The following is a 48,402-nucleotide window of genomic DNA, read 5'->3' as shown; positions in this document are numbered from 1 at the left end:
ATTTACTTCGGATGCTAACTGATTTAGCACCTTGCAATGTTTGTCTTTTATGCGTAATTTGAGTGTCTTCATCCAATTATTTTAACAGTATTTTTCTTAATAGTGACTATAGTACAAGTATTTAAAACGACATTTCGTGTCGTTCATATGGTTTACTCCAGTCGCTTATATCCTCGTGCTGAACCACGAGGTTTTTCGCTCCAGTGGATAAACTTCTTTCACAAATCCGATTAAAACCATACTTCAATCCCCCATCATCCTCTTACGGAAGATATTCCTCATCCCTGAGCCATATATGGCGCAAGAGAAGGGATTTTCGATACTAATTTAATTTTGACCTATACGGATAAACTGAAAAGACAGACACAACGTCAGCTTTTTAAAAACTCACAACTTACCCAAATGCGCCAAACAACGATGAATCGCACCACAACCCGGCTGAAAGTGCTGCACACCTTTGGCTTCTTCCATACGGCACACCTCACTCACCAAACGATCTGCCACACCTCGACCACGGTTTGCAGGATGCACCACAATATATTCAAGCGTACGATGATCATCTTGCCCTGTGCACCAAATCGCACCAATCACTTTAGTATTAAATTCTGCCGTGTAAAGTAGGGTATACTGAGCCAAGTTCTGCTCAAGTTGGCTTACCGCATCTTGCCCATCGCCAAATTCAGGGCTGGTATCATACAGTCGCTCAAGCTGGCTGCGCACTTCGGTATTTTCCAGTGAAGTATAGGGATGTACGGTAATAGGCATTGATTAACCCTCCTGAGCAATCTAATATGCTGAGACTTCGTCACAGCGAAAACATTTTACATCAATCATTTTTGACGTTTTTTGAGGAACGTGTCTATGACCCAACGTATCAGTGAAGTGGTGAGAAATACCAACGAAACTAAAATTCGAGTTCGTGTGAATCTGGACGGTACGGGTCAAGGCACACTCAACACTGGAGTTCCATTTTTAGACCATATGATTGATCAAATCAAGCGACACGGTTTGTTTGATATTGATATTCATTGTGATGGCGACTTGGAAATTGATGATCACCACACTGTAGAAGACTGTGGTATCACGCTTGGACAAGCTTTTGCTCAAGCTTTGGGCGATAAAAAAGGTTTACGACGCTACGGTCACTTTTACGCACCACTTGATGAATCTTTAAGCCGTGTGATTGTCGATTTATCGGGTCGTCCGGGTTTATTTATGGATATTCCATTTACCCGCGCACGTATTGGTACTTTTGATGTGGATTTATTCTCAGAATTCTTCCAAGGCTTTGTCAACCATGCATTAATGACACTGCACATCGACAACCTCAAAGGTAAAAACAGCCACCACCAAATTGAAAGCGTATTTAAAGCATTTGCACGTGCTTTACGCATGGCATGTGAAGTCGATCCGCGTGCTGAAAATACAGTGGCATCAACCAAAGGAACACTCTAATGACACGAATTGCCCTTCTTGACTATGGCATGGGAAATTTACACTCTGCAGCGAAAGCTTTAGAGCATGTGGGTGCAACGGTAGATGTGACCAATGACCCAAAACTGATTGCACAAGCCGATAAAATTGTGTTTCCAGGTGTGGGTGCTATGCGTGATTGTATGCAAGGCATGCATGAAGCTGGCATTGATGACGTGGTGCGCAACGCGGTCTTTAATAAACCTGTACTTGCAATTTGTGTAGGCATGCAGGCGCTGATGCAACATTCCGAAGAAAATGGCGGAGCAGATGCACTGGGCATTTTTGCAGGTACAGTCAAACGCTTTCCTGAAGTAGCAGGTTTAAAAGTGCCACACATGGGTTGGAATCAGGTACATCAACGTGACCCGAGCCACCCTATGTGGAACAACATTGAACAAGATGCGCGTTTTTACTTCGTGCATAGTTTTTATGTTGAACCGCAAGATGAAAAAATCGTGGCCGCGACCTGTGATTATGGTTTAACTTTCTGTACAGCCCTGCATCAAGACAACTTGTTTGCAACGCAGTTCCACCCAGAAAAAAGTCACACTGTTGGTTTGCAGTTACTAAAAAACTTTGTGGAATGGAATATCTAATATTCAGGATGCTTCAATCAATAAAGCCGAGTTAATCTCGGCTTTATTTTTGCGTGAATGTTTTTCACTTTTATTGCACATTGATTTGTGTTTAAAATTAAAGCGTTTTTTATACCTTTTATTCAAAATAAACTGAGGGTCTGTCGATAATTGGTCTATGTTTGCGATGTGAGAGAGATATCTCACAAGATTTTTGAGCAAATATACGGTATGCGACAGAAAATTCAAAAAATCTAGGAATTACAACAATGAGTCAATATGTAGAAGATTCTGCACTCAGTGCAGCGGGGCGTTTTGGTCGATTATCATTTTTAGCGTGGAACTGTTTGCTCAGCTTGGGGCTTGCAGTACTGATTGCAATTATTGCCGTTGTTGCACCCAATTTATTGCTAGAGCTCGGCTCTGGCTCTATGGGCATCGGCATGATCTTGCTCGTGAGCATTTATATCGTGGCATTCTATTTTAGCTTTATTTTCACCATCCGCCGCTTGCATGACCGCAATCATACTGGCTGGTTGTCTTTGCTGATTTTGGTGCCTTTGGTGAATATTATTTTGGGTTTATATTTGGTATTTGCACCTGGCGATGATCGTCAAAATAGCTATGGTGCGGTACGTGAAACTGCAGGTTGGGAAAAAGTACTGGCTTGGATTTTTATTGTGCTGATGATTTTGGCGATTATTGGCAGCTTCTTGTCAGGTATATTCAGCAACGTCTAAGCAAAAATATTCCACTTGGTTGATATTTCGAAATAGCCCATCTATTGGGCTATTTTTTCAGGATATTCGCTGCAATCTTTGTCCTGCACAGCATTTTCAATCTTTTAAACTTTGCCAAATTCCGCAAAACGCTTTAGGCTAAAACCGCTTCTTTACCGCTTTGAATGTTATGGATCTCACTCGTCTGCGTACCCTGCCTAGCCCTGATGAAATTCGGCAATTGCCACTGTTTGAAAATATTGCGCGTCAAAATATTGTACTGATTCAAAATCTAGAGCAATGTCTAGCAATTGAAGCTGAACTGAAAACCGCAGCTGTCTTGGGTTTCGATTCTGAATCTAAACCCACGTTTAATGTAGGCGAAGTTTCTACAGGCCCGCATTTAATTCAGCTCGCAACCTTAGAAAAAGCCTATCTATTTCAGCTCAATGATGACATTTGGCAATTTTTGCAGCCAGTTTTTGCCAATCGCGATCAAATTAAAGTAGGTTTTGGGCTGAAAAATGATGCCCATTTATTTCGTAAAAAAGGTATACAACTGAATAGCGTGATTGAACTATCCAAATGTTTTGGCAGTTTTGGTTTTAAAAGTCCGCTTGGGCTTAAAAATGCCATGGCATTATTATTTCACGTTCATTTCCCTAAAAGCCGAAGTATCAGCACCTCAAACTGGGCACGTCAATCACTTAGTGAAGCGCAAATTGCCTATGCCGCAGCCGATGCCTACGCACCTGTGTTGATATTTGAAGAATTGGGGCGTTTGGGTCTATTGCCCGAGCATATCCCAAACAGTTCACTCAAATTGCGGATTCGTCCCTCTAAAACAAAACCTACAACAGATGCTTAGATATTTAACAATACTTTGTTAAGATGCACGGATTGAATTCAATAAGTTTTTGGCAAGGAGCGAAAGCATGCTGATCATCCCTGCAATTGACCTGAAAGATGGCAAATGTGTTCGTTTAAAACAAGGTCGTATGGAAGATGATACTGTATTTTCTGACGATCCAGTGGCGACAGCACAACATTGGGTAAATGAAGGCGCACGTCGCTTGCATTTAGTCGATTTAAACGGCGCTTTCGCAGGTACGCCAATTCATAAACCTGTGGTTGAAGCGATTGCAAAATCACAACCCGATCTCCCAATTCAAATTGGTGGCGGTATTCGTTCACTCGAAACCATTGAACACTATTTAGATGCAGGCGTATCGTTCGTGATTATTGGCACCAAAGCCGTTCAAGATCCTGCTTTTGTAGAAGAAGCCTGCAAGAAATTCGCAGGACACATCATTGTCGGCATTGACGCCATGAATGGCATGGTGGCAACCGATGGTTGGGCCAACGTCACAGACGTGAAGGCAACAGATTTAGCCAAGCGTTTTGCCGATGCAGGTGTATCTAGCATTGTTTATACCGATATTGCCCGTGATGGCATGATGCAAGGTGTGAACGTAGAACAAACCGTAAACTTGGCGCAATATTCAGGCTTACCTGTGATTGCTTCTGGCGGTGTGACCAATTTAGATGACGTACGCAACCTAAAAGGTCAGCCTGGCATTTTAGGTGCGATTACAGGTCGTGCAATTTACGAAGGCACGTTAAGCCTGCGTGAGGCACAGTTGCTTTTAGATGAGCAATCTTTGTAATTCTGCCGCGTATTTTTAAAGAGGTCTGCGGACCTCTTTTTTATTTTGATTTTATTTTACTCATTTTGAGTTTTCTTCATCTCCCACTGGTTCTATGTCTCAGCTTTCACCAATGCTTCGCAGCAAAGCCCCGCAACTGGCGCTCATTTTGATTACCTTAATTTGGGGTGCAACCTTCATTACCGTGCAATACGGTTTGAACTTCAGCAGTCCAGTACTGTTTGTAGGCTTACGTTTTGCCGCAGCCACGTTGGCCGTGGGGCTGATTTCATGGCGAAGCTTACGTGGTTTTAGCATCGATGAACTCTATGCAGGCTTTGCCATAGGCGCAGTCATTGCGCTAGGTTATGTCACTCAAACCATTGGCTTACAAAGTATCAGCAGTAGCGAATCGGCCTTTTTAACGGCGCTGTATGTCCCGCTTGTACCGCTATTGCTGTGGTTATGCTTTGATCAACGTCCGCATGTCATGACTTGGTTGGGTGCTATTTTGGCATTTGTAGGCTTGGTCTTTTTAACAGGCAATGGCTTAGGCGCAATTCAGTTAAGTTTTGGACAAGCCATTACTTTAATCGGTTCAATTGCGATTGCCTTTGAAATTATTTTAATTAGCTATTTTGCCAATCGGGTCAATTTAAAGCGCGTTACCCTCATCCAACTGGGTTGTGCATCGTTATTGTGTTTTGCGATTGCACCATGGGTTGGAGAAACTCAATTGCCCGAATTTCAGTGGTCACTCCTTGCTGTTTTGCTCGGCTTAGGCATTGCCAGTGCCGTGATTCAATTGGTGATGAACTGGGCGCAACGACAAGTAGACCCTGCGCAAGCTGCTATTATTTATGCAGGTGAGCCTGTTTGGGCCGCATTGATTGGACGTTTGGCAGGCGAGCGCTTGGCAGTTCTGGCGTTGTTCGGTGGACTACTGGTGGTTTTAGGCGTGCTGGTCAGCGAATGGCGACCAAAATTTTTAAAACGAAACACATCATCCCAAAAAGTTGAATGAACAGCATCTAGGCAAGATCGCTCAAAACATCTTAAAAAGACGAACGAACGTGAATTTAATGATACATCGGTAAATTATCATTCACGCGAATTAAACCGCGTATAGCACGGTAAACAATCCATAACCACGAAATAGCAACCACTGCGATACAGAAAAGTGTCGCAGCCAAAGTCATACTGGCAAAGCTTTGCGCATCTGGACTAAAGAACACCAAAAAGAACGGCACAAAGGCCACAATATTCCAAAACAGATACCACCAGAAGCTGCGAATTTGCCAAGTAAAATGACTGGCAAAAATTGAACCTTGTACATCACTACGTTTTAAATAGTTGATGATTAAGGCAATCACGGCCAATATCCCCGCAGAAAAAATCGCCACGATATACAGCACATATAAAATCATGGTCAATGAACGATGTGGGTCTTGATCTACTGAATATGAATGCTCTGCGTCTGACATAATGCACCTGACAAGCCTGTTACTGGAACAATATTCCCAATTAGATGTTAAGCTGATTCAACGGAGAAATCATCCATAAAATCAGAAAGATATTTAAGCCTATCGTACAAAAATAAATCTTACCAAAGGGTTGTTTTTGTGTTTTATGGCGTAATTTTTGTTGTGCTAACCATGCTGCAGGCCAACCCCCTAAAAAAGCCACAATATGCAAGTTATTTTCAGGAATACGACGTCCACCCTGCTGTGCAGCTTCTTTATCTTGTGCATACAGCCAATAACTCAGCGCATTCATCAAACTGATGAATAATAACAACATGCCGCTGAGCAATCCCAACAGCGTCAGCAAAGCCAAAGCAACAATATAAGCCACACATAATATTTGCATCGGCTGCATTTTTTGCGTGATGTTGGATGTTTTCGCACTCACAGCAGATGCCTTTGCTGCTTTGGTCTGCGAAGCTTTTAAATACACCGCTTGCTGTGCTCGGTAACGTCCGCGCTCATCCACAGTTACGGTATATTCCAAGGCACAGCCCACAATTGGACGTGGCCCTTGTCGGGCGAAGTCCTTAATGTGTAAAAACACGCGATCTTTTTGGTGGTCATTCGGCTGAATAAACCCATAACCCTGCTCATCAAACCATTCGACTAAACGCCCTTGATCACGCATGTTCTATATCCCTCAAGCTGTCACAAACTTTAAGCGTTCAATCAGCATATTCCGCATTTCATCTGGATTTTTCTGCAAAATATCTGCGCCTGTCCGCCCTTCTGCCGCATTTTTAGCAGCCACCTGCAAACGCATTAACCAAAAACGTCCTGCCGCCATTGCCAAATACAGTTCCAAACAGGCTTTTTCGTCTTGGGTTAAAGGACGCACCGTTTCGTAGGCATTTAAAAATGCAATCGCCTTGCTTTCATTTAAGCTCAGCTCAGGAAAATCGGTACAAAAATCATTCAGCGTAATCGCAATATCAAACAGCAATTCATCTTGATTTAATTCATAAAAATCTAAAATGCCTTGCAACTGATCATCTGCAAACAAGGTATTGTCACGGAATAAATCCGAGTGAATAAAACCTTTAGGACGCTGCGGATAGACTGCGGTTAAGGCTTCATACAAGCCCAAAAGTTTGGACAGTAAGGCTTGATCGGCCACATGCATTCTTGGTTTTAATTGGCGTGCGACCCCTGCCCAATAAGCATGATCACGTACATGATCGCGCTGCAAAGGAAAATTTTGTAAGGCCACATGCATTTTGGCTTGTGCAATCGCAATCGCTTCCACTTGCGCCACTGTTGCCAGTGTCGGATGCTGCCCAATTAAACGCGGTGCAATTTGTGCAGGTTTTTCTTTTAATTGGTGAATGGCTTGTCCCGAATAGGATAAAGGCACTGCCACAGGCAAACCCGCTTGCCCCAAATGCTGCAATACAGGAATTAATTCACCTGCCGCTTGCTGATCTAATTCTTCAAAAATGGTCAGCACGTACTCGTTTTGATTGTCGCAGCGCAAAAAATAATTGGTATTTTGAATCCCCCCTTGAATGGGAATCAGCTCGACCACCTCCAATCCATAAGGCGCTGCAAAGACCTGAACTTCCTTTAAAGTCAAAGGAGTATAAACCGACATAGAAAACCTGCGAAAAACCTGAGCTAAGTTTGATAGAATACCCGCTCCATCTGCCAAGGTGTAGCGCTTGTGTGGGTGAGTTTCATAATCGGCTGTAATAATTGGAAAAATTTATGCTAGCGAAACGTATTATTCCTTGCCTAGACGTAGATAATGGTCGCGTGGTTAAGGGCGTGCAATTCCTTGATATTCGTGATGCGGGCGACCCTGTCGAAGTGGCGCGTCGTTATAATGAACAAGGTGCCGATGAAATCACCTTTTTAGACATTACCGCTACCCATCATGGTCGTGATACGACTTATCGTACCGTAGAACGTATGGCAGAAACCGTGTTCGTGCCCCTCACCGTTGGTGGTGGCGTGCGCAAGGTTGAAGACATTCGCCTATTATTGAACGCAGGTGCAGATAAAGTCAGCATTAACTCTGCAGCCGTCTTTAATCCTGAATTTGTGCAAGAAGCCTCACAGCGTTTTGGCGCGCAATGTATTGTAGTTGCCATTGATGCGAAAAAAACGGGTGATAACAAATGGGAAATTTTCACCCACGGTGGTCGTAAACCCACTGGTATTGACGCAATTGAATGGGCTGTGAAAATGGCGGACTACGGCGCAGGTGAGTTGTTGGTCACCTCAATGGATGCCGATGGCACCAAAGCAGGCTATGACTTGGCGCTCATGCGTGCCATCAATGACCGTGTAATGGTACCTACCATTGCTTCTGGCGGTGTAGGTAATTTACAACACTTGGCCGATGGGATTCTAAAAGGCGGTGCCGATGCGGTACTGGCAGCCTCAATTTTCCACTTTGGTCAGCATACCATTCCTGAAGCCAAACAATATTTGGCAGCACAAGGCATTGAAATGCGTTTGTAAAATCATAGTGCAAACGAACTGTGAAAAGTGCAATCTGAAGATTGCACTTTTTTTAGCTTAAAATTGAAGTAAAGGTAAAATTTAGGCAGAAAAAAAGGAGTCCGAAGACTCCTATCAACTCAAAAAACCACAGCGCTGAGGTTCTTTTATCTTTTTAAATAGACTTATAAAAAAATAATCAATAAAATCAATTTATCATCACACAATATTCAACCGAAACATCCGTGGATATTTCACTGCACACAATATACGCAGAGCTTTAGCTGAAATATTGACCAAAAACACCAAAAACATTGACCATTTGCGACAAGACTTGCCCAAGCTGTCAGTACAAACCTTCATTTGCTGCAATACAGTTAAGATAACTGCTCTGCCACAGCTAATTTTTTCTCGACCCATTTGGCAGGAAAATATGCAGCAGACAGATGGTTTAAACCCTGTGCAATCACCCGAGGTAAGGCAATGCCTAACGGATTTTGCTCCTGTAAGGCAGGTGCTGAAATGACTCGCGTTCCTAAAATATAATCAAACCACGGTTTGGTCACGCACCAGTTCGCATCCTGATTGCTGTTCATGTGATGGTCATAATGCCACGGAATTTTCTTAACTGCCCACTCTGGCTCTAAATGCGCACGACGGTGAATATAATAATAATTCGCAGCACTATATAGCGCAGCCAAACTCATACCCTTAGAAATTGGATAGAACACGCCACTGGCCACCGTTGCCACCACAGCCAAAGACACAATTTCATTTTTGGTACGCCAGTTGCGAATCCCTTCGACATAGCCATGATCGTGAAAACTGGTTTTACGCACTTCACGATGATGTTCCCAATGTGATTTCATACTTTCAGGCACAGGACTATAACGGCGCTGCCCTGCTCGATGCGTTCCGTGCAAAATATATTTATGTGCCACCCATTCAAAACCATTGGCAACCACCAAACCTGCTAGAAATCCTTTCCACATCGCTATTTCTCCTTAAACACAGGACATCTTGACTCTGATGTTCACTATAGGCATGTGAGATTGACTAGATCTTGACCAAAAAAATCAATATCATTGACAAATGACGACAAAAATAAACCGATAACACATGCAACAATTCAAAGAATATACGGGCTCGGTCTATGGTGGCTTAGGGCATTTATTGATGTGCTATTACCAAGCAAAAAAGCTGCCCATTCCAGAAAAATTACATCAGATTCAAAATCTGGAACGTTTTGATTATGCCCTCTGGCGTGACTTGCTCAGCACTTTGGAGCAACAATTACCACAACCTGCTTTGGGTTTGGAAATTGCCAAATACGTGCAGCCCAAACATTTAGGCATCATTGCATATTTAGCCTTGTCCTGTGATCATCTGGGCGAAGCATTACAGCGTTACCACGATTTTCATCGCTTGATTTACGATGGTGGCCCATTGCAGGTCGAAGCACAAAATGATTACTTATCCATTCGTTGGTCAGAATTATCCGTGCACATGACCACACAATTAACCGATGAAATTGCCATTGCCTTGATGATGGAATTTTTGAAGCACTTTATGCAGTTTGAGGATATTTGCCTGCACGAAGTACATTTTCATCATCCTGCACCCAAAAATATTGCACTGTATGAGCAGTATTTTCATTGTAAAGTGCGCTTTTCTCAGCCAATTACCCAAGTGTTGTTGCCTGTTTCCGAACTGGCAAAACCTTTTCATCAGGGCGATCAAACCTTACAGCATTTATTGTTGCAACAGGCGCAAGCCTTACTGGAAAAGCTACCGAATAGCACCCAAACCGATCAGCGTTTACAGCAAGCCATTTTGACGGGGCTGCAAAAAAATATGTATCAAATTGAACATATTGCTCAGCAATTACATATTTCTGTACGTCAGTTGCAACGTCATTTGCAACAGCAAGGTACGACCTACCAAAAACGCATGCAGGAAGTACGCTGTTTATTGGCAGAACAATATTTACAAGACCCACATTTAAGTCTGCAAGAAATTGCGCTATTGCTGGGTTATTCAGAACAAAGTGCCTTTCAGCGTGCGTTTAAACAATGGACGCAGCACACACCACAACAATGGCGGATGCAACGTGCTTCATGATTGCTTCTTTTTACTTTAATTTATGTTAAATTCATCACAATATCGATCTAAAATGCGATAAATTTAATTGAAGTTTGATCAATTAACTCAAAAAATAAGCACTGGAGAATCAAATTGAATAAGTATTTCGCAGAACTGGCTGGCACATTCTAGCTGGTATTTGGTGGTTGTGGTGGTGCGGTATTGGCTGCAGCTTTTCCTGAATTGGGCATTGGTTTTGTGGGGGTATCCCTCGCGTTCGGTCTGACCGTATTAACCGCGGCCTATGCACTTGGGCACATTTCAGGTGGTCAATTTAACCCTGCAGTCAGTATTGGTTTGTGGGCAGGTGGACGTTTCGAAGCCAAAGAACTCGCACCGTATATTATTTCACAAATTATTGGTGCGACTCTGGCCGCACTGGTGTTGTATCTGATTGTACAGGGTCAGACAGGTTTTGCAGGCACAGGCGGTTTCGCGACCAACGGTTATGGTGATTTATCTCCAGGAAAATATGCCCTCAGTTCAGTATTATTGATTGAAGTGGTACTCACTGCTGGCTTTTTGATGGTGATTATGGGTGCAACCGCCAAACGTGCACCTGCAGGTTTTGCTCCAATTGCAATTGGTTTGGCACTGACCTTAATCCATCTGATCAGTATTCCTGTAACCAATACTTCCGTGAACCCTGCACGTAGTACAGGTGTGGCGTTCTTTGCTGAAACTGCAGCACTCAGCCAGCTTTGGGCTTTCTGGGTTGCACCGATTGTAGGTGCGGTGATTGGTGCGGTGCTGTATCGCGCTATGGCAAAAGCTGAAGACTGATCTTCAAAACTTTAAATCCACAGCTTTTCAAGATGTCTGGGATTTATCTAAAAACACACAAAACAACAAAGCCCGTTCAAGCGTTTGAGCGGGCTTTTTAATGGCTTAGATGAGCAGATTAAAGTAGATTTAATATCTTGAGATGGCATCCATTATAAAAATGGATTTTCAATTTCACCCGCTTCGGGACGATCTAACTTTTCAGGCAGATTCGGAGTCTGCTCCAAAGTTGCAACAACTTCATTCAAAAAAGCCTGTAGTGCTTTGGCTGCCTGTAAACCCGCCTGATCTTTGCTGATTTGCAAATTGCCATACACATTGATGCAATCTAAATCATTTTCTAAGGTTAAGTCATGAATCGCATGTGATTCAGTCCCATTTTGAAACGGTTTAAACATTGAATTCACCTTAGCATGAAGGATGCAATATCCATCATCTTAACCCAGTTTAAGATTTCAACAACTGTAAAATATATTGCAATAAAGCTTCAATCAATTGCTTCACAATTGCATCTTGGGTATCTGCATCAATGCTAGCACCCGATGCAGGACTACTGCCTGAGCGTTTAAATTCGGTTTGCAAGGCTTGTAATTGCTCAGCAGATACATCTTCTGCGCACTGGCTTTCTGCATCCCAATGTGAGTAGGCAATCGGTGTATTGGCTTTTACAGCATTTGCAGTCAAAGGCAATTTATAGGTATTGCGCTTTTGTTCTTCACTTAATTGTGGGAATAAATTAATGCCCAACTGTTCTTCTAAATAGCAGACACTCACCACTTGCACCTGTAACGAGTCGTTATTGGGCGCGTAATAAGCCCCTATCGCGCCTGTTTTGGGCATATACACAGCTTTATACACCGCAGTCGGCACAATAACGCCCTGCCCAATGGTTTTTAGACGCTTGGCATTAAAACTTGGCCCCGTAATCACATACACATCTTGCTTTTGCTTAGTCACCACCGCTCGGGTGGCTTCTTCAAGTTCACGCCAGACCTGCTGATTATTTTTAGGGGCTTGCGGCACCATATTTGCCAAAGAAAAACTGTCAAACTGGGCTGCCAAGTTGGTCATGTCGGCATTCGGTGCCATGTGTCCACGGTCATAACCCGAACCACGATAATCCAGCAAAGTCGCACGATGCTCGGCTTTGACGCGCGGTTCTTCGTGAAAGTTATCTTCACGTGGAATCCGCTGACTCAAACGCGCTGGTGTTAAGGCTTCTGCCACCCATAACGGGGTTTTGGATACCCCTGAATACATCACATTAAAGTCATTAAAACACAGCGGATAGCTGTCTTTTTGCAGGCTATTTTTCAGTAAATAGGGCGGCGTTTCTCGATAGAACTGGGTTAGGCAAGCACTATTTCCTGAACTCGGCACCAGTGAAGTCCACTGGCTAATTTTTTCTTGACCAAAAGCAATCACAAAACTCCCTGTTGCCACTACACCGAGTAGCACTTTCAAGCTGTTTTGATTGAAAATTTGAGTCCAAATGTTGTTGGAATTGCGCCGTTTTCTTGCCATAACCGTTACTGTGACTTCGCTCTAAATCCGCAGAGTTTGCCCGAGCTTAACAATCCACTCACAGCTTGTATATGAAGCACCTCTTGTTCGTCTAACAATTAAACAAAACCCGCGCCATAACACCACAAAAGCCATACACAGCCTGAGTTTTAAGCACTTTTGACATCAGTCTAGATCAAGTTTGGTAGATTTGATTGCATCCGTTTTAGCGAATCTGCCAAGCTAAATACACCTTAAAGACATCGCTCAGCGACACCCAAGCGCATTGCGCTGCTCTAGCTGGATGTCATTGACGATTTAAATTGGTTTTAACTTTATTTTTGCGATTTTTGATGGAGAAATACATGCGTTTTCATCTTTTTGCTTGTGCTTTGGTTGGTAGCAGTATCAGCATTTCTGCCTTTGCCGAACCACCCATTCAAGCAGGTGATACTTTAGAAAGTTTATCTAAAGTCAAAATAAGCACCACGATTAATGGGCAAGCAGGCTCACTACAAGAATTAATCGCCAATGGTCAGATACGCATTGTACCGAGTACAGATACAAACTTAACAAGTCCAGCAGAAAATATAGCGCAACAGCCTGCAAACCAAATTTCAGCCGAACAAGCCAATCTGGCTCAAGACAATGTACCGATGACGATGCCTGTCGGGACTGAATCCGAACTGCAACACGCAGCGCAGGCAGAGCAAGTGAGCGAATAACACATACAAGCCACCTCTGCGCCATTATTGTCATCTTCAGCCGATTTACCTGTAAATGCTGGCGATGATGTGGATGTCACCGCAGAAGCGCTAAATGCTGCACCACAAAACCCTGCTGCATCTGAACAAGCAGCAGTCAATCTGCCCACGACTGAACGGCTTGAAACCACAGCACCTGCGGCACAGGGCGCAGATGTAAACGATATAGATTTAAGCCATCTACAACCAAGTGATACGGAACAATAAGATCTGTTTAAGACCAATCTTGAGCTAAAAATAAAAAACCAGCACTTTATAATGCTGGTTTTTTTAAAATCTATTGAGCAGTTTTTAAATTTCGATTTGACTACCCAATTCCACCACACGGTTGGTTGGAATTTGATAGAAATCACTCACTGGACTGGTATTGCGCTGCATTGAAATAAACAGTTTTTCACGCCACGGTGACATGCCATCGCCCACCGTATGCACAATTCGATCACGCGAAATAAAGAAGCTCATTTGCATCATATCGAATTCAAACTCAAGCTGTTCATAGGCTTGTTTCAAGGCATTTGGAATATTTGGCTGATCTTTAAAACCGTAATACATGGTAATCCGATAAAAACGATCATCCAGTTTTTCGACTTGAATCCGATCTTGCTGCGCCACAAATGGAATATCACGCGTGATGACCGTTACCATGATATTGCGTTCATGTAAGACCTTGTTGTGCTTAATATTATGCAACATGGCATGTGGCACAATGTTAGGCGTACCTGTCAAGAAAATCGCATCGCCAGGGACAAATTTGGTTTCATTGCCCATACTAATACTGTGAATGAATAGGTCTATCGGCAAGGCATCTTTTTCCAAACGATTGAAAACCAATGCACGACCATCTTTCCACGTCATTAAAATGGTATACATGATGGCGCCAATTAAAATTGGCACCCATCCCCCTGACACAATTTTGAGCGAGGTCGAAGCCACAAAAATTAAATCTAGGGTTAAAAATGGCACTGCAAAAAGGGCAACTTTCCACATCGGCCAACGCCAAAAACCATAGGCCAGCACTGAAATTAAAATCGTGCCACACAGCATGGTCATGGTCACTGCCACGCCATAAGCACTGGCAAGTCTGGCACTATTTTCAAATAATAAAATTAAGATAAGCACCGAAATAAATAAGGCCCAGTTAATGAATGGCAAATAGATTTGACCACGTTCAACATCGGACGTGTGACGTACAGTCAGGCGTGGTAAATAACGCAATTGAATGGCCTGATTGACCATTGAAAATACCCCTGTGATCACCGCTTGAGAAGCGATCACCGCTGCAGCTGTGGCTAAACCAATCATCGGGTATAAGCCCCATTCAGGCACCAACATATAGAACGGATTTTCAATCGCTGCAGGGTTACGTAGCAATAATGCCCCTTGTCCTGCGTAATTCAATAACAAGCAAGGTAAGACAATCAAAAACCACGCGAGGCGAATAGGCATCCGCCCAAAATGCCCCATATCGGCATAGAGTGCTTCGCCACCCGTCATGGTTAAAATCACCGCACCCATGGTGAGAAATGCAACAAAGGGTTGCTCTACTACAAAGTTAAACGCCCAGTGTGGACTGACCATAGCCAAAACAAACGGAGTTTGGATGATACTGAGCAGCCCTGCACCGCCAATGGCTAAAAACCACAGCAAAGTCAGTGGGCCAAAAAATTTGCCCATCGTACCTGTACCATGACGCTGCACAATGAACAGTCCTGCCAAAATACCAATTGAGAGCGGTACGAGCCATTGATTAAAAATAGGCGTGGCAATACTTAGCCCTTCGATAGCCGACAATACTGAAATAGCGGGGGTGATAATACCATCGCCAAAGAAAAGTGATGCGCCAATAAAGCCAAGTGCGATCAGAAAGATTTTTTTGTCTTCGGCAATGCGGGTGGTGCGCAGGTTCAATGCCAATAATGACATGATCCCGCCTTCGCCATTGTTATCGGCACGCATAATGATAGTGACGTATTTGAAGCTGATGGTGAGCATCATGCACCAGAAAATCAGGGATAAAATTCCCAATACACTGGCTTGAGTAATTGCAAGATGGGCCGTTAAAAAAGTTTGTCGGAAGGCGTACAGGGGGCTGGTTCCGATATCCCCAAATACGACGCCGAGCGCAGCCAAGGTAATGACGGGTAAGGCTGCTTTTTTTGCAGTACTTTGCATAGGTGTCTTCGATTTAGACGGTATTTTTGAGAATCATAGCACTACGCTGAAAGTTTTTCTCTAAATCAAATGTTTCAACTTGGCTTTGTACTATTTTTTGGTTATTATCCACCGCCTATGGTGAAGTGTCCGAGTGGCTGAAGGAGCACGCCTGGAAAGTGTGTATACGTTAATAGCGTATCGAGGGTTCGAATCCCTCTTTCACCGCCAAATTAGTTGTTTACGGTATTATCCCGTAGTTTTAAGGGCTTGAATCTAAAGGGTTTAGGCCTTTTTTATGTTTAATGCAATCCACTTTATCTATTGCAAGCTTGATCTAGTTGGGGTTATAACTAGGGGTATAATAAATTACCCCCAAAACTATACCCCCAATTCTGTGGAATCATTGCAATGCTTACAGATGCTCAAGTCAGAAAAATAAAACCATCGGAAAAGAAAGCCAAATAATTACCTATGATCGAAATCTAGCACATATCACGGCTGGCGGGCTTGGTTATCGTGAATTCTAAAAGTTGAACCCATATAGGGGGAAGCCCCCTACTCACTTAGGTATGATTTATTCAAATCACCATTCATCTATTACTATTAAAATATATTCGTCCTTCTATGTATTTCTTATTAGTGGCGGGTTTTCCCGCTGCGGACAACTTCACACTATTGGATTTATGGGTACAGATACAATCAAAGCCTAAGAATCTGAAAGAAGCATATCGCCTGCATTAGACTGATAGCTATTCAGCTCATGTTGATTTTTACCCATTTTATCGACATGACAACCTGAATATGTTTATGTCATCGACATGACAACTCTCTCATGTCGATTTTTGTCAGTTTTATCGACATGAAAGCCTGAATATGTTTATGCCATACAGCTAAAGGAATAAGACAATATTCCTTTTAGGTTTTAAGCACATCAACAACCTGAACGCTAAATGTTACATCCTAAAGCGAATTAGCTTTTTAAAAAGGTCATAATCAGCCAACCACCCACCCAATAAAAAAACCGCTGCTCAATCTTCCAGATCAACACAGCGGTTTTAAACTCATCTTTTACAGATCAGTCACATCTTACATTTTCTTTTCTTCAATATTTAAAGCATTGATTGCCAATACCGCCTGAGTACGATTTTGCACACCCAATTTACGGAAAATTGCGGTCACATGCGCTTTAATCGTCGCTTCAGAAACATCTAATTCATAGGCAATTTGCTTATTCAACAAACCTTCTGCCACCATCATCAATACACGGAATTGCTGTGGTGTTAAAGACTGAATACGTTCAGCCAAAGCTGTTTCATCTGCAGCGCGAGGGTCAAAGTTAACATTCGCAGCCAAGTTTGGCGGCAACCAAATCTCACCTTCTAAAACTTGACGAATTGCTTCACCAATATGGCTCGGATGTGCCGATTTTGGGATATAACCCATCGCCCCATGCGCAATTGAACGTTGAATAATCGATGCTTCTTCGTGAGCGGACACCACAATAATTGGGATAGATGGATATTGCGCACGCACATGCACCAATGCAGAAAAGCCCGATGCCCCTGGTAAATTCAAGTCCAATAAAACAAGATCAGGCTCAGGTCCATTTTCCAAACGTTCGTACAATTCATTAACTGCAGCAGTTTCATGAATTTGAGCTTGCGGTAAGCTATAACGAACCGCCTGAATTAAGGCATGGCGAAACAGCGGATGATCATCAACGATTAATATATTCATAACAGACGTGAGAGATCTTGGGCACAGTTGTTATATTCTAACCATACAAAGACATTAAGGATATGCAAGACATGACTTTTTTGCATTTATTGTGCAATTAATCACAGAAAAGCGTTTATTTTTTATGTTTTCAGCGCTCAGTCAAAAAGGTTGATCATTTTGTGGATTTTTTAATCAGTTTTATTTTACAACCAAAACGCTCAAAACAAGATGTAATATGAAATAGAAAATATCCCAAGATAAGGGTTTATATCCGTACCGATTCAGACAAACTCAGCAACAAAGCAGGACAAGCGTTTGATATTACCCCAGGCATGGTCGCAACAGTCGATATTAAAACGGGTGAAAAAACGGTGTTGGATTATCTGATCAAACCATTCAACAAAGCCAAAGAAGCCTTACGTGAGCGCTAAACAGAAATTCGCTTATACCTGAATTTAATGAATTATCTCATCTCTGATTCTTGCCTTCTCCCAAAACCCAACTGGGCTCAAGTGAAGGCGAGAATGAGGGCGATAATATCCTATGCCCTCTACAGTTTTATTTTTCACAGATTTTGCATTTCATCTTAATTGCCTAAACAATCTACAGCAACGCAGCAAATCCTCCTTTTCACCTCTTTCCAAGCCTGATGACACTGTGTATAACCATAAGTCACGCAATGAAAATGATAAGCATAGGCAAAACAGGTAAAAAACCGTTAGACTATGCATCTCTCTCATTCAATGTCGTTTCAGACAAATAAGAAGGTGAAGGTTGATGCCGCTCAATACTGTCGAAGAGCTTGTAGCAGATATCCGTGCAGGAAAAATGGTCATCCTCATGGATGATGAAGATCGTGAAAATGAAGGTGATTTAGTCATTGCCGCAACCCACGTTCGCCCTGAAGATATCAACTTCATGATCACACACGCGCGTGGTCTTGTTTGCTTAACCTTAAGTCGTGACCGTTGCCAGCAATTAAACCTACCGTTAATGGTTGATGCCAATGGTGCACAACACGGTACGAACTTTACTTTGTCGATTGAAGCTGCTGAAGGCATTACCACGGGTATTTCTGCCGCAGAACGTGCGCATACCATTCAAACCGCTGTCGCTGCACATGCCAAGCCTGCCGATATTGTTCAGCCTGGGCATATTTTCCCACTCATGGCACAGCCAGGTGGTGTATTGCACCGTGCAGGACATACCGAAGCAGGTTGTGATCTTGCCCGTTTGGCAGGTTTAGAGCCTGCATCGGTAATTTGTGAAATCATCAATGAAGACGGCACGATGGCGCGTCGTCCAGATTTAGAAATTTTTGCTGAAAAGCACGGGTTAAAAATTGGTACTATTGCCGATTTAATCCACTATCGCATGACCAATGAACAAACTGTAGAGCGTTTGGATCAGCAAAGCATCGACACCGAATATGGTACTTTTGACTTATATCGCTACCGTGAACTGGGGAACCCAGACATTCACTTGGCATTGGTCAAAGGCGAGCCGAAAGAAGGCGTTACCACAGTACGTGTGCATGGTTTTAATCCAACCCGTGATTTGCTGAAGCTGAAAAAAGCAGATGGTTCGGCAACTTGGAATTTAGACCGTGCTTTAAAAGAAATTGCCAACAGTGAACGTGGTGTTTTGGTCTGGATTGGTCAAGCTCAATTGCAAGACTTGGGCCCTGCCCTAGACAGCCTTAAATCCCCGAAACAAGGCAAAGCCAATGCTGCATTGTCACAGCAATACCAAACCATTGGCGTGGGTGCACAAATTTTACGTGATTTAGGCGTTGAAAAAATGAAGCTACTCAGCTCACCATTACGTTTCAATGCTTTATCAGGCTTTAACTTAGAAGTGGTGGAATATATCACCGCAGATCCAACATCAGAGAAATAATCGAGGTTGCTATGGCAATTCGCCGTATTGAAGGTTTATTACATCTCGCTAGCGAAGGCCGTTATGCGATTTTAGTCGGTCGTTTTAATAGTTTTGTGGTTGAGCATTTGCTTGATGGCGCAATTGACACATTGAAACGTCATGGCGTATCAGAGGATAATATCACCGTTGTTCATGCACCAGGCGCTTGGGAACTTCCTGTTGTGGCTAAAAAATTAGCTGCATCGAATGGTTATGATGCCATTATTGCACTCGGCGCAGTGATTCGCGGTAGCACTCCACACTTTGACTTTGTTGCAGGCGAATGTGCCAAAGGCTTAGGTGTGGTTGGTTTAGATACTGGCTTACCTGTGATTAACGGTGTATTGACTACGGATAGTATTGAACAAGCAATTGAACGCTCTGGAACAAAAGCAGGTAATAAAGGAAGTGAAGCTGCCTTAACTGCAATTGAAATGGTTAACTTGTTAAAGGCTATTTAACGCTATGTCGCAAACACTTCAAGCAACTTATGCAGCAAAACGTAAAGCACGTCGTTTTGCTGTGCAAGGTATTTATGAATGGCAGATGAGCCACAATCCAGTACATGAAATTGAAGCACGTACCCGTGTGGAAAATGCCATGCACAAAGTGGATCTCGGCTATTATCATGAATTGTTGACTCAAGTGGTTGCCAATCATGAAGCATTGGATGCATTACTGGTGCCTGTTCTTGATCGTGACATTCAAGCCCTCGATGGTGTTGAACTCGCCACCTTACGTTTAGGTGCTTATGAGTTAGAACAACATCTGGAAATTCCATACCGTGTGGTATTGGATGAAGCGATTGAATTGGCAAAACACTTTGGTGGTGCAGACAGCCACAAATACATCAATGGTGTATTAGACCGTCTTGCCAACAGCTTACGTGCAGCAGAAAAGCAACAAAGCAACTAATTCAAAGTATTGAGTCGATTGTTGTATGGCTGAGTTTTCCATTATTGAGACCTATTTCAACAGACCGCGTCCCGATGCAGTCGATTTAGGTGTCGGTGATGACTCAGCTCTGCTCACCCCTCCGCCGCAACAACAATTGGTCATTTGTGCCGACACTTTAGTCGCTGGACGACATTTCCCCCTCGATACCAACCCACATGCGATTGGTTGGAAATCGGTTGCGGTCAATTTATCTGACATTGCCGCCATGGGTGCCACCCCACACAGTATTTTACTGGCATTGAGCCTACCCCAAATTGATCATGACTGGCTCAAAGGTTTTAGTCAGGGTTTACATGATTGTTGCGATCAATTCGGGGTAAGTTTAATTGGTGGAGATACCACACAAAGCCCGCATCTCACCATTTCCGTTACCGCCTTAGGCTGGATTGAACAAGGACAAGCAATTCCACGTTCAGGCGCACAAGTCGGCGATTATATTTGTGTCAGCGGACAAGTCGGCGATGCCGCTTTTAGTTTAGATCATCTCGATCATCCCTTAAAACAGCGCCTAGACTATCCGACCCCTCGCTGCCAACTCGGGCAACAGCTCAAAGGTCTGGCTTCAAGCATGATTGATGTTTCAGATGGCTTGGCACAAGATTTAGGGCATATTCTCAAAGCCTCTCAGGTCGGTGCTTGTGTTGAACTCAGCCAACTGCCTATAGATACTGCATTAACCGAATTACCACAACAAAAGCAGTGGCAATATGCCTTGGCAGGTGGCGATGACTATGAGTTATGCTTTACAATAAGCCCACAAAATTATCAGCAGCTTTTGCAAAAACCGCTGAATACCCCTATTCATATTATTGGCAAAATTAACAATCAAAACCGCTTAAGCTTTGAACAGAATGGCGTAGATCGTTCACTTCATTTTCATGGATACCAACACTTTGCAAAAACCCGCGATTAATTTCAAAGCCATGTCTTGGACTGACCGACTGATTGTATGCTGTGGTGTTGGCTTCGGTTCAGGTCTACTACCCAAAGCTCCCGGTACCTTTGGTTCGGCCTTTGCCCTACTGTTCATTCCCATTTGGTTCGCGCTTGGTTTCATTCCAAGCCTTTTTGCCATTGCCATCATGTCCCTCGTTGGCATATATATCTGTGGACGTACTGCACAGGTTATGGGCGTACATGATGATGGTCGTATTGTTTGGGATGAATTTGCAGGACAATCGATTACCTTTTTACCCCTGATTTTTATCAATCAAATCAGCTGGGTCTGGGTAATTGTGGGTTTTGTCCTATTCCGACTGTTTGATGTATGGAAACCTTGGCCAATACGTGTGATTGACCGTCGGGTCGAAGGTGGTTTTGGCATCATGCTGGACGATATTATTGCGGGTCTTTGGGCCGCATTATGTATTTATATTTATTTATCTTTTACTTTGGTTTAGCCATCACTAGGATTCAACATGTCTACCACCGTGATTATTCTTGCAGCAGGTAAAGGCACGCGCATGCGTTCAAATTTACCAAAAGTATTACAACCTCTTGCAGGACGCCCACTCTTGGGTCACGTGATTGATACCGCAAAAAAATTACAAGCAGATCATATAATTACCATTTACGGTCATGGCGGTGCTTTGGTGCAAAATGCGTTTGCGCATGAACAGGTACAGTGGGTCGAACAAGCTGAACAGTTGGGCACAGGTCACGCAGTCAAAGTGACTTTGCCTGTTTTACCACGTGAAGGTGTATCACTGATTTTATCGGGAGATGTACCTTGTATTACAGAGCAAACTTTACAAAAGCTACTCGATGTTTCACGTGAAACCCAAATTGGCTTGGTGACACTTACCCTTGCTGATGCCACGGGTTATGGTCGTATTGTACGTGAAAACGGTAAAATTCAAGCGATTGTTGAACATAAAGATGCGTCTGAAGCCCAGCGTCAAATTCAGGAAATTAACACGGGTATTTACTGCGTCAGCAATGCCAAATTACATGAATGGCTGCCAAAACTGAGCAATAACAATGCGCAGGGTGAATATTACCTGACCGATATTGTGGCGATGGCAATTGCCGATGGTTTAGAAGTTGCATCGGTAGAACCTCAACTGGCTTTTGAAGTAGAAGGCGTGAATGACCGTGTGCAATTGGCTGCATTAGAACGCGAGTTCCAGAACTTCCAAGCCAAGCAACTCATGCAACAAGGTGTGCATTTAATTGACCCAACCCGTTTTGATTTACGTGGTAATCTCACTGCAGGTAAAGACGTTCGCATTGATATTAACGTAATTATTGAAGGCGATTGCGAACTGGGTGATGGCGTAGAAATTGGTGCAGGTTGTATCCTCAAAAACACCAAAATTGCTGCGGGCACTAAAGTTCAGCCGTATAGCGTATTTGACCAAGCGGTTGTAGGTGAAGCTGCGCAAATTGGTCCATTCTCACGTTTACGTCCGGGCGCGGTATTGGCCAATGAAGTGCATATTGGCAACTTTGTTGAAGTGAAAAACAGTCAAATTGGTTTAGGCTCCAAAGCCAACCACTTTACCTACTTAGGTGATGCCGAAGTGGGTGCAGGCAGCAATATTGGTGCAGGTACGATTACTTGCAATTATGATGGTGCCAATAAATTTAAAACCATTATTGGTGACCAAGTCTTTATTGGTTCAAATAGTTCATTGGTTGCACCTGTCACCATTGCCAATGGTGCAACGGTAGGCGCAGGCTCGACCATTACCCGTGATGTTGCAGAACAGTGTTTAGCTGTGGAACGTTCTAAACAGTTCACTAAAGAAAATTATCAACGTCCACAGAAATTGAAAAAATAAGAGGAAGTTCCTATGTGCGGTATTGTCGGTGGCGTTGCAGAACGTAGTATTACCAATATCCTCATTGAAGGTTTAAAGCGTTTAGAATATCGCGGTTATGATTCCGCAGGTTTGGCATTGATTAGTCAAGGTCAGGTCTTGCGTGAGCGTCGTGTCGGTAAAGTAGCAAATCTTGAGCAAGCAGTACTAGATTCTCAAGTCACAGGTTCACTCGGTATTGCCCATACACGTTGGGCAACACATGGCAAACCGACAGAAAACAATGCACATCCGCATATTTCTGGCAATGTTGCTGTCGTACACAACGGTATTATCGAAAATTATCAAGAACTGAAAGATGAGCTAGAAGCTTTAGGCTATATGTTCAGCTCTCAAACGGATACTGAAGTGGTTGCGCACTTGGTCAACCATGCTCTTAAAACTGCACCGAATTTATTGGTTGCGGTACAGCAAGTCGTGCCTCAACTGAAAGGTGCTTATGCTCTGGGAATTATCCATACCGATTATCCAGATGAATTGATCACGGTACGTGAAGGTTCTCCTTTGGTGATTGGGGTCGGTATTGGCGAAAACTTTATCAGTTCAGACCAATTGGCGTTATTGCCGATCACCAACCGTTTTATGTATTTGGAAGAAGGTGATATCGCCCGCTTAACCCGCGACAGCATTGAAGTTTTTGTAAACGGTCAAACGGTTGAACGCCCTGTAAAAGAGTTGGATGCAACTGTAAGCAATGCATCGAAAGGTGAATATAAACACTACATGCTCAAAGAAATTTATGAGCAGCCTGAAGCAATTCAACAAACCATTTCACAAGCATTAAATGGCAACGCTTTACGTGAAGATTTCCTGAAAGATGCTGAACTTGATTTTGCCAACATCCAACAGGTACAGATTATTGCCTGCGGTACCAGCTACCATGCAGGGATGATTGCAAAATATTGGTTTGAACAGCTGATTAACTTGCCATGTCATGTGGAAATTGCCAGCGAATACCGTTATCGTACCCCAGTCATTGTGAATAACACGTTGTATGTGTGCATTTCACAATCTGGCGAAACTGCAGATACTTTAGCTGCGTTACGTGATACACAAAAACGTGCTGCTGCAAAAGGTTTAGATATCACAACCATGACCATTTGTAACGTGGCAACGTCGTCAATGGTACGTGAAACCAACCATAGTTTGTTAACGCTTGCGGGTCCTGAAATTGGTGTGGCATCGACCAAAGCCTTTACGACACAGTTGGCAGCATTAATGCTGTTGGTGCTCAAAATTGGTCAGGTGAAAAATGCAATTGCAGCGACAGAAACAGCGGAAATTATTGCAGACTTGTGGCACACACCAAAAGTAATTTTAGATACTTTGCAAAATGATACGGCAATTTTACGTTTGTCTGAATTGTTTGTAGAGAAAAATCACTGCTTGTTCTTGGGTCGTGGCACACAATTCCCAATTGCCTTGGAAGGTGCTTTGAAACTGAAAGAAATTTCATATATTCACGCAGAAGGTTATGCTGCGGGTGAATTAAAGCACGGCCCATTGGCATTGGTAGACAATGACATGCCTGTGGTGATTTTAGCACCGCAAGATGACATGCTGGATAAACTGAAATCCAATATGGAAGAAGTACAGGCACGTGGTGGTGAGCTGTTTGTATTTGCAGATGAACACAGCGGCATTCCTGCAGATAAAGAGCGTCAGCATGTGGTTTATGTACCGCAAGTCAGCGCGTTGCTTGCGCCAATTGTGTATAGCATTCCTGTGCAGTTGTTGTCTTATCATGTGGCAGTTTTGCGCGGTACTGATGTCGATCAACCTAGAAACTTGGCAAAAAGCGTAACAGTGGAATAATGTTGATTAAATTCAATTATTTAAATTTAATAAAATTATTTTGAATCACCTAAAAAATCCGCAGTCGGCTTCATTTTTAGAAATTTAGTACTGCGGATTTTTTATGTCTGATGCTTTTATTTTTCGCATAGCTGCAGCGCATTGTAAGTGATATTAATATTTTTGCAGACAATGAAAACTTTTATAAAACAAACAACCTAAGTCATTTAACCGCACTATTTTTCAAAAATGTTGTTTATTTATTCAGTCAGTACAATGACATGCAAAAAATGATTGACCCTATTTTTGCATCATGTATTATACACCGCATGCGGGAATAGCTCAGTTGGTAGAGCACAACCTTGCCAAGGTTGGGGTCGCGAGTTCGAGTCTCGTTTCCCGCTCCAAATTCAAAAAAACCCTCATCGAAAGATGGGGGCTTTTTTATTGATTTTATATTATGTTATCCCCAATCATACTTTCTTTATTATCTTTTATTTCACAGTTTCGGGCCCCAAATACGACATATTCGTAGGTAGTTGCAAAAAATAAATGCATTAAAATCATTAGATTTCTTTAATCCAATAGAATCTCATCAGCCAATCAAGCATCTCATTATCGACCAACTGGCATAATTTCATAAATCCATTTTTTTGTGTTTTAATGGTGATATCACAATGTAAAACACAATATTATGGATTTAATATTCAAAAAACCTGAAGAAGTTGTTGCTTTATTATGTGAGAGGCTTCGTAAAGAACGTCTTTATCTGGAAATGACTCAAGCAGATGTTGCTGCGCGTGCGGGTATTGGTGTGAATACTGTATCTAATCTAGAAGCTGGTCGAAATGTTTCATTTGAAAATTTAGTACGTGTTGCCATGGTGCTCGGCCGATTAAAAGAATTAGAGGAACTTTTCAAACCACATTTAAATAGTGTAGATGACATGCTCCGCTATGAGAGTAATACGGCTCGCCAACGTATCAAAAGGAAATGAATCCATGCTCAAAAAACTTGATGTTTACTACAATGGATGGGGCGAATATTGGCTTTGGGGCACACTAGTTTCCTCAACTGCAATCACAGGTCGACCATTGATTGCTTTTGAATACAGCGCAGAAGCAATTAGTAAAGGTTTAGAGCTTTCATCTTACCTACTTCCGCTAAAAGGTGACCCATTAAGAAAGAACTTTCCTGCACATCAAATGGGATTACCAGGCCCTATATACGATGCCTTACCCGATGGCTGGGGCATGCTCCTGATGGATCGCTTATTTAAAAAAAATGGACTTAATCCAGCACGAGTTGGGCCTTTAGAACGCCTCACGTATATTAGTACACATGCAATGGGGGCATTATCCTTTGAACCTTCAGCATCCGAGTTAACATTAGCTGAAAATATTCCATTGCTAAGACTCGCTCAAGAAGTTCAGGAAGTTCTCAAAGGAGAAGGTGCCGAATTTTTACAGCATTTATTAATTATGGGCGGGTCTCCACAAGGTGCAAGGCCAAAAGCACTTGTTTATCGTGATCCTGTCACTAATGAATTCTCAACAGTTCACTCACATCAACATGAAGCTTGGCTGATCAAATTTCCCGCTCAGCAAGAGCATCCTGAAGTTTGTGCAATTGAAACTGTTTATGCAGAATGTTTGCGTCATTGTCATATTGACACCCCAGACACCCAATACTTCACTCTTCCGAATGGCCTAACTGCATTTGCCTCAAAAAGATTTGACCGCTGCGATGGCATGCGCATCCCTATGCAAAGTTTAGCTGCCTTTACAGGGGCTGATTTTAAATCACCTGGGAGTTTAGACTACAGCAACTTTCTTCGTGCTACACACTTTTGTACCAATGATATTCGCGAAAAAGCGATTGCATTCAAGCGCGCTGTTTTCAATGTGGTGTTCAATAATCGAGATGATCATTGCAAAAACTTTTCGTTTTTAATGTCTCAAAATGGACAATGGAAACTCGCCCCAGCCTACGACGTTACTTTCTGTGAAGGCCCAGGTGGATATCATCAAATGGATATTATGGGTGAAGCACTGGATATTACTCGGTCTGCCATTGTCAAACTGGGCATTCAGGAAGCAGAGCTTTCTATTCAAGAGGTTGATGAAATAATTAACTCAATTTGCGAAGTTGCCAGCCGATTTACGAAGATTGCTCATGATCTATTACCTGAACAAATTAGATCTGAAACTCTCCAAATGATCCAAAATAGGATTGAGCATAATATTCATTTATTGAATTGAATATAAACCATCCGATTTAATCAAAAGCAATCTGGAAATACATATAAAATTTAATCAATAACAAATCAGTGATAAACCCCGAACCCAAGATGGTATATCCACTGCGGGCTTTGGTCATTATAAACAGACAAAGACAACTTACATCCCTCTTGCACTGCAAGCCCATACTCTAATGTTAGCTCCTTGAGTTGCGCAGGTGATAAACTCAACCAAGCATTATCAGGAGCTGGTTCAATATTAAAAGTGACACTTTTAACAGCTTGCTCATATTTTCCAGTCTGAATATTCAGTTCTACGGAATCTGGAAAATGCTGATAAATAGATAATTCATCATCCTCAACATCAAAGCTATATACTTCCTGATTTTGCATATCTCTTAGACATGTATCTTTATATAACTGTTCCGTTAGCAAAGCTGCATTCACCTGAATATTAGAAAAGAGTTGTTCACCTTCTGAAGCAAAAAAGTTCTGATTAAACTTTTGAATTTGTTCATCATCATATTTTGTAAAGTCGCAGGTATTGGCATTGAATCTAAGTCTGGCATCAACCACCAGCTCATTATTAGACCAAGGCAAAAGTTGCGATAAATCTTGCGATTTATATTGTTTTTTGGTGTCCACATAACCTTCATAACCAGGCCGATTAAATACCGCCTGCTTTTTTGGCTGAGTTCTATCTTTATTTGCACAGTATTTATAGTTAAATTGTGGAATTACAATGTTGGGATGTTGCACAATATTTAAGCGATGTCGATTAACACGCCCTGCTGTCTGAACTATCGACTGCACACTTGAAGCATCAATAATCGCCCAGTCAAAATCATGATCGCGCCCAACTTCTTCTACAGGCGTCGCAATCACAATCAATGGAATATCTATAGCGTTAGAGGTCTGAACGATATTTAATATCTCTTCATCCGTATAAATATGTTCATTTCCCGTTGGGCGTTTTGTGCCATTTTTATGCCGCGTGAGCAAAAAGTCGAGTCGTTTTTCTTTGTGGAATCGTGAAATTAGCCAATCATGAGCATGGTAACAAGCAATCTGTGCATGTGGAAGTCGGCCTGATAAATGCTTTGCTAAATCAATAGCATGTTTGATATTTGCCACACGGATTAAACCAAATGAAAGTTTTTTGTCCTGTTTTTTAAGTGACCATCGATGTTGTTGATGTAGAGCTTCTGTCTGCTCCAAAATCGTCCTTTTCCATTGATCAACAGAAGGATTTTCAATACTGGCTAAACGTGCCAAACGATATGGCTGTTCTGCTTTAACCGTAAGAACGTGCTGCAACTCATCTAAATGCTGTTGATAAACCTGATTAAATACTGATGGTTCATGGCTTTTTTGTACCAGTATCTTGGGCTTCAATTCATTGTCTGCAATCGCTGCAATAAATTTTTGTGGTTCCTTATATAAGGCTGCACGAAGCTCGACTCCTGATTCAAAAGCGCGGTAAATGCTATCTGCGACTGTTGCTGAAAGCGTTGCAGATGAACAAATGACATGACGACCATACATTGCAGCCAATTGGACTAAACGCAATACAGCGATTAATGATTTAGGTTCATAACCATCAATTTCATCTAAAATCAGGTCACTGCTCATAATTCTGAGCAATGCTTTAACATGATGCCCTTGTCGGTGTGGTTCGCCTGCCGCGATTAAATAATCAATCGTGGATACCAATAAAGGCGAGGCTAAAACATTTTGAGCAACTTTATCTACTCCCCTTTTTCCTTTGACTATTTTAGTAAATAGAGGATGCAACCACTGTGGTAAGTCTTGATCCTGTGCATAAGCATCAAATACAGGTTCTGGTAAATTTTCATCTTCATCAGCCACAGACGCATTTGCACGACTTTCATTAAATAACTTTTGGCTGACATGATCACCAATAATCACGGCAATTTCATCATCCGACAGATTCATGGAGCTTTTAAGTGCATCACCAGTCTGTAACGTTAATGAGCGAAGATTCAGTGCAATGGCAAGGCGTGGATCATTCGGTCTTAATATACATGCTGCACGCAGGTTCATTCTGGTTTTACCACTCCCCGTTCCTGCAATATTCAGCAATAAGCAAGGGGTATCTGGCATTTTATTGATTTGCTTTTGTAAGGCATGAGCAACCAAATTTTGCCACTGAAATCTGGGTAAAGTAGAAGGCTGACAGATAAACTCAACCGTTTGTTCACTTAAACCAGCAAGATTCAAATCTGTCATCATTTTTGTGGCGATATACGCAGCACGATCTCCAACCTGCTGCAAATGCCAATCCAGAGGTTGATCTTGCATTCGCTCCTTTTTGCCTTGTGGACTATTTTTTATCTTTGTATTGGCAAATAGGCTGACATTTTCAGGTTTTGTTTCAGAAAACTGTTCCGCAGAAACGGTATGGTCTGCATGAATGAGTGCTGCGCGGCTATGTAGTGCTAAAGCTTTCCAATATAACTGTTGATCTTCCGTTGCTTGGGTCATTTTCGCTAAGCGGGCCATACGGTTTTGGTGACTTTTAAATATGCTGTCATTTAAATCACCCGCACAGGTGAATTGTTCTACACGAGGATGTTTTTCCCTGACATGCAAATCCGCATTTGGATACCAGTTGTTATCTCCCAATAAGCCATGATGCGTCACCACCAAATAATCCACGGCTTCTAATTCATTCAGCAAAAATTGTTTTCTTATCTTAGTACGTTCGCCCAGGGTTAAATCTGTTAAGTTACGATCAATATTTTTCCATGCTTCTGGCCAATTCCAGTTATTTTTACGCATTTGCTGCAATAGTTTCATCGACAACCATTCATGTCGTACATCATCTTTGAGCATCTGCCCTGCCATCGCAGGACTTAATTTGCTTTGAAAGTGCTGAGAAGCCTTACCAATGTCATGTACATCACCTGCAGCACCTGCAAGTAAACTTGCTGCTCGAACCCATTCAGGCACTTGTAGCTGCTTTTGTTGTTTAGATGTCGAGGCAACTGGATAAGCGCCCTCTAGATTAAAACGATGCTTAGAACCTACGACCCAAACCAATTTCATTCTGCGCATACCATAATTCACATAAGCTGCTACAGCAGTTTGACGTGTTGCTGTTTTTATCAGTGCGCTACGAATTTCTTTAAGACCTTCCATGGTCATAGGTGCCTGCCATGAACTTTGCCCAGTGCGAATTGCATAGCTATCTAAAACAGCTCTGGTCTTTTTTAAAGCGCGTTTTTCACAAGCGGATATAAAAATTGTATGCATATTGGATGGATATAATTATTCATTGGATTTAATCGCATCTCTGCGACACATCATGTCGTTTAACTAAAAATAGCATTTGATAATAAATATTTCATCCGCTATTAATACTCTAAACAAATATATTTTAATAACTTAGGATGCATTATGACAAAAGATACAGAGGAAAATCCTTATCAGCAAGCCTTGGCTGAATCTGTTCATTACAGCCTAAAAACCGTTAACTCAAATATTGAAAAAGGCGGTATCCGCCTTGCGCAAAGCCATGCATTAAACTTACCTTATATTTCAGCACGAACATTACTTGCTGATGATTTTCTTGTTCCAACCGACTACCAAGCAAATGCAGGTAAAACTGCAACTTTATTTAAAGTCGTCAAAGCAGCTCAATTAGATGAAGAGCTGTCCGAAGCAGATGAAGAATTTAAGCAAAACGTGGCCTTGCTTAAACCACATTTAAACAAGATATTTGAACAACCATTTACTGCAGGGTTGGATATTATTGATATTCGCATGCGTCAATTACTCATTCCTAAAAATAATGAGTATCTATCCATCAGCCCACTTTCAGCAGCAGGTCTGAATTTACTGATTAATACTGAAGTTGATGCACTTAAAGAACAACGTAAAGCAGAAGGTAAAAATACAAAACTGAAGAATATTAAGACAGCTGTATTTGGTATTGGCGGATCAAATCCGCAAAACGTCGGAAGTCTAGTCCGATCCATGCAACGTCCTCTTGTTCTTGACTCACCTACTCAAGATCCTGAAACACGCCTTGCTTTTCAGTATTTTTATAAAGGCTTTGATTACCAAATTTCAAATGCCTATATCAATCGAGCGATGTATCAGGAATTGACTGAATATGCAAAATCCTTGATTGAACAACAAAAACTAAGTTTAAAGGTGGGCTTCCATGAACATGGCATACACGCCCCTTTTTCAAATATGCAAACACGTGCAGCAGAATTAACCACTATTCAGAAAGTTGTCGATGATGTTCTGCAACAAGGGCAAGACATCCTCCAAATTTTAAAGTCTGTTGCAAATGATTTGCCTAGTTTAAAAGTGTTGGAGAGAAAATCGAGGTGGAGCCATCCGCGTGTATCTCTGATCGCTCAAGGCTTAATTAATCCTGAACTGCAACAATTTGAAGATTGGCAACAGTTTTTTGCAGATGATTTAGCAAGACGAATCACGAAACACAGTTACTGGAAAAAAGAGATTAAAAATACGGTTGATATTAGCCTATCGGAAGCTGATGCCAAAAGCTTCCTCTCACGTCGTATTCAGGAGCTTTTAAAATGAGTTGCTTCGTCGTTATTCCATACATTAAAGTGCAAGCAGCAAATTTTCAGAGCAATGGCTTAATTATGGGTGGTGCTCCACTGATGGCTGCTGCCATGTTTAGCCATCACCTTGCGCGTCAAATTGATGAAGAAGATCTCGGCTTTTATTATGTGCACCATGATATACAACCACTTGGTGGAGAAGCTTATGGTCGCTTCACTCCAGCACAACGACGCGGCGCGACATTCATTGGTAAAACAGATTACTCATCAAAAAATAAATATGCGCTTTCACTACAGCCTACTGCAAGCTGTCATTTGCTGTTCAGTTTAGTAATTGAATTTGACGCTAGACGTCCAGATCTAGACACATTAGTTCAAACTATCAAAAGAAGTAAATTTGCAGGCGGTCATATTCTCGAGTTTGGGAAAATTCAAGATTTTAATGATGCTGAAGATGCCTTGGCTCAGATCAGCTCTGGCTTTTTAATTCATGATAGGAATGATTTATTAACCGCCTATCAAAAAGCATATCAAGTAAATCGTTTGCAAGCCTTTAGCCAACTTTTAGCGCATCGTCCGCAAGCTAAAAATAGTGATACACCTATTTTAGAACATTTACCGAATGAAAACTTAGCATGGCTTTCTGCAACAACTTTAGGTTATGCCTTACTTGAACAACCAACTGCTGATCGTGCTGGAATTCGCCATGCCGATGATCAGGATGAAACACAGCATGCCTATGCAGAACCTTTAACAGGCTTGATTCAGTATCACTCACTTAATTCAATTTTGAATGAAATCCGCCTCGAAACATCAATTTATCCCGATGGCTATTTAGAACAAATCCAATGGTCGTATCACTGGATTCAAGACAACGTTTTTTTATTGCAACAAAATCAGCAGATCAACAACTAATTGACATTTATAAGGAATAAACATCATGTCTACATCTGAAAATTTCAAAAAATTACCAGGCAGCCTTTCTTTACAACGCGGAACATTAATCAGTGATGCTGCTTTCTACCATTTGCATGCTGATGGCAAAGAAGAGGCACTACATGTGATGTATCATGGTATTCGTGGTACTCAAAACGTGGCAGGCAATAAAGATAAAGGTGCTGCTTCGGGTAACACTGTCGCTCGTGAAGTTTCCAATATTCAAATGACAGAATCGGCTAAACTTTTGCCTGATGCTAAGCTTCTAGTCAAATGGAGTTTACGTTTCATCGACTTAGATCATATTTTATTTGCTTCAGCATCCAAAGCAGGTACAGACAAACAAGAGGAAAAAGACTTTCGCGCAAGTTTCAAGGATTTTATTGAAAAGGCGAAAAATAGCGAAGGGATTGAAGAAGTTGCTCGTCGTTATGTACGCAACATTGTGAATGGGCGTTGGTTATGGCGTAATCGCAGCGTTGCAGAACATATTTTGATTAAAGTCAGCGAAATCATTGAACATGATCAAAATCAGACAACTAAAAGCTATAAATTAATTGCTGAATTTAATGCTTTGGATTACAGCCTAAAATCATTTGATGATGTTTCTGAAAGTGAAAATAAAATTGCCAATATCTTAGTCAAAGGCATGCAAGGTGATGTCAATTCAGGATTACATATTGAAGCGATTGTAGATTTTGGCATGGGCGGTGTTGAAGTCTTTCCATCACAAAACTATCTTGAAGAAAAACCAAAAGGTTTTTCGCGCTCACTGTATCAACTCAATCCTATCCGCCCTGAACGTCAGGCCAAAGACAATCAGTTTTTAGGACAAGCAGCGATTCGTGACCAAAAAATTGGCAATGCCTTACGCACCATTGATACTTGGTATGACAAGTTTTTAGAGAATGATAGTAAACCAATTCCTGTAGAGCCAAATGGCGCAAGCCTAGACGCACAGGACTTTTTCCGTGTAGACAAAAAGAAAAAAGATTCTGCTTTTGATATTTTAAAAGAAATTCGCAGTTTAGACCCAAATAGCGATAAAGGTATGTTCTTAATAGCCTGCTTAGTTCGTGGCGGCGTTTACTCTGAGGGAGAGTAATATGCAACCCAACTATTATCTTGATATTCGGATTTTGGACAGTGCGGATGATGGCGAGCTTACCCTCGCCCATCTGCGCAATCAAATTTACAGTATTGTGCATGGCGCTTTTCGAAAAATGCCAGAAAAATTCGCCTTGGCTTTAGAAATTTCACCACGCCAGCAACGAAAAATGCTGGCCAAAGAAGCGAAATACAATCACCCCATAACACCAAATTATGATGTTTTACGTATTTTTGCATCGGAACAAGATGATTTAGATCAATTGGTTGAGAGCATTAAAGGTCATTGGAAAATTAGAGACTATGCTGTACTCAATCATCCTGTTGCTGTGCCTATAGCAAAGGTGACGGGTTGGCGCTGTTATTTTCGTTTTCGATTACCGACCTTAAAAGCTGAACCCAATTTTTTAAAAGATTATCCTGAACGAGAAAGTTTACATACCAAACGTCTTAATAAAGCCAAGAAACTTCCTTACTTTAAGGTCATTAGTCAAAGTACTGGACAAAGTTTTACGGTTCCTATTGAGATTTTTGATATTAATTTTGAGGAAGAAAATTTTGGACTTCCTGAAACTTACAAGGATGTTAACGTGTTAAAAAGTGGTTTACCTGATGGGTATGGCCTAGCACGAAAACAACACGCTTTCGCATTACCTGTGTTTGAGGTATAAAAATGAGTGATTTCCGTCAGCAACGCAGTCGTGCCCTGATGTTATCTAAACGAGCCTGTGTATTCTACCTTGAACGAGTACGGGTCATGCTCAAAGATGATCGGATTGTGTATCTGACGGATAACCTTCAACCGATGGAACATTTTTATAATATTCCTGAAAAAAATACGGCGTTCTTATTACTCGGTAAAGGCAGCTCCTTAACCGATGCTGCCGCCCGTCGTTTGGCAGAATCTAATGTCATGGTTGGATTTTGTGGTTCAGGTGGTTCTCCTCTCTTTTCATCACTTGATCTCACTTTCCTCGCACCACAAAGTGAATATCGCCCAACCGAATATATGCAAACTTGGATGAGAGCTTGGCTTGAAGATGATGCTCGCTTACTGATGGCTAAAGTTTTACTAAGCGAACGTGTGTCTATTACTGAAAAAGCATGGAAAAAGAATATCAACTTAATACAACACGGTATATCGCTTGACCCCATTGCTATGACACGTTTTCTACAAGATATTGATTTGGCAAATAATCAAACAGAATTATTAGCAGCCGAAGGCCGTTGGGCAAAAAGTCTCTATAAACAACTTGCATCGGGTTTAAATTTTGAATTTAGCCGTGAGGAAGGAAAAGGGTCGCATGAGTCCTTACGTGATATTGCCAATAGTTATCTAGATCATGGTAATTACATTGCTTATGGTTATGCTTCTGTCACACTAAATGGTATGGGAATAAGTTTTGCCTTACCTATTTTGCACGGTAAGACACGTCGTGGTGGTTTAGTTTTCGATATTGCAGATTTAGTAAAAGATGCTTTTGTTATGCCACAAGCGTTTATTTCTGCCAAAAATGGACATAATCAAAAAGAGTTTAGAATGCAACTGATTGAATCCTGCCAAGATCAGGATGTCTTAGACTATATGTTTAACTTCATTTCTGAGCTATGCAATAAAATCAAATGATTTCAAAAGTTTATTGATTTTTGTTTTTTTGATCTATTTTCACTCTTTAAAAACCTATATCATTATTATCTAGAGCTTTTTATGATAAAAGTTCTAGTTTGCCATCGCCCAGATGGTTTAGAAGTGACTGCGTATCAAAGTTTTGGAAAAACTATGGTTTGCCATCGCCCAGATGGTTTAGAAGAACATCAAGTCCGACCACTCGGCTGACTGTACGTTTGCCATCGCCCAGATGGTTTAGAAGTAAGAGCACTCAGGAGCAAGAGCAGGAGGATTGTTTGCCATCGCCCAGATGGTTTAGAAGCAAAGTAGTTATTTGAGTTTTGTAAGATTGGCGTTTGCCATCGCCCAGATGGTTTAGAAGTTGTGCCGTAGCTTGTGCTGAAAACTTTCCATGTTTGCCATCGCCCAGATGGTTTAGAAGTTGTGGCGGGTGTGATGGACAAGGTAAGGTTCGTTTGCCATCGCCCAGATGGTTTAGAAGATTCATTGAGCCAAATAAAGTGATTATTTGGCGTTTGCCATCGCCCAGATGGTTTAGAAGACTACCACTTTGCCATCAACCACTTTTGTGAAGTTTGCCATCGCCCAGATGGTTTAGAAGTTTTGCTAACTACGATGATGAAGGTGGTGCGCGTTTGCCATCGCCCAGATGGTTTAGAAGCAAACAATAAGTTTACAATTGACGCATTTACCGTTTGCCATCGCCCAGATGGTTTAGAAGTCACCTTCCATATTCATCATAATCATGGATGAGTTTGCCATCGCCCAGATGGTTTAGAAGTGCTTGCCACTCTGTGCGCTCGAAACTCTGTAGTTTGCCATCGCCCAGATGGTTTAGAAGATGATCTGCTGTCACAATAATATTAGAAAATAGTTTGCCATCGCCCAGATGGTTTAGAAGTTCCGGCAGACACATTCAAGCTGCTGCCTTTTGTTTGCCATCGCCCAGATGGTTTAGAAGTGAGAAATACTCAACCTTTTTCACATCACTTAGTTTGCCATCGCCCAGATGGTTTAGAAGCCCCTGGTCGTACTCAACAAAGCGTTTAAAAAGTTTGCCATCGCCCAGATGGTTTAGAAGGGCATTGTGTGAGCTTGCATCATCAAAACGGCGTTTGCCATCGCCCAGATGGTTTAGAAGTTTAACAGGACGACGAGGTTTCGGCTCAGCTTGTTTGCCATCGCCCAGATGGTTTAGAAGTACTGGTAACAAAATTGAGAAAAACCGTCCTGGTTTGCCATCGCCCAGATGGTTTAGAAGGTCGAAGCAATTCATACATCCATGAGTTACTAGTTTGCCATCGCCCAGATGGTTTAGAAGTGATGGTTGCGATGCCTATGAGACGGATACACGTTTGCCATCGCCCAGATGGTTTAGAAGTGGCGCTAAGGTGCGATATTACGATGCAATGCGTTTGCCATCGCCCAGATGGTTTAGAAGAAACCGCATCGAATGAAGAATCGGAAAAAGAAGTTTGCCATCGCCCAGATGGTTTAGAAGTTTGCTGCAGCCAAACTGGACTCTCAGATGAAGTTTGCCATCGCCCAGATGGTTTAGAAGTGCAGACAACCGTACTCAAACTTTAGCGGTTAGTTTGCCATCGCCCAGATGGTTTAGAAGTGCAATCATCATGAGCTGATTCGTTCTTTGTGGTTTGCCATCGCCCAGATGGTTTAGAAGTGTAAGCGATATTTCCTGCGCATCCCGCGATTGTTTGCCATCGCCCAGATGGTTTAGAAGAATCCCAACCGTTAATCGTTGGTAATCAAATGGTTTGCCATCGCCCAGATGGTTTAGAAGATTGTTTGCTCACGACTCACACCACTTGATAAGTTTGCCATCGCCCAGATGGTTTAGAAGAAATATGTTCGTATTGATCGTAGTCATCGGCTGTTTGCCATCGCCCAGATGGTTTAGAAGTTATTCATTCGATAGCCAAGATTAGCCATTGTGTTTGCCATCGCCCAGATGGTTTAGAAGTTAACAATCTGGTTAGTGCTTGCCATAGTGTTGTTTGCCATCGCCCAGATGGTTTAGAAGACGTTGTTCACATTGCTGATATTGATAATGTGGTTTGCCATCGCCCAGATGGTTTAGAAGGATACCTTCTTTAAAATATTTAAGTTTTCAAGGGTTTGCCATCGCCCAGATGGTTTAGAAGTATGAGTCGAGGGGGTGAACATAGCTTGTTTTGTTTGCCATCGCCCAGATGGTTTAGAAGATAACGTGTAGAATTGGGTTCATGTATAAATGGTTTGCCATCGCCCAGATGGTTTAGAAGAATGATGACTGAAATCGTGGATGGTCGCGACAGTTTGCCATCGCCCAGATGGTTTAGAAGAGATCTAAAACAGGCTTGAGTCTTAAAAATTTGTTTGCCATCGCCCAGATGGTTTAGAAGAATGACGCAGGAAGAAATGAGCCGCTTTCATTCGTTTGCCATCGCCCAGATGGTTTAGAAGTCAAACACTGTTTCACTAAGCTCCCCGCCACAGTTTGCCATCGCCCAGATGGTTTAGAAGATGATGCTGACTCTAAAGCAGACTCGCGGTGAGTTTGCCATCGCCCAGATGGTTTAGAAGCTTCCGCAATTCGATAATCGAGTGTTCTTTCACGTTTGCCATCGCCCAGATGGTTTAGAAGTGCTTATGCTAGAAATTCTTATGATGTGAAGCGTTTGCCATCGCCCAGATGGTTTAGAAGGAAATACATGGCGCTCAAATAGAATCACTGGTGTTTGCCATCGCCCAGATGGTTTAGAAGAATAGAAGAGTTTTTTGACGGAATAACAAAGGGTTTGCCATCGCCCAGATGGTTTAGAAGAATTATTTTCTGCTCGGATACCATCTAAGAAAGTTTGCCATCGCCCAGATGGTTTAGAAGATATTAATTAACCCATACATATCAATAAGAGCGTTTGCCATCGCCCAGATGGTTTAGAAGATAACTCGTCTTGATGATAGATGGTATGCGTTGTTTGCCATCGCCCAGATGGTTTAGAAGACGACCTACAGACTGCAAATAGCGTGATAGCGGTTTGCCATCGCCCAGATGGTTTAGAAGAAGCACTGTTGCGTTGGGGAACGCGCGTATGAGTTTGCCATCGCCCAGATGGTTTAGAAGCAAAGCCGCCAACGCCGCGATCCGTTGTAGACGTTTGCCATCGCCCAGATGGTTTAGAAGTCTGCCTGCACTGTGTCCATAAACTTTGTAACGTTTGCCATCGCCCAGATGGTTTAGAAGACTAATAAGGCAAGCTGTAAACTATTGTGCGTGTTTGCCATCGCCCAGATGGTTTAGAAGTATAGCTATTAAGCTCAACAAAGGTACAGCATGTTTGCCATCGCCCAGATGGTTTAGAAGATGTTTAAACTTGGTCTTACTTTGGACCAAACGTTTGCCATCGCCCAGATGGTTTAGAAGACGACTTACCACCACCACGACCACCGTGATAAGTTTGCCATCGCCCAGATGGTTTAGAAGTGCCGAAACTTGGCAGAAAAAATCCGTTGTACGTTTGCCATCGCCCAGATGGTTTAGAAGAATCGTGCCTGTATATGGCAAGCGTTGGTATAGTTTGCCATCGCCCAGATGGTTTAGAAGTCACCGAATGCATCTGAGCTATGCGAAGCCCAGTTTGCCATCGCCCAGATGGTTTAGAAGCCTCGTAGTCTTGATCGCTTCAAGTGAGATGGGTTTGCCATCGCCCAGATGGTTTAGAAGCTTATCTATAGATCGCTTATCCGCTCTTTTGCGTTTGCCATCGCCCAGATGGTTTAGAAGTGATCTAATTAAAGATCAGGGTGCGTGGTGGTGTTTGCCATCGCCCAGATGGTTTAGAAGTGCTTAGATAAAAGCAGCTTTAAGACTGTTTTGTTTGCCATCGCCCAGATGGTTTAGAAGACAGCAGTTCAAAAGCCGCATACATCAAGACGGTTTGCCATCGCCCAGATGGTTTAGAAGTTTTAGCTCATCCGCTTAAAGATGCAATGGGTGTTTGCCATCGCCCAGATGGTTTAGAAGATTGAGTTCGAGTGGTAAAAGTGGCGATCTGGGTTTGCCATCGCCCAGATGGTTTAGAAGTCGTAAAATCGGCTTTCGCCGTGTTGTCTTGAGTTTGCCATCGCCCAGATGGTTTAGAAGTTTGGCTTGAGAATACCGTCCAATGTTTTTTGGTTTGCCATCGCCCAGATGGTTTAGAAGACTTTTGTGAATTTGGTTTTGCTGTTTTGATCGTTTGCCATCGCCCAGATGGTTTAGAAGAAACAGCACATCAGAATACATCTCAGACAAAAGTTTGCCATCGCCCAGATGGTTTAGAAGTTCATGTGATTTCTTACAGTTGTATCACTAAAGTTTGCCATCGCCCAGATGGTTTAGAAGTTTGTAGGTTTGATTGAAATACCCATTAGCACGTTTGCCATCGCCCAGATGGTTTAGAAGACAACGACTGTTCAATTACTGGAAGTCAGCAGGTTTGCCATCGCCCAGATGGTTTAGAAGAATCGTTCCAGTCTACGGTGCGGTGAACTGGAGTTTGCCATCACCCAGATGGTTTAGAAGTTTACTGCGCTCAACAAATAGCTGCTCATAGTGTTTGCCATCGCCCAGATGGTTTAGAAGTTGGCAATAATATCGAGCATCTGCCGAGCGTTGTTTGCCATCGCCCAGATGGTTTAGAAGAAGCAAACCTGACTCCCAAAATTGGGTAGGTCGTTTGCCATCGCCCAGATGGTTTAGAAGACATCACAACTTGCTGGATTAACGACAGGAGAGTTTGCCATCGCCCAGATGGTTTAGAAGTGATTCGCGCTAGAATATGGAAACTATACCAAGTTTGCCATCGCCCAGATGGTTTAGAAGTATTTGGGAAGCACATGAAGCAAACCCTGAATGTTTGCCATCGCCCAGATGGTTTAGAAGAGTTCTGTGCGCAGGTCTTCAATTGACATATTGTTTGCCATCGCCCAGATGGTTTAGAAGAACGTGTGCGCCCTCTGGTGCTTTGCAGTATCGTTTGCCATCGCCCAGATGGTTTAGAAGAAGCTAGACCAAGCGTTCCAAAGGTCGAAACCGTTTGCCATCGCCCAGATGGTTTAGAAGTTGTTCTATAGCTTTTGCTTTCCATGTGCCTTGTTTGCCATCGCCCAGATGGTTTAGAAGAGCCATACGCCACGCAGCAGAAACAGCCTTTCGTTTGCCATCGCCCAGATGGTTTAGAAGACCATTGCCAAGTGTTCAAGCTGCTTTGCGCTGTTTGCCATCGCCCAGATGGTTTAGAAGGATTGAAGCCATGCGCAACCGAGTAGCCACTTGTTTGCCATCGCCCAGATGGTTTAGAAGTTTGCGGAACGTGCGCCACCGCGCTTTAATGTGTTTGCCATCGCCCAGATGGTTTAGAAGATCAACGGAAAACGCCTTAACGAAATCCTGTTGTTTGCCATCGCCCAGATGGTTTAGAAGTTTATGTTTGTAGCCAAACCTGCACTTGCACCGTTTGCCATCGCCCAGATGGTTTAGAAGTTACTATTCCCTATATATTGATTACGCCAAAAGTTTGCCATCGCCCAGATGGTTTAGAAGACCCCGTCATATCCACATTCGGATCATTCGTAGTTTGCCATCGCCCAGATGGTTTAGAAGAGAGGGTGCGGATATTTACGTGTACTTCAATGGTTTGCCATCGCCCAGATGGTTTAGAAGACTGTAGGCTGAACAACTTAAAGCGCCCGATCGTTTGCCATCGCCCAGATGGTTTAGAAGACACACCTAAATCATCGAACGCAGATTTACGCGTTTGCCATCGCCCAGATGGTTTAGAAGTTTATGTTTGTAGCCAAACCTGCACTTGCACCGTTTGCCATCGCCCAGATGGTTTAGAAGTTACTATTCCCTATATATTGATTACGCCAAAAGTTTGCCATCGCCCAGATGGTTTAGAAGACCCCGTCATATCCACATTCGGATCATTCGTAGTTTGCCATCGCCCAGATGGTTTAGAAGAGAGGGTGCGGATATTTACGTGTACTTCAATGGTTTGCCATCGCCCAGATGGTTTAGAAGACTGTAGGCTGAACAACTTAAAGCGCCCGATCGTTTGCCATCGCCCAGATGGTTTAGAAGACACACCTAAATCATCGAACGCAGATTTACGCGTTTGCCATCGCCCAGATGGTTTAGAAGATTCATTTTCCGCAGCGAACCGTACACCGACCGTTTGCCATCGCCCAGATGGTTTAGAAGTGACCGCCCTTGCCGTCGCTAACAAGCTGATCGTTTGCCATCGCCCAGATGGTTTAGAAGTATTTACTGCTGCCAGCAAATGCTTTAATCCAGTTTGCCATCGCCCAGATGGTTTAGAAGATTCGTAATCTACAAAAATTCGATGATACGGCGTTTGCCATCGCCCAGATGGTTTAGAAGTCATAACCATAAGCCGATTGGCCATGAGCGAAGTTTGCCATCGCCCAGATGGTTTAGAAGAGCTCCTGGAGTCATGCCAGTTGAACAGATTCGTTTGCCATCGCCTAGATGGTTTAGAAGCTGCTGCAACCTTTGTGCCAAGGTGGCTAAACGTTTGCCATCGCCTAGATGGTTTAGAAGTATTTACTGCTGCCAGCAAATGCTTTAATCCAGTTTGCCATCGCCCAGATGGTTTAGAAGATTCGTAATCTACAAAAATTCGATGATACGGCGTTTGCCATCGCCCAGATGGTTTAGAAGTCATAACCATAAGCCGATTGGCCATGAGCGAAGTTTGCCATCGCCCAGATGGTTTAGAAGAGCTCCTGGAGTCATGCCAGTTGAACAGATTCGTTTGCCATCGCCTAGATGGTTTAGAAGCTGCTGCAACCTTTGTGCCAAGGTGGCTAAACGTTTGCCATCGCCTAGATGGTTTAGAAGTTTTCCGATTTCTCTTTCTCCATGCGCTGTTCGTTTGCCATCGCCTAGATGGTTTAGAAGTTTGCTGATAGCATCCTGTACCAAAGTTGCAAGTTTGCCATCGCCTAGATGGTTTAGAAGAAAACGACTAAAGCGGCATCGAATTTTCAATTGTTTGCCATCGCCTAGATGGTTTAAACATTACACCCCTTATTATCAATCAAATTAATTTTCAAAGTAACTCTAAATAACGATGCACCCAATCAACCGAAATGCGCTCTTGCTCTAAACGCCTATTTTTAAATGTCTGTGCACGCAAATCATGAAATAATTTTAACTCGTCAGCAGTGAGATATTGTGGCTCACTAAAAATAGAGTCTGGTTCATCCACCATATGATTTTGGAACTGTAACACTGTGGCTTCATCCATCATTAAAGCAATCACGTGTGGAATTTTTTGCCGAACCATACTTAAAATATTTAAACCTTCAGAGTCGATATCTCCCCAATAAAAAACCTGTTTATACTGTAACCACTTGGCCTTCATCCATGTAATATTTTTACCCCCACCACAAACCACAATACTATTTTCCAAGTAAGGGCACGCTAAACCTGACTGAATATTTTCAACTACAATTATTCGTTCCGCAGGTAACTCAAATTGATCTAGCACCTCTGTGGACAATTGAAAAACGGGGAGTCCTCCCAATTTTTCCTGCACATTTGGGCAGACGGGTTTGATCGTCAACCAACCTTTGGGGCTATCTAAGCAATCTAGCCATGCCAACAACCCTCCAGCCAGTACGATCTCATCATCATAAAGTACATTGCAAATTGCCTCCGTCAGCAATAAGTTCTGCTCAAGAAACTTCGTGTTTACAGCGCTTAATGGCAAGGCCCTTAAATAAAGCCCTGCCCCCATATTCGGTTTCAGCTGTTCAATCAGCTGAATCAACCATTGCCATTCTTGTTGGCTATAGCGTTCTATCTGCTCTAAATGATGAATTAAAGTTTGAAATAAACGGTGCTGATGACGATCATGCACAAAAGACTGCTTCAAAAAGCTGGATATTTTATCCAACCAGTTTTCAAGTTGTTGCTCTGTTCCTAAAAGCTCAGTAAGCTGCTGTAAAGAAAAAATTCGTAACTTTACTGGAACACGTTGTTCTGAAAGTTGTCGATACTGCCGTTCTTGCCATTCAACCAGTTCAGGATAAGTAAAATCTGTCCACGCTTTAAAAAAAGCATGAAAATGACCCAAATTATCTCTAGCTTGTTGGTCTGTGGGCACTTTCAGTGAAATTTCGATTGGAAAAGGACGTTGATTTAACAACCGCTGCTTTAAATTTCGACGATTTTCCCATTCTTTTTTATGCAAAATACCCAAAACGGTATTTGGAAGTAATCCCCACTTCTCAATTTTAGGCATCTAACTGCACCCCAAACTGTTGTGCCTCTCTATGCATTTGCTGTTGTTTTTGCGCCATTTTTTCATCAATTTCCTGCCAAGTAATTTCACATAAATGACTTTCATGTTTCTCAATATCACGCTCGGCAATTAATAAAGAACGTGCTGACTCACGCGCTAAATTCAAGTTTTTATAAGGTGTGATTAAATTGACATGAATTTTCAACGCCTTAAATACTTTGAGTACTCGACGACTAACCGCTTCAGCTGTGTTTGAAAAAGCTTCATCTAAAAACACTGTACTGTAGATTGGATAATCATAGCCGTCTGGTGTTAATACATAAGCCAAACTCGCTGCCACAATGGTTCCAGCAAAAGATTCTTTTTCTCCGCCAGATTTACCACTCGATGACTCCAAAACATCTCGTATTTCTTCTGTAGCCAAATCGACTTCTTCTGCATAGAAAGACATTTGATGACGAGGATCAAGTAAACGCTGGCTTTCAAAAGTATGCGCTGTAACCGAGTTACTCGCTTTTTCTAAAATAGAAATTAATTCAGCTAACTTTTTAAAACGTTGTTCATATTCAATACTATTAATACTAGATACGACCCATTTTAGTTTTTGCTCAAAATCTATGACGTGTGGATACTTTTCCTTTTTGTATCCTAGTCTTAGATAGCTGCCAGACTTAAATTCTGTACGCCGTAAAACCTGATTAATTATGGCAATACGGTCAGTAATTTCTTCTCTATCTGCCTCAAGGCGATTCTGAATCACACTTAAAGACTGCATGGTATGTTTTTGCAGACGCTGTTCAAACTGTTCAACTAAGGCAGGCAAACCTTCCTTTTCTAGTTCATGAAAATAGGCAACGCAATCATCCAATGCGGCCAAACCAACTGCCCATTCACGTTGTAATGCAATATGTGACCATTTATCCTTGCCACGAAACTGACCAATAATGTACGTTGCGCTATTTTTTGCTGAGGTATTTTGGTTGCTGGTATGTTCAATTAAACGCTCTAGCTCTTTTTCCACAGCAGTAAGATAAGCATCCTCCAACCGAGGTGTTTCTCCTATACGCTGTAGCAACAGTTCTCTGGCTTGTTCTGGGACACCTTGGTTTGCTGCCTTTTGCGCTTGTTGTTGTTGTTTTTCTGCATCACTGAATTTCTGTTTGAGTTTCACCCAAGTGTGTTGTAACTGTCCTTTCTGTTCCTGTAGTTGTTTTAATTCCTCTTTTGCAAGCTCCCAACGTTGTCGAGCTTGTTCAATATTGGTATCTGCCCGCTGTAAATGTTGCAAGTCATTGCTGGTCTGTTGCTGGCGCTCTGTCCAATAAGGAATATTTATCATATCCCATTGGTAACGTAACATTCGCTCCCACAAACTCTTATGCTGTGTTACCTGATCTAACACCTTACGCGATTGTGCAACACTCAAGGCATACTGTTCCAACTGTACCTCAAGTTGTTTCGCTTCATGCTTTAATAAATTTAAACGTGAAGTATTGGAAAATCCCAAACACCAAATTTTTCGATCATTAATCCGCTGTTGATCTTTTTTCTCAAAACGACCTTGCTCACGATGAATTAAGCCCTGTTGTGTCATAGAAAAAGGCGTTGTATTCATGATTGTTGTATCTGCCACACATTGCAGATCAAAGCGAAGCAGATGTTGTTTTAACCAATCACGATATGGATGCTCTCGCCAAACCAATTTCCGCAGAAAACCATTTTCTTTAAAATACACACTTTCTGTAGCATCAAGATGGATCACCTGTAAACGCACATGGGTTTTATTATGACGCGCATTCACCCATTGAGTGACCATCGAATAACGATCTTTCGGCACCAATAACGTTGTTTTTAAACCACCTAATGCTCGTTCAATTGCGCCTTGCCAGCTTTTTTCAGCCTCTTTTACATCAATGAGCTCGCCAATAAACATTAATTCATGTTCATCAAAATCTAAATGCTGTCTAAGCTCATCTCTTAAACGCAATAAATGTACATCATGAATATTACTATTAGGTCTGGTTTCTATTTCCTGAATATCGCTTTGAGTTTCTTTCAGTTGCTGTTGCGTTTGTGCGTATTTGCTACTGACTTGAGCAAACTCATCTTGTCGTTGGGTTTTCTCTTGCCCAATATTTAGAAGCTGCTCATGGGCTATTTTTTGGTTATCAATTAAATTTTGCTCGGTTAAATCATCTTGCAATTGTAATTGCTGAGCATCTTCCTGATAGCGCGATGCCTCTATGGTTAATTGCTTTAACTGACGCTGTATCAGTTCTAGCTCTTTTTGTAAGTTTTCAATCCGATTACCGCCTACTTGTAAATAGTCTTCATGGCAGCGCTCTTGTCGTTTTTCCGCATCATGTTCTTGTTGTTCTAATTACTTAAACTGCGTATGTAATCGCTGTATCTCTTGCTCCAGCTGATGTATTTTTTCAGTCCAAAACTGAACATACAATTCACCTAAATATGCAGGAAAAGCTTGTTTTTCGAGCTGTAGATTATTCAGTTGCAGAGTTAACGCTGTTATTTGAACAGCTAACTCAGGTAATTTCTGTAAATGTAGGACTTGTTCACGCGCATCTACCAAATGCTTATAGTTTGCCTCTAAGTCAGCAAACTCATTTACTGCAGTCTGTGCCAAAGCACGAACCTGGCTTGGTTCTAAAACCAACTCGCGAATTAATTTAGTCAAATCATCAATTTTCTTTAAGCCTAAAGCACGTGATAACAACGCAGGTGCATTTTTATTATCCATAAATAAATATTTACGATACATCTCCTGATAGTCTTCAAATTTGCTATCAAAATAATGCACGCGTGCATCTGTTTTAGGATTAAAATGTTGTTTTAGCTGGCGAGTATTACCGTCTGCAAATTTTTCTAACACTTCAGTCAGTTGCACATTACGACTTGCAATCATATATAAACGATTCACTTCACTCAGCGAATGTTGACCTTGTCCAACCCAAAACAATCCAATTAAAGTAATCATCGAACCGTCATCAGCGGTATATAGCGCTCTTAATGCTGTTGTCACTGCTTTTTCACGCTTATTTTTTACTCGCGTTCCAGCCCCATCATGTTCTGAACCAAAACTACCACGCATATAAGAGAGTAATGTACGGTCTGAGCGATCGCCCTGCGCAGCTGCTACGTTAAAACTAGCTTTACTTGCAGGTTGTAACAATGCCATTAAACCATCAATAAAGGTAGATTTACCTGCACCATTATCTCCCGTAATAAGTGTCCCTTCAGGATCAATACGTGCGGTATGCAAGTTATGGAAGGAGCCCCAGTTAAATACTGAAATTTCTGACAAGCGAATTTGGCCTTGTGCAAATAAAGTTGAGAGGGTCATTTCTTGCATGATGATTCTCCATATTCTTGTTCGGATTGCTGCAACTTGGCCTTTGCTGCTAATTGTTGATATTCAGATAATAAACTTTGTAAAAACTCGGCATTCACGACATAGCGGATAATTGGCGTAATTTCATAACGCCCTTCTTCACCACGCAGTCCCGTTAATACTTTTTTCTCAATAAATTTTTCTAATGCTGCATTTAGCTTTTTACGATCTTTGCTGTCATGATTCGTTAAAGGAATAAATGGAATTAAACTGCTCTGGATTCGCTCAACATCAATAATAATTTTTTGCTCACCCGCAGTTTCCCGCTCCTGATAATACTTCCGCAAAATAAGTAAAATTAAGGTGTCATATACAGTCAAAGTTCGTTTTCGTATCAGTACAGGAAAATCATCCAAAGGCTGGTTCTCATCTTCCTGTTCATCCTGAATACTTTTGAGATTGATGATATAAGCCACCCCTTGCTTGGCATCCAAAACCAACTGGATATAAACCTCTGCCAAATGTCTACGAATTTCCGCTTCATATCGGCACAATAAATCAAAAAGTTTTAAGTTTTCTGCTGCAAGAATAACCCCTTGACGCATGAGATAGACCAATACGCGTCGGGCTGCATGTGGCATAAGCGCATCTGTATCACGATCCTGAGCATGCTCCATCTCTGTTTGATTATCTGCATGTTGTTCCTCTGCCCCAGTTGTAGGAAACGAATCTTCTACAGGCTGATTAGCTTGGATTTCTATATTTTTCTCTGAATTTGAAGATGGTCTGCGTACCATTTCAAAGAAGTTGTCATGCTGTTGTATCTTATTTTCTGATTGCATCTCGATCTCCTTAAAGTGCCAGCTCATCTATATTTTTGGGAAATAAATCTGCACTCAAGTAATACACTGGAATACTGGCCTGCAAATGCACACCTGAACGATCCTTAAGTTCAACTTGCTCGGTATGCTGCATTTGTGGTGCTTTAATGGCTTTTGCTATACGCAAATAAGCAACAAGTTCTTCAAGCCCCGCTTGTAAAGGATGTTCATGTGTTAAGTGGGCAATACTCATCACCCCTTTCTGTGCGAGCGTTTGATATACTTTTTCAGCAACAGCACGAACCCGTACATTGTCTAAGTACTTCAGCATCTGATCACTAGGTTCAGTCTTGTTTTGTTGCTCTTCGACCTCACGTGTATCCATATGTTCTGTGGGACTTTTTAAAGCAAGACTTTCAGGCGAATTCAGCTGGATGGAACCCACGGCTAAATCCACTTGTACTTCTGTTTTTAAATCACACTCCGATTCCAACAATGCCA

Annotated in this window: 37 protein-coding genes, 2 tRNA genes, 3 pseudogenes and 1 CRISPR repeat array (1 of these 43 cut by a window edge); of the genes and pseudogenes, 28 read left to right on the top strand and 14 right to left on the bottom strand. The window is 42.1% G+C overall.

Features of this window, described 5'->3' with window-relative positions; all coding sequences use genetic code 11:
- Positions 1-387: 387 nt before the first annotated feature.
- Positions 388-765, bottom strand: coding sequence for a GNAT family N-acetyltransferase (locus FTV28_RS09945; protein WP_179990276.1), 378 nt, complete (start codon positions 763-765; stop codon positions 388-390).
- 96 nt (positions 766-861) lie between these two features.
- Here FTV28_RS09945 and hisB point away from each other — a divergent pair, with 96 nt between their 5' ends.
- From hisB to FTV28_RS09915, 6 genes are all read left to right on the top strand, one after another.
- Positions 862-1,455 (top strand): imidazoleglycerol-phosphate dehydratase HisB, encoded by a 594-nt coding sequence (hisB, locus tag FTV28_RS09940; RefSeq protein ID WP_096902642.1) that lies wholly within the window; start codon positions 862-864, stop codon positions 1,453-1,455.
- A complete protein-coding gene (gene hisH / locus FTV28_RS09935; protein WP_004974401.1) occupies positions 1,455-2,072 on the top strand; it encodes an imidazole glycerol phosphate synthase subunit HisH in 618 nt (205 codons plus the stop codon). The genes hisB and hisH overlap by 1 nt, the downstream gene beginning before the upstream one ends.
- 248 nt (positions 2,073-2,320) lie before the next feature.
- Entirely contained in the window at positions 2,321-2,791 is a 471-nt protein-coding gene (locus FTV28_RS09930) for a DUF805 domain-containing protein (RefSeq protein ID WP_179990274.1), read from the top strand.
- A gap of 169 nt (positions 2,792-2,960) precedes the next feature.
- The gene (locus tag FTV28_RS09925) at positions 2,961-3,638 is read left to right on the top strand and encodes a 3'-5' exonuclease (protein WP_179990272.1); all 678 of its coding nucleotides are present in this window, start codon (positions 2,961-2,963) and stop codon (positions 3,636-3,638) included.
- 67 nt (positions 3,639-3,705) lie between these two features.
- Positions 3,706-4,437: a 1-(5-phosphoribosyl)-5-[(5-phosphoribosylamino)methylideneamino]imidazole-4-carboxamide isomerase gene (gene hisA, locus FTV28_RS09920; RefSeq protein WP_154320235.1), complete on the top strand. Its 732-nt coding sequence runs from the start codon at positions 3,706-3,708 to the stop codon at positions 4,435-4,437.
- A gap of 112 nt (positions 4,438-4,549) precedes the next feature.
- The gene (locus FTV28_RS09915) at positions 4,550-5,440 is read left to right on the top strand and encodes a DMT family transporter (protein ID WP_228274487.1); all 891 of its coding nucleotides are present in this window, start codon (positions 4,550-4,552) and stop codon (positions 5,438-5,440) included.
- Positions 5,441-5,495: 55 nt separating this feature from the next.
- Here the strand turns inward: FTV28_RS09915 and FTV28_RS09910 are convergent, their stop codons facing one another.
- The 3 genes from FTV28_RS09910 to FTV28_RS09900 are packed head-to-tail and all read right to left on the bottom strand — an operon-like array spanning position 5,496 to position 7,533.
- The gene (locus FTV28_RS09910) at positions 5,496-5,900 is read right to left on the bottom strand and encodes a hypothetical protein (RefSeq protein WP_004974391.1); all 405 of its coding nucleotides are present in this window, start codon (positions 5,898-5,900) and stop codon (positions 5,496-5,498) included.
- A 40-nt stretch (positions 5,901-5,940) separates the two neighbouring features.
- On the bottom strand, positions 5,941-6,570 hold the full coding sequence (locus tag FTV28_RS09905) for a DUF1294 domain-containing protein (RefSeq protein ID WP_096902640.1): 630 nt from the start codon (positions 6,568-6,570) through the stop codon (positions 5,941-5,943).
- A gap of 12 nt (positions 6,571-6,582) precedes the next feature.
- Positions 6,583-7,533, bottom strand: a complete 951-nt coding sequence (locus FTV28_RS09900) for a homoserine kinase (protein ID WP_179990270.1) — start codon at positions 7,531-7,533, stop codon at positions 6,583-6,585.
- Between the two features lie 113 nt (positions 7,534-7,646).
- On the opposite strand from FTV28_RS09900, the gene hisF reads away from it, so the two are divergent.
- The gene (gene hisF, locus FTV28_RS09895) at positions 7,647-8,405 is read left to right on the top strand and encodes an imidazole glycerol phosphate synthase subunit HisF (protein ID WP_154320232.1); all 759 of its coding nucleotides are present in this window, start codon (positions 7,647-7,649) and stop codon (positions 8,403-8,405) included.
- A gap of 356 nt (positions 8,406-8,761) precedes the next feature.
- Here hisF and FTV28_RS09890 read toward each other — a convergent pair whose 3' ends face one another.
- Positions 8,762-9,376: a hypothetical protein gene (locus FTV28_RS09890; RefSeq protein WP_154320231.1), complete on the bottom strand. Its 615-nt coding sequence runs from the start codon at positions 9,374-9,376 to the stop codon at positions 8,762-8,764.
- A gap of 127 nt (positions 9,377-9,503) precedes the next feature.
- On the opposite strand from FTV28_RS09890, the gene FTV28_RS09885 reads away from it, so the two are divergent.
- Both FTV28_RS09885 and aqpZ read left to right on the top strand, forming a co-directional pair.
- Positions 9,504-10,505 carry an AraC family transcriptional regulator gene (locus FTV28_RS09885; protein ID WP_096902638.1) on the top strand — a complete coding sequence of 334 codons (1,002 nt, stop codon included), beginning with the start codon at positions 9,504-9,506 and terminating at the stop codon, positions 10,503-10,505.
- Between the two features lie 153 nt (positions 10,506-10,658).
- Positions 10,659-11,309 (top strand): aquaporin Z, encoded by a 651-nt coding sequence (aqpZ, locus tag FTV28_RS09880; RefSeq protein ID WP_179990282.1) that lies wholly within the window; start codon positions 10,659-10,661, stop codon positions 11,307-11,309.
- A gap of 152 nt (positions 11,310-11,461) precedes the next feature.
- Here aqpZ and FTV28_RS09875 read toward each other — a convergent pair whose 3' ends face one another.
- Entirely contained in the window at positions 11,462-11,707 is a 246-nt protein-coding gene (locus FTV28_RS09875) for a hypothetical protein (RefSeq protein WP_004974374.1), read from the bottom strand.
- 49 nt (positions 11,708-11,756) lie between these two features.
- The gene (locus tag FTV28_RS09870) at positions 11,757-12,833 is read right to left on the bottom strand and encodes a DNA/RNA non-specific endonuclease (protein WP_004974371.1); all 1,077 of its coding nucleotides are present in this window, start codon (positions 12,831-12,833) and stop codon (positions 11,757-11,759) included.
- Positions 12,834-13,177: 344 nt separating this feature from the next.
- Between FTV28_RS09870 and FTV28_RS13600 the strand changes: the two genes are divergently transcribed.
- The gene (locus tag FTV28_RS13600) at positions 13,178-13,537 is read left to right on the top strand and encodes a hypothetical protein (protein ID WP_257222830.1); all 360 of its coding nucleotides are present in this window, start codon (positions 13,178-13,180) and stop codon (positions 13,535-13,537) included.
- Positions 13,538-13,564: 27 nt separating this feature from the next.
- Positions 13,565-13,783, top strand: a complete 219-nt coding sequence (locus FTV28_RS13595; protein ID WP_257222829.1) for a hypothetical protein — start codon at positions 13,565-13,567, stop codon at positions 13,781-13,783.
- Positions 13,784-13,867: 84 nt separating this feature from the next.
- On the opposite strand, the gene FTV28_RS09860 is transcribed toward FTV28_RS13595, so the two are convergent.
- Positions 13,868-15,748: a potassium transporter Kup gene (locus FTV28_RS09860; protein WP_179990268.1), complete on the bottom strand. Its 1,881-nt coding sequence runs from the start codon at positions 15,746-15,748 to the stop codon at positions 13,868-13,870.
- A 119-nt stretch (positions 15,749-15,867) separates the two neighbouring features.
- Here FTV28_RS09860 and FTV28_RS09855 point away from each other — a divergent pair.
- Positions 15,868-15,958 (top strand) — tRNA-Ser (locus FTV28_RS09855).
- Positions 15,959-16,816: 858 nt separating this feature from the next.
- Here FTV28_RS09855 and FTV28_RS09850 read toward each other — a convergent pair.
- On the bottom strand, positions 16,817-17,467 hold the full coding sequence (locus FTV28_RS09850) for a response regulator transcription factor (protein WP_004974358.1): 651 nt from the start codon (positions 17,465-17,467) through the stop codon (positions 16,817-16,819).
- A gap of 242 nt (positions 17,468-17,709) precedes the next feature.
- On the opposite strand from FTV28_RS09850, the pseudogene FTV28_RS09845 reads away from it, so the two are divergent.
- The 11 genes and pseudogenes from FTV28_RS09845 to FTV28_RS09795 form a co-directional block, all read left to right on the top strand.
- Positions 17,710-17,880: pseudogene (locus FTV28_RS09845) on the top strand (secretion protein HlyD); the annotation flags it as partial.
- A 346-nt stretch (positions 17,881-18,226) separates the two neighbouring features.
- Positions 18,227-19,348: a bifunctional 3,4-dihydroxy-2-butanone-4-phosphate synthase/GTP cyclohydrolase II gene (gene ribBA / locus FTV28_RS09840; RefSeq protein WP_096902634.1), complete on the top strand. Its 1,122-nt coding sequence runs from the start codon at positions 18,227-18,229 to the stop codon at positions 19,346-19,348.
- An 11-nt stretch (positions 19,349-19,359) separates the two neighbouring features.
- Positions 19,360-19,830, top strand: coding sequence for a 6,7-dimethyl-8-ribityllumazine synthase (ribE, locus tag FTV28_RS09835; protein ID WP_004974350.1), 471 nt, complete (start codon positions 19,360-19,362; stop codon positions 19,828-19,830).
- A 4-nt stretch (positions 19,831-19,834) separates the two neighbouring features.
- Positions 19,835-20,284 (top strand): transcription antitermination factor NusB, encoded by a 450-nt coding sequence (gene nusB, locus FTV28_RS09830; RefSeq protein ID WP_004974349.1) that lies wholly within the window; start codon positions 19,835-19,837, stop codon positions 20,282-20,284.
- A gap of 25 nt (positions 20,285-20,309) precedes the next feature.
- On the top strand, positions 20,310-21,239 hold the full coding sequence (thiL, locus tag FTV28_RS09825; protein ID WP_179990266.1) for a thiamine-phosphate kinase: 930 nt from the start codon (positions 20,310-20,312) through the stop codon (positions 21,237-21,239).
- Entirely contained in the window at positions 21,205-21,726 is a 522-nt protein-coding gene (locus tag FTV28_RS09820) for a phosphatidylglycerophosphatase A (protein WP_178318880.1), read from the top strand. Before thiL ends, FTV28_RS09820 begins: the two co-directional genes overlap by 35 nt.
- Before the next feature lie 18 nt (positions 21,727-21,744).
- The gene (glmU, locus tag FTV28_RS09815; RefSeq protein WP_179990264.1) at positions 21,745-23,109 is read left to right on the top strand and encodes a bifunctional UDP-N-acetylglucosamine diphosphorylase/glucosamine-1-phosphate N-acetyltransferase GlmU; all 1,365 of its coding nucleotides are present in this window, start codon (positions 21,745-21,747) and stop codon (positions 23,107-23,109) included.
- 12 nt (positions 23,110-23,121) lie between these two features.
- Positions 23,122-24,963 (top strand): glutamine--fructose-6-phosphate transaminase (isomerizing), encoded by a 1,842-nt coding sequence (gene glmS / locus FTV28_RS09810; RefSeq protein WP_004974344.1) that lies wholly within the window; start codon positions 23,122-23,124, stop codon positions 24,961-24,963.
- Positions 24,964-25,273: 310 nt separating this feature from the next.
- Positions 25,274-25,349, top strand: a tRNA-Gly gene (locus tag FTV28_RS09805).
- Positions 25,350-25,636: 287 nt separating this feature from the next.
- Complete coding sequence (locus FTV28_RS09800) at positions 25,637-25,939, top strand: helix-turn-helix transcriptional regulator (RefSeq protein WP_070153706.1); 303 nt, start codon at positions 25,637-25,639, stop codon at positions 25,937-25,939.
- A gap of 4 nt (positions 25,940-25,943) precedes the next feature.
- Positions 25,944-27,203 (top strand): type II toxin-antitoxin system HipA family toxin, encoded by a 1,260-nt coding sequence (locus tag FTV28_RS09795; RefSeq protein WP_179990262.1) that lies wholly within the window; start codon positions 25,944-25,946, stop codon positions 27,201-27,203.
- A 65-nt stretch (positions 27,204-27,268) separates the two neighbouring features.
- Here the strand turns inward: FTV28_RS09795 and cas3f are convergent, their stop codons facing one another.
- Positions 27,269-30,457: a type I-F CRISPR-associated helicase Cas3f gene (cas3f, locus tag FTV28_RS09790; RefSeq protein WP_179990260.1), complete on the bottom strand. Its 3,189-nt coding sequence runs from the start codon at positions 30,455-30,457 to the stop codon at positions 27,269-27,271.
- A gap of 144 nt (positions 30,458-30,601) precedes the next feature.
- Between cas3f and FTV28_RS09785 the strand changes: the two genes are divergently transcribed.
- Genes FTV28_RS09785 through cas1f form a run of 5 tightly spaced genes read left to right on the top strand, consistent with a single transcriptional unit; the run spans position 30,602 to position 35,416 of the window.
- Positions 30,602-31,762 (top strand): type I-F CRISPR-associated protein Csy1, encoded by a 1,161-nt coding sequence (locus FTV28_RS09785; RefSeq protein WP_179989011.1) that lies wholly within the window; start codon positions 30,602-30,604, stop codon positions 31,760-31,762.
- Positions 31,759-32,661, top strand: coding sequence for a type I-F CRISPR-associated protein Csy2 (gene csy2, locus FTV28_RS09780; RefSeq protein WP_179990258.1), 903 nt, complete (start codon positions 31,759-31,761; stop codon positions 32,659-32,661). The genes FTV28_RS09785 and csy2 overlap by 4 nt, the downstream gene beginning before the upstream one ends.
- Before the next feature lie 25 nt (positions 32,662-32,686).
- A complete protein-coding gene (csy3, locus tag FTV28_RS09775) occupies positions 32,687-33,787 on the top strand; it encodes a type I-F CRISPR-associated protein Csy3 (RefSeq protein WP_179988742.1) in 1,101 nt (366 codons plus the stop codon).
- Between the two features lies 1 nt (position 33,788).
- Positions 33,789-34,460, top strand: a complete 672-nt coding sequence (locus FTV28_RS09770; protein WP_131261194.1) for a type I-F CRISPR-associated endoribonuclease Cas6/Csy4 — start codon at positions 33,789-33,791, stop codon at positions 34,458-34,460.
- A gap of 2 nt (positions 34,461-34,462) precedes the next feature.
- On the top strand, positions 34,463-35,416 hold the full coding sequence (gene cas1f / locus FTV28_RS09765) for a type I-F CRISPR-associated endonuclease Cas1f (protein ID WP_070154190.1): 954 nt from the start codon (positions 34,463-34,465) through the stop codon (positions 35,414-35,416).
- A gap of 96 nt (positions 35,417-35,512) precedes the next feature.
- Positions 35,513-42,503: a CRISPR direct-repeat array (repeat unit 28 nt; unit sequence GTTTGCCATCGCCCAGATGGTTTAGAAG).
- Positions 42,504-42,534: 31 nt separating this feature from the next.
- Here the strand turns inward: cas1f and FTV28_RS09760 are convergent.
- The 4 genes and pseudogenes from FTV28_RS09760 to FTV28_RS09745 all read right to left on the bottom strand — a co-directional run.
- Positions 42,535-43,731 (bottom strand): Wadjet anti-phage system protein JetD domain-containing protein, encoded by a 1,197-nt coding sequence (locus tag FTV28_RS09760; RefSeq protein WP_179990256.1) that lies wholly within the window; start codon positions 43,729-43,731, stop codon positions 42,535-42,537.
- Positions 43,724-47,101, bottom strand: a pseudogene (locus FTV28_RS09755) (ATP-binding protein). Before FTV28_RS09755 ends, FTV28_RS09760 begins: the two are co-directional and overlap by 8 nt.
- On the bottom strand, positions 47,089-47,922 hold the full coding sequence (locus tag FTV28_RS09750) for a DUF4194 domain-containing protein (RefSeq protein WP_167846398.1): 834 nt from the start codon (positions 47,920-47,922) through the stop codon (positions 47,089-47,091). The pseudogene FTV28_RS09755 and the gene FTV28_RS09750 overlap by 13 nt, the downstream one beginning before the upstream one ends.
- Before the next feature lie 10 nt (positions 47,923-47,932).
- Positions 47,933-48,402: pseudogene (locus FTV28_RS09745) on the bottom strand (DUF3375 domain-containing protein); it runs 990 nt beyond the window's last position.

Origin of the sequence: Acinetobacter sp. YH12252 (assembly GCF_013417365.1) — a bacterium.
GTDB classification, from domain to species: domain Bacteria; phylum Pseudomonadota; class Gammaproteobacteria; order Pseudomonadales; family Moraxellaceae; genus Acinetobacter; species Acinetobacter towneri.
Note: the sequence above shows the minus strand (reverse complement) of the source record. Positions and strands in the feature narration are given on the sequence as shown.

What these genes read in the sequence shown, in the direction of transcription:
- FTV28_RS09945 (WP_179990276.1), bottom strand. Translation starts at nt 765, where the DNA reads ATGCCTATTACCGTACATCCCTATACTTCACTGGAAAATACCGAAGTG.
- hisB (WP_096902642.1), top strand. Translation starts at nt 862, where the DNA reads ATGACCCAACGTATCAGTGAAGTGGTGAGAAATACCAACGAAACTAAA.
- hisH (WP_004974401.1), top strand. Translation starts at nt 1,455, where the DNA reads ATGACACGAATTGCCCTTCTTGACTATGGCATGGGAAATTTACACTCT.
- FTV28_RS09930 (WP_179990274.1), top strand. Translation starts at nt 2,321, where the DNA reads ATGAGTCAATATGTAGAAGATTCTGCACTCAGTGCAGCGGGGCGTTTT.
- FTV28_RS09925 (WP_179990272.1), top strand. Translation starts at nt 2,961, where the DNA reads ATGGATCTCACTCGTCTGCGTACCCTGCCTAGCCCTGATGAAATTCGG.
- hisA (WP_154320235.1), top strand. Translation starts at nt 3,706, where the DNA reads ATGCTGATCATCCCTGCAATTGACCTGAAAGATGGCAAATGTGTTCGT.
- FTV28_RS09915 (WP_228274487.1), top strand. Translation starts at nt 4,550, where the DNA reads ATGCTTCGCAGCAAAGCCCCGCAACTGGCGCTCATTTTGATTACCTTA.
- FTV28_RS09910 (WP_004974391.1), bottom strand. Translation starts at nt 5,900, where the DNA reads ATGTCAGACGCAGAGCATTCATATTCAGTAGATCAAGACCCACATCGT.
- FTV28_RS09905 (WP_096902640.1), bottom strand. Translation starts at nt 6,570, where the DNA reads ATGCGTGATCAAGGGCGTTTAGTCGAATGGTTTGATGAGCAGGGTTAT.
- FTV28_RS09900 (WP_179990270.1), bottom strand. Translation starts at nt 7,533, where the DNA reads ATGTCGGTTTATACTCCTTTGACTTTAAAGGAAGTTCAGGTCTTTGCA.
- hisF (WP_154320232.1), top strand. Translation starts at nt 7,647, where the DNA reads ATGCTAGCGAAACGTATTATTCCTTGCCTAGACGTAGATAATGGTCGC.
- FTV28_RS09890 (WP_154320231.1), bottom strand. Translation starts at nt 9,376, where the DNA reads ATGTGGAAAGGATTTCTAGCAGGTTTGGTGGTTGCCAATGGTTTTGAA.
- FTV28_RS09885 (WP_096902638.1), top strand. Translation starts at nt 9,504, where the DNA reads ATGCAACAATTCAAAGAATATACGGGCTCGGTCTATGGTGGCTTAGGG.
- FTV28_RS09875 (WP_004974374.1), bottom strand. Translation starts at nt 11,707, where the DNA reads ATGTTTAAACCGTTTCAAAATGGGACTGAATCACATGCGATTCATGAC.
- FTV28_RS09870 (WP_004974371.1), bottom strand. Translation starts at nt 12,833, where the DNA reads ATGGCAAGAAAACGGCGCAATTCCAACAACATTTGGACTCAAATTTTC.
- FTV28_RS13600 (WP_257222830.1), top strand. Translation starts at nt 13,178, where the DNA reads ATGCGTTTTCATCTTTTTGCTTGTGCTTTGGTTGGTAGCAGTATCAGC.
- FTV28_RS09860 (WP_179990268.1), bottom strand. Translation starts at nt 15,748, where the DNA reads ATGCAAAGTACTGCAAAAAAAGCAGCCTTACCCGTCATTACCTTGGCT.
- FTV28_RS09850 (WP_004974358.1), bottom strand. Translation starts at nt 17,467, where the DNA reads ATGAATATATTAATCGTTGATGATCATCCGCTGTTTCGCCATGCCTTA.
- ribBA (WP_096902634.1), top strand. Translation starts at nt 18,227, where the DNA reads ATGCCGCTCAATACTGTCGAAGAGCTTGTAGCAGATATCCGTGCAGGA.
- ribE (WP_004974350.1), top strand. Translation starts at nt 19,360, where the DNA reads ATGGCAATTCGCCGTATTGAAGGTTTATTACATCTCGCTAGCGAAGGC.
- nusB (WP_004974349.1), top strand. Translation starts at nt 19,835, where the DNA reads ATGTCGCAAACACTTCAAGCAACTTATGCAGCAAAACGTAAAGCACGT.
- thiL (WP_179990266.1), top strand. Translation starts at nt 20,310, where the DNA reads ATGGCTGAGTTTTCCATTATTGAGACCTATTTCAACAGACCGCGTCCC.
- FTV28_RS09820 (WP_178318880.1), top strand. Translation starts at nt 21,205, where the DNA reads ATGGATACCAACACTTTGCAAAAACCCGCGATTAATTTCAAAGCCATG.
- glmU (WP_179990264.1), top strand. Translation starts at nt 21,745, where the DNA reads ATGTCTACCACCGTGATTATTCTTGCAGCAGGTAAAGGCACGCGCATG.
- glmS (WP_004974344.1), top strand. Translation starts at nt 23,122, where the DNA reads ATGTGCGGTATTGTCGGTGGCGTTGCAGAACGTAGTATTACCAATATC.
- FTV28_RS09800 (WP_070153706.1), top strand. Translation starts at nt 25,637, where the DNA reads ATGGATTTAATATTCAAAAAACCTGAAGAAGTTGTTGCTTTATTATGT.
- FTV28_RS09795 (WP_179990262.1), top strand. Translation starts at nt 25,944, where the DNA reads ATGCTCAAAAAACTTGATGTTTACTACAATGGATGGGGCGAATATTGG.
- cas3f (WP_179990260.1), bottom strand. Translation starts at nt 30,457, where the DNA reads ATGCATACAATTTTTATATCCGCTTGTGAAAAACGCGCTTTAAAAAAG.
- FTV28_RS09785 (WP_179989011.1), top strand. Translation starts at nt 30,602, where the DNA reads ATGACAAAAGATACAGAGGAAAATCCTTATCAGCAAGCCTTGGCTGAA.
- csy2 (WP_179990258.1), top strand. Translation starts at nt 31,759, where the DNA reads ATGAGTTGCTTCGTCGTTATTCCATACATTAAAGTGCAAGCAGCAAAT.
- csy3 (WP_179988742.1), top strand. Translation starts at nt 32,687, where the DNA reads ATGTCTACATCTGAAAATTTCAAAAAATTACCAGGCAGCCTTTCTTTA.
- FTV28_RS09770 (WP_131261194.1), top strand. Translation starts at nt 33,789, where the DNA reads ATGCAACCCAACTATTATCTTGATATTCGGATTTTGGACAGTGCGGAT.
- cas1f (WP_070154190.1), top strand. Translation starts at nt 34,463, where the DNA reads ATGAGTGATTTCCGTCAGCAACGCAGTCGTGCCCTGATGTTATCTAAA.
- FTV28_RS09760 (WP_179990256.1), bottom strand. Translation starts at nt 43,731, where the DNA reads ATGCCTAAAATTGAGAAGTGGGGATTACTTCCAAATACCGTTTTGGGT.
- FTV28_RS09750 (WP_167846398.1), bottom strand. Translation starts at nt 47,922, where the DNA reads ATGCAATCAGAAAATAAGATACAACAGCATGACAACTTCTTTGAAATG.